At 64.8% G+C, this 49661-nt stretch carries 44 protein-coding genes, 2 tRNA genes and 1 pseudogene; 26 read left to right on the top strand and 21 right to left on the bottom strand.

Annotation, left to right across the window (positions count from 1 at the left end; all coding sequences use genetic code 11):
• The coding region (locus IIB36_15640; GenBank protein ID MCH7533168.1) for a hypothetical protein at positions 1–1441 on the bottom strand (1441 nt) is incomplete at its 3' end.
• A 659-nt stretch (positions 1442–2100) separates the two neighbouring features.
• A complete protein-coding gene (locus IIB36_15635; protein MCH7533167.1) occupies positions 2101–2325 on the bottom strand; it encodes a DUF2061 domain-containing protein in 225 nt (74 codons plus the stop codon).
• 229 nt (positions 2326–2554) lie between these two features.
• Between IIB36_15635 and IIB36_15630 the strand changes: the two genes are divergently transcribed.
• Together IIB36_15630 and IIB36_15625 are read left to right on the top strand one after the other, a co-directional pair.
• Positions 2555–2890, top strand: coding sequence for a heme-binding protein (locus tag IIB36_15630; protein MCH7533166.1), 336 nt, complete (start codon positions 2555–2557; stop codon positions 2888–2890).
• 493 nt (positions 2891–3383) lie between these two features.
• Positions 3384–4370, top strand: a complete 987-nt coding sequence (locus tag IIB36_15625) for a hypothetical protein (GenBank protein ID MCH7533165.1) — start codon at positions 3384–3386, stop codon at positions 4368–4370.
• A 56-nt stretch (positions 4371–4426) separates the two neighbouring features.
• Here IIB36_15625 and IIB36_15620 read toward each other — a convergent pair whose 3' ends face one another.
• Positions 4427–4576, bottom strand: a complete 150-nt coding sequence (locus IIB36_15620) for a hypothetical protein (protein MCH7533164.1) — start codon at positions 4574–4576, stop codon at positions 4427–4429.
• A gap of 250 nt (positions 4577–4826) precedes the next feature.
• Between IIB36_15620 and IIB36_15615 the strand changes: the two are divergent.
• Both IIB36_15615 and IIB36_15610 read left to right on the top strand, forming a co-directional pair.
• Positions 4827–5144: pseudogene (locus IIB36_15615) on the top strand (HEPN domain-containing protein).
• Positions 5128–5451 (top strand): nucleotidyltransferase domain-containing protein, encoded by a 324-nt coding sequence (locus IIB36_15610; GenBank protein MCH7533163.1) that lies wholly within the window; start codon positions 5128–5130, stop codon positions 5449–5451. The pseudogene IIB36_15615 and the gene IIB36_15610 overlap by 17 nt, the downstream one beginning before the upstream one ends.
• 2 nt (positions 5452–5453) lie before the next feature.
• On the opposite strand, the gene IIB36_15605 is transcribed toward IIB36_15610, so the two are convergent.
• The gene (locus IIB36_15605) at positions 5454–5708 is read right to left on the bottom strand and encodes a hypothetical protein (protein ID MCH7533162.1); all 255 of its coding nucleotides are present in this window, start codon (positions 5706–5708) and stop codon (positions 5454–5456) included.
• Positions 5686–6723, bottom strand: coding sequence for a hypothetical protein (locus tag IIB36_15600; protein ID MCH7533161.1), 1038 nt, complete (start codon positions 6721–6723; stop codon positions 5686–5688). Before IIB36_15600 ends, IIB36_15605 begins: the two co-directional genes overlap by 23 nt.
• 197 nt (positions 6724–6920) lie before the next feature.
• Here IIB36_15600 and IIB36_15595 point away from each other — a divergent pair, with 197 nt between their 5' ends.
• The 7 genes from IIB36_15595 (at position 6921) to IIB36_15565 (ending at position 16058) form a co-directional block, all read left to right on the top strand.
• Positions 6921–9440: a zinc-dependent metalloprotease gene (locus IIB36_15595; GenBank protein MCH7533160.1), complete on the top strand. Its 2520-nt coding sequence runs from the start codon at positions 6921–6923 to the stop codon at positions 9438–9440.
• A gap of 12 nt (positions 9441–9452) precedes the next feature.
• Positions 9453–10541 (top strand): dipeptidase, encoded by a 1089-nt coding sequence (locus IIB36_15590; protein ID MCH7533159.1) that lies wholly within the window; start codon positions 9453–9455, stop codon positions 10539–10541.
• Positions 10542–10577: 36 nt separating this feature from the next.
• Positions 10578–11420 carry a DUF1028 domain-containing protein gene (locus tag IIB36_15585; protein MCH7533158.1) on the top strand — a complete coding sequence of 281 codons (843 nt, stop codon included), beginning with the start codon at positions 10578–10580 and terminating at the stop codon, positions 11418–11420.
• A gap of 86 nt (positions 11421–11506) precedes the next feature.
• Positions 11507–12373, top strand: a complete 867-nt coding sequence (locus tag IIB36_15580) for a hypothetical protein (GenBank protein ID MCH7533157.1) — start codon at positions 11507–11509, stop codon at positions 12371–12373.
• Between the two features lie 36 nt (positions 12374–12409).
• Positions 12410–13828, top strand: coding sequence for a cytochrome c (locus IIB36_15575; protein MCH7533156.1), 1419 nt, complete (start codon positions 12410–12412; stop codon positions 13826–13828).
• 26 nt (positions 13829–13854) lie between these two features.
• Positions 13855–14823 carry an MBL fold metallo-hydrolase gene (locus tag IIB36_15570; GenBank protein MCH7533155.1) on the top strand — a complete coding sequence of 323 codons (969 nt, stop codon included), beginning with the start codon at positions 13855–13857 and terminating at the stop codon, positions 14821–14823.
• 2 nt (positions 14824–14825) lie between these two features.
• Complete coding sequence (locus tag IIB36_15565; protein MCH7533154.1) at positions 14826–16058, top strand: aminotransferase class I/II-fold pyridoxal phosphate-dependent enzyme; 1233 nt, start codon at positions 14826–14828, stop codon at positions 16056–16058.
• Between the two features lie 322 nt (positions 16059–16380).
• Here the strand turns inward: IIB36_15565 and IIB36_15560 are convergent, their stop codons facing one another.
• Positions 16381–18669: a tetratricopeptide repeat protein gene (locus IIB36_15560; protein ID MCH7533153.1), complete on the bottom strand. Its 2289-nt coding sequence runs from the start codon at positions 18667–18669 to the stop codon at positions 16381–16383.
• A 521-nt stretch (positions 18670–19190) separates the two neighbouring features.
• Here IIB36_15560 and IIB36_15555 point away from each other — a divergent pair.
• The 3 genes from IIB36_15555 to IIB36_15545 all read left to right on the top strand — a co-directional run bounded on the left by IIB36_15555 (position 19191) and on the right by IIB36_15545 (position 22669).
• On the top strand, positions 19191–19418 hold the full coding sequence (locus IIB36_15555; GenBank protein MCH7533152.1) for a hypothetical protein: 228 nt from the start codon (positions 19191–19193) through the stop codon (positions 19416–19418).
• A gap of 464 nt (positions 19419–19882) precedes the next feature.
• Positions 19883–20833 carry a hypothetical protein gene (locus tag IIB36_15550; GenBank protein ID MCH7533151.1) on the top strand — a complete coding sequence of 317 codons (951 nt, stop codon included), beginning with the start codon at positions 19883–19885 and terminating at the stop codon, positions 20831–20833.
• A gap of 99 nt (positions 20834–20932) precedes the next feature.
• Complete coding sequence (locus IIB36_15545; GenBank protein ID MCH7533150.1) at positions 20933–22669, top strand: tetratricopeptide repeat protein; 1737 nt, start codon at positions 20933–20935, stop codon at positions 22667–22669.
• A gap of 120 nt (positions 22670–22789) precedes the next feature.
• Here IIB36_15545 and IIB36_15540 read toward each other — a convergent pair whose 3' ends face one another.
• From IIB36_15540 to IIB36_15530, 3 genes are all read right to left on the bottom strand, one after another.
• On the bottom strand, positions 22790–23695 hold the full coding sequence (locus IIB36_15540) for a host specificity protein (protein MCH7533149.1): 906 nt from the start codon (positions 23693–23695) through the stop codon (positions 22790–22792).
• On the bottom strand, positions 23683–24279 hold the full coding sequence (locus IIB36_15535; GenBank protein ID MCH7533148.1) for a DinB family protein: 597 nt from the start codon (positions 24277–24279) through the stop codon (positions 23683–23685). The genes IIB36_15540 and IIB36_15535 overlap by 13 nt, the downstream gene beginning before the upstream one ends.
• Before the next feature lie 108 nt (positions 24280–24387).
• The gene (locus IIB36_15530) at positions 24388–25893 is read right to left on the bottom strand and encodes a sulfatase (protein MCH7533147.1); all 1506 of its coding nucleotides are present in this window, start codon (positions 25891–25893) and stop codon (positions 24388–24390) included.
• Positions 25894–26035: 142 nt separating this feature from the next.
• On the opposite strand from IIB36_15530, the gene IIB36_15525 reads away from it, so the two are divergent.
• Positions 26036–27748 (top strand): D-aminoacylase, encoded by a 1713-nt coding sequence (locus IIB36_15525; GenBank protein MCH7533146.1) that lies wholly within the window; start codon positions 26036–26038, stop codon positions 27746–27748.
• Between the two features lie 27 nt (positions 27749–27775).
• Here IIB36_15525 and IIB36_15520 read toward each other — a convergent pair whose 3' ends face one another.
• Complete coding sequence (locus IIB36_15520) at positions 27776–30934, bottom strand: hypothetical protein (protein ID MCH7533145.1); 3159 nt, start codon at positions 30932–30934, stop codon at positions 27776–27778.
• 188 nt (positions 30935–31122) lie between these two features.
• Here IIB36_15520 and IIB36_15515 point away from each other — a divergent pair, with 188 nt between their 5' ends.
• The 4 genes from IIB36_15515 to IIB36_15500 all read left to right on the top strand — a co-directional run bounded on the left by IIB36_15515 (position 31123) and on the right by IIB36_15500 (position 34748).
• Positions 31123–31494 (top strand): hypothetical protein, encoded by a 372-nt coding sequence (locus IIB36_15515; protein ID MCH7533144.1) that lies wholly within the window; start codon positions 31123–31125, stop codon positions 31492–31494.
• A complete protein-coding gene (locus IIB36_15510; GenBank protein ID MCH7533143.1) occupies positions 31491–32093 on the top strand; it encodes a class I SAM-dependent methyltransferase in 603 nt (200 codons plus the stop codon). The genes IIB36_15515 and IIB36_15510 overlap by 4 nt, the downstream gene beginning before the upstream one ends.
• Before the next feature lie 95 nt (positions 32094–32188).
• On the top strand, positions 32189–33379 hold the full coding sequence (locus tag IIB36_15505) for a beta-lactamase family protein (GenBank protein MCH7533142.1): 1191 nt from the start codon (positions 32189–32191) through the stop codon (positions 33377–33379).
• 160 nt (positions 33380–33539) lie between these two features.
• On the top strand, positions 33540–34748 hold the full coding sequence (locus IIB36_15500) for a VCBS repeat-containing protein (GenBank protein MCH7533141.1): 1209 nt from the start codon (positions 33540–33542) through the stop codon (positions 34746–34748).
• Position 34749: 1 nt separating this feature from the next.
• Here IIB36_15500 and IIB36_15495 read toward each other — a convergent pair whose 3' ends face one another.
• The 5 genes from IIB36_15495 to IIB36_15475 are packed head-to-tail and all read right to left on the bottom strand — an operon-like array spanning position 34750 to position 38105.
• On the bottom strand, positions 34750–35754 hold the full coding sequence (locus IIB36_15495) for a VOC family protein (protein MCH7533140.1): 1005 nt from the start codon (positions 35752–35754) through the stop codon (positions 34750–34752).
• 23 nt (positions 35755–35777) lie between these two features.
• Positions 35778–36716 carry a hypothetical protein gene (locus tag IIB36_15490; protein ID MCH7533139.1) on the bottom strand — a complete coding sequence of 313 codons (939 nt, stop codon included), beginning with the start codon at positions 36714–36716 and terminating at the stop codon, positions 35778–35780.
• A gap of 41 nt (positions 36717–36757) precedes the next feature.
• A complete protein-coding gene (locus IIB36_15485; GenBank protein ID MCH7533138.1) occupies positions 36758–37561 on the bottom strand; it encodes a VOC family protein in 804 nt (267 codons plus the stop codon).
• Positions 37562–37617: 56 nt separating this feature from the next.
• Entirely contained in the window at positions 37618–37968 is a 351-nt protein-coding gene (locus IIB36_15480; protein ID MCH7533137.1) for a hypothetical protein, read from the bottom strand.
• On the bottom strand, positions 37965–38105 hold the full coding sequence (locus IIB36_15475) for a hypothetical protein (GenBank protein ID MCH7533136.1): 141 nt from the start codon (positions 38103–38105) through the stop codon (positions 37965–37967). The genes IIB36_15480 and IIB36_15475 overlap by 4 nt, the downstream gene beginning before the upstream one ends.
• 233 nt (positions 38106–38338) lie before the next feature.
• On the opposite strand from IIB36_15475, the gene IIB36_15470 reads away from it, so the two are divergent.
• The 3 genes from IIB36_15470 to IIB36_15460 all read left to right on the top strand — a co-directional run bounded on the left by IIB36_15470 (position 38339) and on the right by IIB36_15460 (position 40134).
• Complete coding sequence (locus tag IIB36_15470) at positions 38339–39349, top strand: isopenicillin N synthase family oxygenase (GenBank protein ID MCH7533135.1); 1011 nt, start codon at positions 38339–38341, stop codon at positions 39347–39349.
• A gap of 192 nt (positions 39350–39541) precedes the next feature.
• The gene (locus IIB36_15465; protein ID MCH7533134.1) at positions 39542–39748 is read left to right on the top strand and encodes an Arc family DNA-binding protein; all 207 of its coding nucleotides are present in this window, start codon (positions 39542–39544) and stop codon (positions 39746–39748) included.
• Positions 39745–40134 carry a type II toxin-antitoxin system VapC family toxin gene (locus IIB36_15460; GenBank protein ID MCH7533133.1) on the top strand — a complete coding sequence of 130 codons (390 nt, stop codon included), beginning with the start codon at positions 39745–39747 and terminating at the stop codon, positions 40132–40134. Before IIB36_15465 ends, IIB36_15460 begins: the two co-directional genes overlap by 4 nt.
• On the opposite strand, the gene IIB36_15455 is transcribed toward IIB36_15460, so the two are convergent.
• The 4 genes from IIB36_15455 to IIB36_15440 form a co-directional block, all read right to left on the bottom strand.
• Positions 40131–41804, bottom strand: a complete 1674-nt coding sequence (locus tag IIB36_15455; GenBank protein MCH7533132.1) for a M20/M25/M40 family metallo-hydrolase — start codon at positions 41802–41804, stop codon at positions 40131–40133. The genes IIB36_15460 and IIB36_15455 overlap by 4 nt on opposite strands.
• A 45-nt stretch (positions 41805–41849) precedes the next feature.
• Positions 41850–42032 (bottom strand): hypothetical protein, encoded by a 183-nt coding sequence (locus IIB36_15450; protein MCH7533131.1) that lies wholly within the window; start codon positions 42030–42032, stop codon positions 41850–41852.
• Positions 42033–42223: 191 nt separating this feature from the next.
• Positions 42224–42583: a type II toxin-antitoxin system RelE/ParE family toxin gene (locus IIB36_15445; GenBank protein ID MCH7533130.1), complete on the bottom strand. Its 360-nt coding sequence runs from the start codon at positions 42581–42583 to the stop codon at positions 42224–42226.
• Entirely contained in the window at positions 42580–42873 is a 294-nt protein-coding gene (locus IIB36_15440; GenBank protein ID MCH7533129.1) for a type II toxin-antitoxin system Phd/YefM family antitoxin, read from the bottom strand. Before IIB36_15440 ends, IIB36_15445 begins: the two co-directional genes overlap by 4 nt.
• Positions 42874–43084: 211 nt before the next feature.
• Here IIB36_15440 and IIB36_15435 point away from each other — a divergent pair, with 211 nt between their 5' ends.
• On the top strand, positions 43085–45127 hold the full coding sequence (locus tag IIB36_15435) for a PQQ-binding-like beta-propeller repeat protein (GenBank protein ID MCH7533128.1): 2043 nt from the start codon (positions 43085–43087) through the stop codon (positions 45125–45127).
• A 51-nt stretch (positions 45128–45178) separates the two neighbouring features.
• Here IIB36_15435 and IIB36_15430 read toward each other — a convergent pair whose 3' ends face one another.
• Positions 45179–45925, bottom strand: coding sequence for a hypothetical protein (locus IIB36_15430; protein ID MCH7533127.1), 747 nt, complete (start codon positions 45923–45925; stop codon positions 45179–45181).
• Between the two features lie 123 nt (positions 45926–46048).
• On the opposite strand from IIB36_15430, the gene IIB36_15425 reads away from it, so the two are divergent.
• A tRNA-Lys gene (locus tag IIB36_15425) sits at positions 46049–46126 on the top strand.
• Between the two features lie 146 nt (positions 46127–46272).
• Positions 46273–46363, top strand: a tRNA-Val gene (locus tag IIB36_15420).
• Between the two features lie 348 nt (positions 46364–46711).
• On the opposite strand, the gene IIB36_15415 is transcribed toward IIB36_15420, so the two are convergent.
• Complete coding sequence (locus tag IIB36_15415; protein ID MCH7533126.1) at positions 46712–48472, bottom strand: VCBS repeat-containing protein; 1761 nt, start codon at positions 48470–48472, stop codon at positions 46712–46714.
• A 1096-nt stretch (positions 48473–49568) separates the two neighbouring features.
• On the opposite strand from IIB36_15415, the gene IIB36_15410 reads away from it, so the two are divergent.
• Positions 49569–49661: DUF21 domain-containing protein (locus IIB36_15410; protein MCH7533125.1), on the top strand; the 93-nt coding region annotated here is incomplete at its 3' end.

Genomic DNA, 49661 nt, shown 5'->3' with positions numbered 1-49661 from the left:
CCGTGAGGGCGGCGGCAATCTCGAAACTCCGCCCCTGCTCCTGGGACACGGTGATCTCGGCGTACACCAGGAACATCTTGCTGGTCTGGGCGATCTTCTTGTGCTCGGCGCGGTTTCGGACCTTCATCGTGAAGGTAAGTTCACGGCCGTCGATGATCAGGTCGCCTAATTCAAACAGGGCACGGCGACTGGGGTCGTACAGCGCGGAAAAGCTTACGAAGTTGTTGGCCGTTTCCAGGAGCCAGCGCTGGTACAGGGTGAGCTTCTCCAAGGCAGTCACTTGCTTCACCTCATCCTTCACAGCCAGGTCCTCCAGCAGGAGCTGGAGTAGTTTTTTCTGAGCTGGCCCCTCCAAGTACTCTTTCAGCGTGGTCTCACTCAGCTCGGCTGCGCCATCCGATGGCTTCTCCGCCTGCCACGCGCCATAGGGCTCGAAGATGGCCTTGACCCGCTGCCAGCCGATCCGCGTGAGAGTTTCGGGGGAGTCCGGCTGGGCACGGGCAAGGACCCGGTCTCGTAATTCGTCCATCTGATCCCGGTAGTACGGATTGACGGGGCCCTCCAGATTCAGCACCCCTTCAACATTCGGCGTTTGCAGTGGCGCTCGCGCGAGCTGTCTCTCCATGGCCTGGGGGTCGGAGCCGTCCAGCTTCTGCAGCTCTTCTTCACTCAAGCAGATCCGTTCGGCGGTGCGAGCATCGAGCTTTACCAGGTCGCACTGCCAGAAGAACTGTTCAATCTTGGCATCGACTTCAGACGTGAGCTTTAGGGCCGCCGCCGTGTCGTCGCCCCACGCCAGAATCCGTGCCGCGCCGTCATCTTCGGCGAGTGCCTTCCAGGCCAAGTACTTCCTCGCACCATCCAGGAATTGGCACAAGTGACCTTCGTTGATGCCGTCTTGGCCGCTCATATCCTTGGTACCGCCCACCCGCTCGAGTACGTCATTCGCCAACTGTGCGGCAGCCGGATCCGAAACGTGTTGGGGGGGGAGCACACCGTCGCCGTTGGGAGGGGTCATCCCGTACGTATTCCGAAAGATGCGCACCTGTTCCAGGCTGATCTCGTCCAGGTTCTCCACCTTCAGCTGTCCCAGGATATGGACCGCGGCTTCCTTGAGATGCCGGCCCTCCTCGTGGCTGGTATCCAGGTCCGCGAGGCGCAGGACGTCTGAAGAAGTCGCCATTCGGTCGCAGTTCGCCATCACACGGAAGATCCAAGTCACTGCCGCCCGTAAATGTTCGGGCCGGATGGTCCCGCTGCCGTCCTGATTCAAGTACTCGAGGAACGCGGGATCGCACTGTAGGCTCTCGATCTGCACGCTGGTAGCCGCCCAGCGAGCTGGATGGAGCTGGTGGATGAAGGCAAGATCTTCCGCGCTCTCGATGCGCAGTTGGTGGATCCTGCCGTATTTTTGGAAGACCATGGACTTCATAACGCGCATTCGCCGCCCGTAATGGTAAGCAGGAGCGCCATCTCCTCGACCGCCCGGATGTCCTGGGCGTGGCGCCGGTCCGAAGATGAGGACCTCCCCCTGGCTGAGCCGGTTCTACCCCCCCCCCGCGTTGCTGGGAAGCTCTTGACTCCACGCAGGTCCGGCCGACCCGGAGTAATGTGAAGGATAGCCTGCCGGCTCCGTGGGCGTCAAAGCTCCAGCGTCGGTGCGGGCTCCTAATTTAGGCTCGTGGCGATGCGAAGCCCCCGACTTGCAGTCAGCACCCGTGCGACCAGGCACACCGTTTCGCACCACGACGATCTTCACGTTCTCGTCTGGGTAGGGCCTAGTCGATCGTCAGCTCGGTCCTGAGATGGATCTGCGTCGCCCGTCAGGCCAGCGCGTAGCCTGCCGCAACCCTTCAGGGCTGTTGAAGTTCGAAATCCCCATATGCGACCTTGGCCGAGTCACCACGCCCTCCGCGACCGGAACACAATGCACACTCTCGGGCACCTAGTCCTAGTCCTAGTTACCGCCCGCTGAGCGTCCCAATCCAGCTTTCCCCACGCAGAACGGGCCGGCCCCATCGTAGGAGGTCGGCCGTTTTCTCGTTTCAGGAGGATGTGGACATGAGCTTCGTGCTCTGGGACCTGCGATGGTTCGATGGGCTAGGCGGCCACGTTCTCGTTCACGCCGAAGTGGGCGAAGCGGTACCAGGCGCGCTCGTGACCATAGTAGAGCACCAGCTTCGCGAAGAACTCGATCACCCCGATCTGAGCGCCGATCGCCCAATCACCGCTGACGAGCCCCGCGATCAACACCGTCGTCGTGGTGGCAAGAACCCGCCAGGTGAAAGCCTTCGCGACATGCCGCCTGCGAGAGATCTTCGTCATTTCACCGGCCCCCTTAGAGTGTGCGTTCTCGTATGATCGAATGTACGGCTGGCGGGACCATCTGCGGCGCCCTCGAGGGGATCGAGAAAGCCTACTTCAACACGTGGAACGGTGGGGACGCCGAGGCACAGGGCCTCCTCCACGGTGGATTACCGCTGTCGCCGTAATCGCCCAGGGCCTATTGTCGCGAAGGTCTCACCGTCGCTGACCGTGTCGGCGACGACGGGCGATGGCCCGGGCGGAGAACATCGCCGTGGCGGATGCAGGTGGGAACATCGTGGCGCACGCTCGAATGGACGGAGCGTGGATCGGGAGCATCGACATCTCCCAGAAGAAAGCTTACACGTCCAGAGCATTCGACATCGCGACGAAGGATCTGGCGGAGCATTCACAGTCCGGCAATCAGTTCTTTGGAATCCACGCTTCCAACAGCGGCAAGGTCATGATTTTTGCTGGTGGCGTTCCGTTGAAGAAGGACGGGCAGGTCGTTGGTGCGGTCGGTGTCAGCGGCGGATCGGGAGAGCAGGACCATGCCGTTGCGGAGGCCGCAGCCACAGCGTTCTAAGCTGGCGGGCGACGCCGACGGGGACCGGACGTGCTGCCACCGGTCGACACGCCGATCCAAGTAGACCGGTCGCCTATCCCGCCCTCGCCTAGCTCAGCTCACGCTCTACGCGGTAGCGGCCCTCTAGAAGGGTGATCGGAAAGGGGGGTGGGCCATGGATAGCGCTCCAACCGCTCTATCGACACGGGGAGCCGCCCAGATGATGGAATGGGACGTTGTCGGCCGTCTGTCTCGCGATGATGCTCGGCGCCCGATTCTATCGAGAGAAGGGGGACTCGACCACTGCATCCACCGAGCATACGGTCTAGGACGATGGGCAGCATTAGCGGGATCGCCTCACCTCGGGCACTACGACGTGACCGCCCTCATATCGGTGAGGGGGGCATGCGCCAGTTCTGTTGCTGGGCGCGCGCTTGGCAGACGGACCCGCCTACCGCGGATGTGCGTTTGGGGCTTGAATGGGAAGAGCCGTCAAACAGGTGGGAGGTAACTGATGAACCGATTACGTCGCTACGGAATGGTCTCGGTCGTCTTGTTCACGTCGCTCTTGGCGTGCCTCGTGCCTGCGGCAGTCGCCCAGGAACGGGGTGTCCCTCAGAGCATCGTCAGGCAGGTCGACCATATCGTTATCCGGTCGGACCCGTTTGGGCCGCTCTACCGGCTGTTCGCCGAGGACTTCCAGCTCCCGGTCGCATCCCCCCCAAATCGATCCGCACGACCCGCGGGATATATCAGCGCGGGAAACGTGTATCTCGAGTTCATTAGCGTGGCTCCGTTGCCGAGCGCATCACCAAGCGACACCCGGGCTGCGTTCATGGGCTTTTCTTTCGAGCCGTTGCCGCTGGAGCAGAGCGTGGCCGAGTTGGATCGCCGCGGGATCACGCACGGCCCGGTCGAACCGTTCAGCCGCGATCCAAAGGATTGGCCGTTTTTTACACTCGTGATGCTGACGGAACTGTCGGAGCGGTGGGATGGCACCGCTCCGGTTTCGATGGCCCCGGCTGAAACCGGGTTCTTTTCACTCCCCCTTCGTGCCAGTGGGCTGGTGATCTACCTCTCCGAGTACCACGACCAGCAGTGGCCAGAAATTTTTGTCCGAGACCTCGCTCCTGCGAATCGGCCGGCGCTGCGCGAACAGCTCCGTGCACGCGAGGGTGGCCCGCTGGGTATTTTGGGAGTCAAGGAGATCACGATCGGCGTGACGGGCTACAGCGGCGCAATCGCTCGTTGGGAGCGGGTACTCCGGCCGGCCCCGTCGCTGGGCGAGGGCGCGTGGGCCGTTGGGGAGGGTCCGGCCATCCGGCTGGTTCCGGCTACTGACGTCGGCATTCTCTCGCTGACCTTTGCGGTCCAATCAATCGCCCGGACACGCGACTTTCTCGCCGGCCGGGATATGCGGGGAGAGTCAAGCGCAGAACGGGTAACAATCTCTCCCTCAACAGTGCAGGGACTGGATTGTCACTTCGTTGAGGCGAGGTAACCTGGAAGCGCGCCTGGTGCCCCGCGACGTGTACTGGGCACGTGAGGTAAGGTCTCCTAAGGCAGCAGCAGCATCGTGATGATCCATGCGGCGAAGAGCGTCAATCCCAAACCGACGACATACTTGAGGAGGATGATATCGCGGACGACTTCGGCTTCGAGCGTGGGGTCGCCGATGTCGGGTATGTCTAGATCAGTGCTGGACACGGGCTTCTCTCCTTTCCTATATCCGGTGTCGCTCTGGAGTGTTTCGATGGCCAATAGTAGATCACAGCCGGACGTTATGGGCAAGCGTGTCGGCGGACTTTCCGCGACCTGACCTCCGTTTCCCTACTCCACTCCGGCCCTCCTCTCACCTCGTCACCCGCCTCGTCCCAACCTGCCATGCCTTCGGCCTCGAAAAGGCGCGGTCGTTGCCTGTACCCGTTGACGGCTCTAGTAGGTCTAGCCTTCGACCATGGCGAACCGACACGCAGATCGGCTGAGGCAGGCTGATGCAGACCTGCGCCACGCTCGCAACTCCGTTGAGGCCGGGGACCAGGAATGGGCATGCTTCGCGGCACAGTGCTCCTAGGCGATCTGGCGGAGCGACTTGAGGTCACTACTGCTCTCGTCGACACCGGCAAGCGGCTGGACAAGCACTACATCCTGACGCGGTATCCGAACAGTTTCGACTCAGGGGCACCCACGGACTACTACTACCGAGGCGGAGGCCGAAGCCGCGATCGCTGACGCTGACCAGATCATGGGGTTCTGCCATGGTGCGCTGGGCTGACGTCGAGGCCGTCTCCACGGCCGTAGAGGCGTGCGCGTTGTCGATTCGTCGCCACCACCCAGACGTGTCCCGTATCCTGTGGTACGGGTCTTGGGTGTCCGGCACCGCCACGCCCTCGAGTGACGTGGATCTATGCGTCGTCGTCCACGCTGACGACCGCAGACCGCGGGACCGCATACCCGACTATCTGCCAGATGACTTCCCCACAGGAATCGATCTCTTTGTGCTCACCGAGGCGGAAATCGACTCGCTGGCGGTTCGCTCGCCCGCTTGGCACAGGGCCATCACCTCCGGGAAAGCTCTCTGAGCTCAGAGCCGCCGAAAGCCTCCGGTCTTCTCCACGACGACGGGGTAGCCACCGACCCGTTTGGGTACGCGACCACCGGCCTTGGAGTCGGAGACGTAGACCTTGAGGCACGGCTTGCCACCGCGCTCGCCGATCGCCGTGCCCGAGATCCCGGGGCGGCCCATGACCTTGCCGTTGAGCTCGCGCTGTGCGGTCTTGATGTCGCCGGCCATCAGACGCTGCCACGCATGGTGATCAATTGCCGTCGATCTTGACACCGAAGCGATCCAGCACGAGATCGATCGGGTTGGCAAGCGTCGCGACGGCCGTCCCCGCGAAGAGCAGGCCGACCGGACGCCGGTCGGCGAGCAAGAACCCGTCGGTCACGATGAGCGACCCCGAGTCTCCACCCGCGCTGAAGCCGTTGCCCGAGATGACGATCTGGTCCTCGAAGCGGGCGGTCCCGGCTGCGTACCCGACGTCGATCGTGGCGTTCAGCCCGGTGATGCGACCCTTCGTGTATCCGGTGGTGCGGCCGTACTTCTGCACCTCCATGCCGATCTTGGGCTCGATGGTCCAGCTCCGCGGGGCGCCGTAGCCGCCCTCGGGCGTCTCGTTCTGGAGATCGTCCGTCGTGGTGAGCGCGATCGCCGCGTCGATCTTGTTCATGCCACAGAGGCGGCCACTGCAGAAGTCGATCGTCTCGTAGTCGTGCAGCGTCCCGATGACGTCGTCGGGATCGCGCCCGCCATCGACCACACCGGGCTGAAGCAGGTTGTCGCCCATGCGCCCGCTGTTGTTGGCCGCGAAGATGTGGTTGTTGCTGAGCGCGAAGATGCGCGAGCCGTCCGTTACGCGGGCGCCGATGGTGCCGGCGGTCACGTTCGGATGCCCGGTGCTGACCCCGATGGGCACAGGACGCGGGAAGTTCTTCTTGGGATCGACCGCCTCGGCATCTGCCGGGATCGGCATGTCCCCGAGCGCCAGGAAGGGTCCGGTGATCTCCGGTACGACTTCAACGCCGACCACGTACTGTGGGAAGGTGGCTGCGGCGATCGAGCTCAGGTACACCTTGAGAACGGCGTGTCCTCGTCCATCCACACCGATCGCGGTCCCGACCACGCCATCTCGCGCAAGCCAGTCATCCGTGACCTGTTCCTGCAGCGCGAGCGCTGCCTCGAAAGAGGCTCCGCTGAACTCGAAGGGATCTTGGGGACCCGCAAAGATCAGCAGATCCGCGCCGAGGGCGAGCAAGAGAGTCGCCCGTGACCGAAGTAGTCGTCGCATCCTCATGTGAGGGTATACGACGAAGTGCCCCCCAAGGGTTCCCCAGAAGGCTGTCACGGCCTCCAGAGAGGCCTGGCTTACTCGGCGATGAGGGTTTCTTTTCCCCTCAGTTCAACCGCAGTGACCTGGCCGAGGAGGCCCGAATGACACGCGTGACACTCCGCCGCTCTGTCGAGCTCGCAGCCGCCATCGCTTTCCTGCTGATGGCCACGACGTTCCCCGCCGCCGCGCAGCGCGGTGGTGACAACGAAGACTCCGGCGACCTGCCGTCTATCGAAGAGAAGACGGCCGACATGGAGAAGCTGGACGGCTTCCTGCCACTCTACTGGGACGCAGATCTCGGACAGCTCTGGATGGAGATCCCCGAGCTCGACCAGGAGATGATCCATTTCGCGGGCTTCGGTGCGGGCCTGGGCTCCAACGACATCGGGCTCGACCGCGGCGCGCTGCGTGGCTCCCGCATCGTCGAGTTCGAGCGCGTGGGGCGGAAGATCATGATGGTTCAGCCGAACTACCGCTTCCGGGCGAATTCGGACAACCCGAGCGAGGTAAAGGCGGTGCGCGACGCCTTCGCGCGCTCGGTGCTCTGGGGTTTCACGGCGGCCGCCGAGACGGACGGTCGCGTGCTCGTGGACATGACGGACTTTCTGATCCGGGATGCGCTCGGAGCCGGGAACAGGATGGGTGGCTATCGGCTCGATAACAGCCGCAGCTCCGTGTACATGGACATGACCGACGTGTTTCCGACCAACACCGAGCTGGAGGTCGAGCTGACGTTCGTGTCGGGTGACGGCGGCGGTGGCGGTCGAGGCGGCGGCGGTCGAGGAGGGCGCGGCGGAGGCGGCTTCGCGGGTGTCGGGTCCGTTGCCTCCACGGGTGAGGCCGCGACGATTCGCATCCATCACTCGTTCTTCGAGCTGCCGGACGACGACTACGAGCCGCGCATGTTCGATCCGCGATCCGGCTACGGCTCGTCGTCGTACCAGGACTACGCCGTCCCGCTCGGCGAGGATATGACACAGCGCTTCATTCGGCGGCATCGACTCGAGAAGGTCGACCCGGACGCCGCTGTGAGCGATCCCGTCGAGCCGATCATCTACTATCTCGATCCCGGCACGCCGGAGCCGGTGCGGTCCGCTCTGCTCGACGGCGCCCGCTGGTGGAACCAGGCGTTCGAGGCTGCCGGCTATCGCGATGCGTTCCAGGTCGTGATCCGCCCGGACAGCATCAGCTCTCTCGATGCTCGCTACAACGTGATCAACTGGGTGCACCGCTCGACGCGTGGCTGGAGCACCGGTGGATCGGTGTCCGACCCACGCACGGGTGAGATCATCAAGGGCGTCGTGACGCTCGGCTCACTACGCGTGCGTCAGGACTACATGATGGCTGAAGGGTTGCTCTCACCGTACGCGACCGGTGACGAGACGCCTCCCGAGCTCGCGGTATGGGCGCTCGCTCGCATTCGCCAACTCGCGGCACACGAAGTCGGCCACACCATCGGCCTCGGCCACAACTACTACAACAGCAGCGCGGGGCGGATCTCGGTCCTCGACTATCCACATCCGCTCGTGACTCTGAACGGTGACGGATCCCTCAACCACTCGGAGGTCTACGACGTCGGCATCGGCGAGTGGGACAAGGTGGCGGTCACGTACGGCTATCAGGACTTCCCCGACGGGACCGATGAGGAAGCCGCGCTCGAGCGCATCCTGCAGGACGCCTGGGACGACGACATCCGCTACATGACGAACCAGGACATCGCGACCACGCCCCAGGCCGATCAGTGGGCGAATGGAACCGATATGGCGAGGGAGCTGAATCGCATGATGGACGTGCGCGCCGCCGCGCTGTCGCGCTTCGGCGAGACCGCGATCAAGAACGGCACTCCGATGGCGAAGGTCGAAGAGGTTCTCGTGCCCCTCTACATGTACCATCGCTACCAGGTCGAGTCGACGGTCACCGCCGTGGGGGGCGTCGGATACTGGTACGCGTCCCGGGGTGACGGCCTCACTCCCCATTGGCGCATTCCAGCCGACGCGCAGAACCGAGCGTTGGACGCCCTCATGCGCACGCTGGCTCCCTCGGAGCTGGTCTTGCCCGAATCGATCCTGGCGCTCATCCCGCCGCGTCCCCCGGGCTTCGGCCGAGGCCGCGAAACGTTCCCCCGCTACACTGGCGGCGCGTTCGATGCGCTCACTCCCGCGGTCGTCGCGGCCAGCACCACGATCAATTCGCTGCTCACGCCCGAGCGAGCGGCCAGGATGGTCGAACAGAACATGTTCGATTCGTCGCTGCCGAGTCTGCACGACGTCCTGGGCCGTCTCATAGACGCGAGCTTCGGCGCATCGGCGAATGGCGCCTACGAGACGGAGGTCAAGCACGCGATCGAGGGCCTGGTGATCGAGCGCGTCAAGTGGCTCGCGGCGAGCGCACCGATGCTGCAGGTGCGCACGGCGTCGACCGCGGTGCTGCAACGGATGCAGACCAACCTGATGGCGATGAACGACTCGCCCCAGGCCGCCACGCTCGCGCTGGACGTGCGGCGGTTCCTGGAGCGCCCGGCCACCCCGGCTGAGACCCAGAGCGCGGTAGACGCGCCTCCAGGCGCACCGATCGGCGACCCGGGGCTGCGGTGGATGACGGGCACGCCCGCCAGGAACTGGCTTAGCTCGATGGAGCCGTGGTGCGCATGGGACAGCCACGACTGGGAGAGCTACCGCTGACGGAGAGAACGCATGCCTGAGAAGACGATTCCGGTCTTCGACGGCCACAGCGACACTCTTACGAAGATTCGTCACGGGGGTCCGGACGCGCAGCGTTCGTTCCTCGAGCGGAGTGAGCTGGGCCACCTGGATCTCCCGCGGGCCCGCGAGGGCGGGCTCGTGGGGGGGTTCTTCGCGATCTTCACGTCCTCCCCAAAGTACGAGCGGGTGGTGGGCGATCTCCTCGGTCCGGACGGAAAAGTCGTGCCCGGCGGTTGGTCCATCCAACTGCCTGCGAAGCTCCAGCGGCGCATCGCGACTTCGTGGACGCTGTCCGTGATGTCCGACCTGTTCCGGCTCGAGGCCGAGTCGGACGGGGAGATCGAGGTCGTGCGCAGCGTGGCCGATCTCCGAAGATGCCTGGCGGAGGGCACGTTCGCCGTGATCCTGCACATCGAGGGCGCCGAGTCGATCGACAGGAATCTGGAGGCGCTCGACGTCTTCTACGAGGCGGGGCTACGCTCGCTGGGCCCGGTGTGGAGCCGGCCGACGATCTTCGGGCACGGGGTCCCGTTCGACTTCCCACGCAGCCCCGATACCGGCCCGGGGCTCACGCCCGCAGGACATCGATTGGTCAAGCGCTGCAACGAGCTCGGAGTCTTGATCGATCTCTCGCATCTCAACGAGAAAGGCTTCTGGGACGTCGCCAGGATCTCGGACGCCCCGCTCGTCGCGACGCACTCCTCGGCGTGGGCACTCTCTCAGACCCCGCGCAACCTCACCGACGAGCAGCTCGACGCCGTCGGCGACAGTGGTGGTGTCGTCGGCATCAACTACGCGGTCGGTTTTCTGCGTGCGGACGGTAACGGGACCGGACAAGTCGTCACTCCTCTCACGGAGATCGTGCGTCACGCCCGCTACGTCGTGGACCGTGTCGGCGTGGACCACGTCGCGCTCGGCTCGGACTTCGACGGCGCGACGATACCGGACGACCTGCGGGACGTGAGCGGCCTGCCACGCCTCATCGAGGCGTTTCGTGACGCAGGCTTCGAGGAGAAGGAAATCGAACAGATCGCGTACAAGAATTGGATACGCGTGCTTGAACAGACCTGGCGGGCCTGAGGAAGGCTCGTCACACAACTCCAAAGGAGTCTAGCCATGTTCTCGGTCCCGCGGCCCATGCGCTGGGCGCTTCTTTCGCTGATCGCTCTCGCGCTCCTGCCCGCTACCGCGTCGGCCACCTGGTCGGTTATCGCGATCGACGCACGCACGGGCCGCATCGTCGTCGCGTCGGCTACGTGTGTGCCTCAGAGCCGCTTCGCGGGCTTCCCCGCCAAGGGCCTGATGGACATCCAGGCGATCGTGGTGCCCGGGATCGGCGTGGCGGCGGCCCAGGCGGGTGTGGACAACACGCGTGAGAACCAGCGGCTCATCTACGCGCAGCTCAAGGCGGGCACGCACCCCGAGCAGATCCTCGAGCTCCTCCAGGCCGATCCCGATATCGAACGCCGCCAATTCGGCATCATCGACCGGCAGGGCCGCTCGGCCGGCTTCTCGGGAAGCGGAAACCGTGCCGCATCGCTTTCGTACCAAGCTCGCGTGCCGGGCACCGACATCTACTACTCGGTGCAGGGCAACATCCTCGCTTCCGACGCGGTGGTCCACGACGCCGCGCGCGCGCTCGAGCAGACCGAGGGCACACTCGCCGACCGTGTGATGGCGGCGATGGAAGCCGCCGACGAGGCCGGCGGCGACGTGCGCTGCACCTGCGAGAGGGAGCCGCTGCCGGACGCGCCCTGCGACAGTAAGAACGCGCACGTAGCCTACATCCTGGCGGCGGATGCGGACGATCCCGAGGGCGAGTCGTTCAACGACGGTGACTACGCCATGTACATCAATGTCACCGACGACGACATCCAGCAGCACGAGAACGCCAATCCGGTCATCACGCTGAGGATGCGCTACGACGCGTGGAAAGCCAGGCAGGAAGGTGGCGAATAGCACGCTCCGGCGGGGTCGAGATCGGTTGCGCAAACCCCGCTCGGGCCTGAGCTTGGCGTAGCAAAAATCGTCCCAAGGGAGAATCGATGCGCAGTCAGCGTTTCTCGGCGATGGGCGCGCTAGCGCTGATCGTCGGTTTGTGGTTGCCGGTTCCGACCGCCGCACAGGGTGTTCCGCTCGGTCTCACGAGTGGCAGCGGCCAAGGCGTGACGCCCGCTTACGAGGGGTGGTACCCCAACCCGGACGGCACCTTCACGATCTCCTTCGGCTACTTCAACCGAAATACCGATCAGGTGCTCGAGATCCCGCTGGGTGAGAACAACTCCATCGAGCCCGCGGAGTTCGACGGCATGCAGCCGACCCGTTTCGAGCCGCGACGCCACTGGGGCGTGTTCGGGATCGTCGTTCCGGCGGACTTCGGACAGCGCGCGACGGTTACGTGGACGATCAAGATGGGCAGCCATGTGTACTCCATCCCCGCCGCGCTGAAGACCGATTGGAAGATCGACGCGCTGGAAGGCGAGGGCGCAAACGGCAACACACCGCCCCGGCTTTCCTTTGTCGAGGGAGGCCCCGAGGGTGCCGCGCCTCTCGGCATCGTGGGTCCCACACTCAGCGGCGCCGTCGGTGAGCCTGTCGAGGTCATCGTGTGGTCGAAGGACGACGCCGTGTCCGGAGCTGGCCTCGCCGCCGCGTTCTCCGGGGGACGCGGGAGGGCCCCGCCACGCGTGACGCTGACGTGGTTCAAGCATCAGGGTCCGGGACAGGTAACGTTCAGCGAAGAGTCAGGGCGCGTGCCGGCCGAGGGCGGTATGATGACCACGACCGCCACGTTCGACACGCCGGGAGAGTACATTCTGAGGGTGCGGGCGAACGATTCGTCTGGAGTCGCCACAGCCGGCCACTCCCAATGTTGCTGGACCAACGGGTACGTGAAGGTCACGGTCCGTTAGCAGTAGACGGTCCGTTAACACTAGAAGGAGCGCGTCATGCGAAGGACGTCGAGTTCGATGTTGTTGAAGGTGGGGGGCACCGGTGTCGTGGCGCTTGCGGTCGCTTTCGCGATCGGGGCCGGAGATATCGCGGCTCAGGAGAGCCTAGAGGACAACGTGACCTACGCACGCGACGTCGCGCCGATCCTGCAGGAGAACTGCCAGGTCTGTCACCAACCGGGCTCGATCGCACCTATTTCGCTGATGACCTACGACGACGCCCGCAGATACGCGCGGCGGATCCGTTCGAAGGTCGCCGAGCGCTCGATGCCTCCCTGGCACATCGACCGTAGCGTCGGCATCCAGGAATTCAAGAACGACCGCGGCCTCAGCGAGGACGAGATCGAGACGATCGTTCAGTGGGTCGACAACGGCACGCCGTTCGGGGACGAAGCCGACATGCCACCGCCGATGGAGTTCCCGGATCCGAACGACTGGCAGTTCGCGCCCGACTTCGGCGAGCCCGACATGGTCTTCGCCTCCGAAGCGTACGATCTCGCGGCCGAGACGCAGGACAAGTGGTACCGGCCCATCACGGAAACCGGAATCACCGAGCCGCGCTGGGTCAAGGCGATCGAGATCCGGCCGGTCGGTCTGGGGAGTCGCAGGATCGTGCACCACGCACTCGCGTTTCTCCTGCAGGATGAGGAGCAGGGCGAGAGGAGCGCCGGAGCCGCGCAGGTGACCGATCGCGGAGCGATGGGTGGCCCTGGCCTCTTCATGGAGTGGGCGGTCGGCAAGCGCGGGGAGATCTTCCCCGAGGGCGCCGGCAAGCTGATGATGCCCGGCGCGAGGATTCTCTGGGAGATACACCTGCACGCCATCGGTGAGAAGGTGGAGGCCGGACAGGTCGAGCTCGGCGTCTGGCTCTACCCCAAGGGCGAGCAGCCCCGGAACCGCACGCGCCTGAACATGTTCGACGCGCGCGGCCGTTCGGATCTCGATATTCCGCCGGGTGAGGTCGCGGTGACGCAGGACTTCCATGTGCTCAAATGGCCCGCTCGCCTCGAGAATTTTCAGCCGCACATGCACATGCGTGGCAAGGCGATGTCGATGGAGGCGATCTATCCCGACGGCCGCAAGGAGATCCTCAGCCAGGTCAACAACTTCCAGTGGAAGTGGCACGTCAACTACATCTACGCGGATCACGCGGCTCCGCTGCTGCCGGCGGGGACGACGCTCGTAATTACCGCTTGGCACGACAACACGGCGGAAAACCCGAATAACCCCGATCACACGCAGTGGGTCGGCTGGGGTGATAGGACGGTGGACGAGATGGCCCACGCGTGGGTCGACGTCACCTACCTGACCCAAGAGGAGTACGAGAGCGAGGTCGCCAAACGAGAGGCGATGAACGCCGACGAAGCGAACAACGACGAGGACGAGAACGGGGCCCCGGCGCCCACGAACCGGTAGGGTTTCGCGCCAGGCTCGTTTCATCCATGGCGAACCACCGTCGTCGGTCTGCGGCACTCGCGTTGATGCTCATCATGGGAGGCTGCTCGGAGCCAGCCCCGCTCGTCCGCACCGCCGACCCGGATGCTCGAGGCTATACGGACGAGGACTTCCCTCGGATCCGAGAGCTCGCTGCCAACGTCTACTCCTACGAGCAGCTCCGGTCGGCTGGGGACGAGCGCTTCACCACCGTGAGCATGTTCGTGGTCACCAGCGAAGGTGTTCTGGTGGCGGACGGTCAGGGGAGTGTCGAAGAGACGCAACGCTTGATCGACCACATCGCCGAAATCACCGACCAGCCGATCACGCATGTCGTGATCTGCTCGGACCACGGCGATCACACCAATGGAAACTCTGCGTTCCCCAGTGACGCGGTCTTCCTTGCCCATCCGACGTCCGCCGCCACACTCGCTTCGAGCGCGAACAACCCGAACCGTCGCGAGGACGCCCCGCCCGTCGTGCTGGCCACGGAAATCGTGCACGATGAGACGACGACCATCACGCTCGGTGACCAGGAGATCGAAATCCTCTTCCTCGGCAGGGCCCACACCGGAGGCGACCTCTCCGTCTATCTGCCCGCCGAGAAGATCCTCTTCATGAGCGAGGCGTATCTGCACCGAGTCTTCCCGGCGATGCGCACGGCGTTCCCGTCGGAATGGGTCGCGATGATCGAGCGTGCACAGGCCATGGATGTCGACTATTACGTGCCGGGGCACGGTTTCGTCGATTCGCCGGACGTGCTCGAAGAGGAGCTCGAGACGTACCGGCAGGCGCTGGTCACAGTCATCGCTGAGGCCACACGACTGCACGCTCAGGGGTTGAGCCTGGAGGATGCTCAGGCAGAAGCGGTTATGGGGGAGATCGAGACGTGGTCGTTGCGCTCGAGTCAAAAGTCCCGAGCGATCCAACAGGTGTATGCGGAGCTGGACGGGGAGCTACCGGGGGGGTCCGAGTGACGGTGTCCATCGCAAGCGCGCTCATTCAGAGCGCACAGAACAGACCCGGCGACGACCCCATCTTCTCGCTCAACGCGGAGGCAGCGAAGCGAAGCGCCGCAGGCGAGTCGATCCTGGATGCCACCCTTGGCGTGCTGATGGACGACGCGTGCAAGCTGGCGGTCATGCCGAGCGTGTCCGAGGCGCTCTTGCGCGTTCCGTTGGAGCGCGCCGCGGGGTACGCCCCGATCGCAGGTTCAGCGCCGTTCCTGGGGGCGACGATCTCGGATCTCTTCGACGATGGCCCCCTCGCCGCCCAGGCCATTTCTGCCGCTACTCCGGGCGGTACGGGCGCGATCCACCACGCGGTCGTCAACTTCCTGGAACCCGGTCAGAGCGCGCTGACGCCCAGCTACTTCTGGGGGCCCTACGGTGTGATCACCACGCACGCGGGGCGAGACGTCGACACCTTCCGCATGTTCGGTGAAGACGGGCGCCTCGATCTCGACGCGCTGGCCATAGGTATCGATCGCCACATCGAACGGCAGGGCCGTGTCCTGCTGTTGCTCAACTTCCCCTGCCACAACCCGACGGGGTACTCGCTGGACGAGTCCGAGTGGGCCGCTGTCGCGGAAGTCGTCCGCTTCGCGGGCGAGCGAGCCCCCGTCGCCACCCTGCTCGACTGCGCGTACCTACGCTTCGCGGATCCTGCGTCGGACCACTGGTTGCACGCCATCGGGACCATGCTGGAGACGAGCACGGTGCTCGTAGCGTGGACCGCGTCCAAAACGTTCGCCCAATACGGCGCGCGAATAGGCGCGCTCATCGCGATGCACCAGGACGCAGCCGAGCGGGAGCGCCTGACGAACGCTCTTTCATACTCGTGTCGCGCAACCTGGTCCAACTGCAACCACCTCGGTCAGCTCGCGGTCACCGACCTACTCACGGACCCGGACCTCAAGGCGCGGGCGGACGCAGAGCGCGATGCGCTGATCGACATGCTCCGCCGCCGCGTTGGCGCTTTCAATGAGGGCGCCCGGGAAGCCGGCCTGAGGGTTCCGCGCTACGAAGGCGGTTTCTTCGTAGCGGTGTTCACGCCCGACGGCGAGAAGACCGCGGAGGCGATGCGAGCCGAGGGAGTCTACGTCGTGCCCATGGAGGGTGCGGTGAGGGTGGCGCTGTGCGCCACGCCGGAGGCGCAGGTTCCCCGGATCGTGGAGGCGCTCCGGATCGGGGTGGACGCGGCAACGGGCTAGCGCCCCGCCACCGCCCGCCCGACCCTGATCGCCTCGTCGGCGCGGGGGCCGTTCATGAGCAGTCCCCGTCCTGTCCCAATATTCGATCGATCGGATCAGGCGGCTTCTCGATAGTAACGGCTGAGGATGTCTCCCAACCGTTCCTGTCGAACGACAGGCCCTAGGGCGGGTTCTGGAACCCCGTCGATCGGCCGATTGCCGGGCTGAGTTTTGAAACAGGACGGACGGAAATAGCCCCTTCGCCGAGCTCACGCTCGATGCGGTAGCTGCTCTCGAGGGCCGCGTCTAGGTGGGTGAGGGGATCGGACATGAATCTGGAGCCCTACCGGCCAGCCCCTCCGCTCAGCCTGGCGATCGCGTCGCGGGCATCCTGGACGATCGGTTGTAGCTCGGGGTCGGCAGTCGCCCAGTGCTCCACAAAGTACGCGTATGCCTCGACCGCCTCAGCCACCCTGTTCTGGGCTTCAAGGACGTGTGCGAGCCTGAGCCGGACCATGGGATAAGCCGCAAACGGCCGTAGGAGGCCGGCCCAGGCGGACGTCCTAAACACCCGCTCGGCATCCGCCCATCGGCCGAGCGCGGTGTAGGCCTCTCCCAGCGCCCACATCGTGCTGCGCGTGTCGCGGCGTCCGGACGTCACCAACTCGACGAGCGCGGGTAGCGCCGAAGCCGGTTCGCCACGTCGCAAAGTCCCGTAAGCCTCGACTACATCGAGCCCCAATCGATCGACGTTGTCCGGCGCGTCGCTCACCTCAGAGGCCTCCGTCAGAAGCTCGATGACCTGTCGGTGGTCTTCCCACCGTCCATCGTCCGCCGCCCACATGCCGGCCATGGCCAGCCGTCTCTGCCCGGCACCCTCGTGAATCTCTGCTGGTCCGAAGTGTTCGAGGAGCAGATCCCGGGGGATGGCGGAGGCAAGTCCCATGACGAAGGCGTCGTGCAGTGAGATGACCTCTCGATCCGTCAAGACGTCATCTAGGTTAGAGAGGCCCTCGCGAACGTGGCCACGCCATTGGAGGTCCGCGTCGAACAGGTCGAGGGTGGGCATCGGGCGATCCCCCAGAACGGCAGCAACCCGCCGGGCTTTCTCATAGTGATGAGGATGGTAGAGGTAGCCCACGATCAAGAGCGCCGCCGTGGCTCCACCGACCTCGGCATCGACTTGGATCCAGGCCGCTTCACGCGCCGTCTCGTCTCCGAACGCGAGATCCAAAGCGAGTTGTGCACCCCGCGGGTCCATGTCGGGCATGGGCGGGCCGGTCACACCTGATGACGCGTCCACAAAGGCGCTCACCAGCTCCGTCGCCAGAGCACTGTCCGCGCGTTCCGTGAATGCGAGTAACACCGCATGCGGATATAGCGCGGCCCGTCCGGGATCGAGCTGGATCGCGGTCAGAAACGGCTCTTCGAGCTCCAGAGCGTTCGCGAGCCCCCCAACGTTGTGTAAGCGCTGCTCGCCCAGCCAGTACCAAGCGGTCGCGTCGTCGGGGTACCTCGCGACGGCTTCCTCGAGCAGTCGAAACCGGTCTCGCAGATCGGGCTCCGTGAGCCCCTGAATCACCAAAGCCTCGCGGTTGGTGAGGCGGCCGATGTTCTCCCGCGCGAGACGCTGATGTCGCAGGACAAGTGGATCTGACATCGTCGCGCCCCAGCCGTGGACTTCCATCAGCCGATAGTGTGCGCGGGCGAAGGTCGGGTCGTGATCGAGCGCGAGGTTGAAGGCGTCTCGCGCGTCTTCCAGACGGTATTCGCGGTAGAGCACCTCGCCCTGCAAGAACGCGCGCAGTGCCTCGGGTGATTCACTCGTGGTGCGCGAGAGGTCGACGGCGGGAATCTGCCCTTCCCCCTGGAGGACCGCACCGAGGATCTCCACTGCCAGGCCATCCGCCAGCGGGAGAAGATCTCCGGGGTTCCCAGAGCGCTCGATCGACCACGCGGCCGCTCCCGGATTTCTGAGATCGTAGATGTCGACGGAGACGCGTACCACACTCCCCAGCACGGTCGTAGTCGGGAGGACGGCGTACGTCGCACCGGTCGCCACGGCGATCTCGAGAGCTGTGGACTCATCGGCCGTACCGCCCTCCGGGACACGCTCGGCCCACCGCGCCCGCACGGTTCGGGGGCTCACGGCCCGCCACCCCGACACGGCGTCCAGACCAGACGAAAGCACGCTCACGATGCCTTCGCCAATGTCTTCGGCACCCGCACCTGCGGCGACACTCGGCAGCACGGCGATGGCCGGCGCGGGCTCGAAGTCCGCGCCGAGTACCGTGGCGGTGCCAGCCCGTGGCCGGTACGCGCGGCCGCCGCTGAACAACGTGAATACACCGCCAAGGCCAGCCAGAAGCGTCGCCAGAATCACCAGCTCGGCCCCGCTAAAGCGCTGTCGTCCCTTCTCGCCGTGGTACCAGGCGAGCACCAGCACCACTGGGATCCCCAGTGCGATCAGAATCGGCAGCATCGCTTGGACGGATTCCAGGAACTGAACCGTTTCCGCGAGCGTGGCGACAACCTCCAACGTTGCCCACGAGCCCGTGAGGTAAACTACGAGCCACTGGACGATCTTCCGCTCGCGGAGGCTGCGGAAGAAACTATGCGGCGAAGGTTCCATGCTTCCTACCTGTCCACCAACATGCTGCAATCCTTCGAGAGCCACGAAAGGACACTAGGCCCCACGTGATACCACGCGTTCGAGGGCTGCGTTCAGTTGGTTCATGGGGTCGGCATGAAACGCAAGATGCGGGAAAGATGTGAGGGGCGCGAGTATCACGACTGATGGTCAAACTGATAGTACGCCCTCACCTTACCTCGTCGGTCCCTGTTGCTCCTGCTGCTCTCACCTGAACCCGAGGGTGCCGTCCCTCCCGCCCCCGTCGGCTCTCACCTGCCCTTGCATGGATAGGCATCATGGGAGGCACGGCGTCCGCTACTGGTTTGGATCAGCAGCAAAGCAGCCCCAAAAGTGAAGAGGCGTTCACCTCGCGCTCGCGGCTCTGCGGGTGAAGGCCGAGAAGAGGATGCTCGCCGAGGCGACGCCATATCGATTCCAGAGCCGCGGCAATTTCTGGTCGTATTGCGGGCTCGCGTGGTGACGCGGACCTCGTCGGACTGGGTGTGGGAAGCGAGCGGGCGGTGAGTGAGGAGACCGGTACAGCAGACGCGGCGCCTGAACCGGAACTTCAACCACACGCTGAAGCGCGTGTTCAAGGGTGCGGCGACCACTACCAGAGCCTGTTGGACGGCGGCACGAAACCGAACCTTGCGAAGCAGACCATCGCGCGACAGATCGGCTCGATCATGCTGGCGCTGTGGCGCAGCGGCGAGACCTACGACCCCAAGAGGCTGGAAGCGACGGACTAGAAAGGGCCGGGATCGGCAAGCGTGGGGTCGAAGGTGGCGCTCAGGTCTGATCGAGGAGTAAGTCACCGTCGAGTAGGCCGTGCGTGCGGAAGTAGCGGAGCACGCGACGTGAGGGTGCGGTGAGGGTGGCGCTGTGCGCCACGCCGGAGGCGCAGGTTCCCCGGATCGTGGAGGCGCTCCGGAAAGGTCGATCCCGGAGTCGAGTAGCAACCGGCGCTGAGACATCGGGGGCGCGCGACGGAACCGGTGAGGAAGGAGTTCTTCGTGCGGGACCTGGGTCCTACGCACGGCAAAGTCCGATCTCGAGGAAGGGGTCGCGAAGCTAGCGAAGCTCCACGCCACCGGAACTGGCGGATGACAGGTGGTGCCATCCCTTCCGCTTTCGTACCGCGGTTGAATTCCTTATCCCTCCTCCCATATCGATTGCCGCCCTGTGGGAATGATCAACACCGGAGGATGCCTGGATGAAGCGAATCGGACTCGCGACCGCCCTGCTCTTATTGGCCGGAGCATGCGCTCCGCGCGACGACAGCCCATCGGAATCTCTCGACCCGGCGGACACCCCGGGTGTCGTCGATGTCATCGCTCGCGGCATGACATTGGTTGCGCCCGACGAGATCCCATCAGGATGGACGACGTTCCGCTTCAGGAACGAAACCCCGATGATCCACTTCGCGGTGGTGGAGCGGCTCCCTGATGGTCAGGGGATCGAGTCGCAGCAGGCAGAGGTCGCCCCGGTGTTCCAGGACGGTTTGGATCTTCTGAGCGCAGGCGAGGTCGACGCTGCGCTCCGGAGATTCGGAGATCTCCCCGCCTGGTTCGGCGAGATCGTCTTCCTGGGTGGCCCCGGACTCACGTCGCCAGGCCGCACCAGCCAGGCCACGGTCTTTCTGGAGCCAGGCACCTACCTGTTGGAGTGCTATGTGAAGACCAACGGCGTCTTCCACAGCTACAACCCTGACCCCTCGATCAACGGTATGGTTCACGAGTTCACGGTCACCGACGAGTCGTCGGAAGCCGTGGAGCCCAGCTCTACCATTCAGATCGAGATCTCCACAGCAGGTGGGATCGAGGTGGAGGGAAAGCTGGTTCCCGGGGAGCATACGGTGGCCGTGCGCTTCGTTGATCAGACCGTCCACGAGAATTTCGTCGAACATGACATCCATCTGGTACGCATCACCGACGACGTGGACATCGCGGAGCTGGAGCGGTGGATGGACTGGAGGCAGCCCATGGGCCTCCAGACCCCCGCTCCCGCCGTGTTCCTGGGCGGCAGCAATGAGATGCCGGCCGGCACCACCGGCTACTTCACCGTGGTGCTCGAGAGTGGCGATTACGCGTGGGTCTCCGAGGTCCCGGGCTCCTCAGATAAGGGCATGTTGAAGCTCTTCAGCATTGGGCCGGAAGACAGCTAAGGGTCTTCCGTGAACTTGGCTAATACGGTCTGGCGCCTGTAACGTCTAGGCTGCAATGAAAAGGTTTGATCGCCCAGCCGCCGAGCGACAAGGATCTGGATGTCATTCTTCGATGAGTTGAAACGCCGAAAGGTGTACCGGGTCCCCGCGCTGTACCTCGTAGTCAGCTGGCTGGTGTTGCAGGTGGCGGACGTGTTCATGGATTTCCTGCCCCTGCCTGAATGGACCGGCAGCCTGATATTCGTCCTGCTGGTGCTGGGCTTTCCGGTCGCCCTGGTGCTGGCCTGGGCCTTCCAATTGACCCCGGAGGGCTTGCGCCGTGAAGACGGGCCAGGGGAAACTGCAACACAGGGTTCACGGTCATACAAGCTCGATGCCCTCATCGCGCTGGCGCTGCTCACCGCCGCAGGCTACGCCCTGTACTCGCGTGACTGGGACGGCGGATCCGGGAGTGCGGGATCGCCGTCCCGGATCGACGCGATCGTGGTGCTGCCTCTGGATGATCTGACCAACGACCCGGCCCAGGCCTATTTCGTGTCCGGCATGCACGAGGCGCTGATCACCGAGCTTTCCAAGGTCGAAGCCCTGAGCGTGATCTCGCGCATCTCGGCCATGGCCTACAAGGATTCCGAGAAATCGCTGCGGCAGATCGCACGTGAACTGGGCGTCGACGCCGTGGTCACGGGCTCCGTGCTGCGTGCCGGCAGTACCGTGCGGGTCACTGCCCAATTGATCGAGGCCGGCACCGACCGCCACCTGTGGGCCGAGAACTACGATCGCGAATTGACCGATATCCTGGCGCTCTACGGCGAGGTGGCGCGGGAGATCGTGGCACAGATCCGGGTCGAGGTGACGCCGGAAGAAGCGTCACGACTCAGCGCGAGCCGGACGGTGAGCCCGGCTGCATATGAACGCTACCTGCAAGGGCGTTACCTGTGTGAAAACTGGAGTCCACAGGAGATGCAACAGGGTATCGACCTGATGCGCGAGGCCTCCCGGCTCGATCCGGCCTATGCCCCGGCTCAAGCGGAGCTAGCGCTGTGCCTCCAGTACAGCGCTTTCTTCAATTACGTCCTGCCACTGGACGTCTACGAGGAATCGAAAGCCGCCGCGCAGAGGGCGGTGGAGCTGGACGAGCAACTGGCCGAGGCGCACGTGGCGATGGCCGGGGTGCTGTATTACCTGGAGTTCGATCGGGCGGCGGCCGAACTGGAGCTACAAAGAGCGCTGGAGCTGAACCCGGGCAGCGTCAAGGCCCTGATTCACAGCTCATGGCTGTTGGGAGAATCGGGGCGCTTCGAGGATGCTCTGCCACCTACTCTCAAGGCCATCGAACTCGACCCGCTCAACACTTCCGCGAACCACGCGCTGGGCCAGATCTACTTGCTGGCGCGGGATTTCGACGCGGCCATCGAAGCCTTCGACAAGGCCCTGGCATTGGACAGGGGTGACCCCGTGCTGGTGGCCTGGCCGGCCTGGGCCTATGTGGAGCAAGGCGAGTTACAGCGTGCCCTGGACCTGAGCCGAACCGCGGTGGAGCTTTCCGGGCGGGCTCCGCTGTATGTCTCGCAACTCGCGTACATCCATGCCCGGATGGGCAGCCTCGATGAGGCCCGTCGCCTACGGGAGGAGCTCCGCCAGAGCGACCTGGCAGCCGCGTCCGACCTCGCTCTGGTTCATATCGGTCTTGGTGAATACGAGGAAGCCATCGACCAATTGGAATTGGCCTTCGAGCAGCGCAACGGTGCGCTGGTCTACATTCATCACGGCGCGCGCTTCGATCCCCTGCGCGATTATCCGCGGTTTCAGCGGTTACTGAACAGGTTCGATCGGTAGCCTCTGTACCCGGCCGTCGGTGCGCGCCCGCGCGACTTCCGGCTAGAACGGCTGGGAGGGATCCTCAGCCATTCCCCGGATCGTGGAGGCGCTCCGGATCGGGGTGGACGCGGCAACGGGCTAGCGCCCCACCGCCGCCCGCCCGACCCTGATCGCCTCGTCGGCCTGGGGTCCGTTCATGAGCAGTCCCAGGAATCCCTCCTCGATCCGGCGTGCTACGTCGTCGCTGTTGGCGGTAATCATGTCCGGCATACCGATCCGTGTCGCGTGCCCGAGCACCTCCAGGTTCCCGGCCTCGGCGGCTTCCCGGTCGCCGTCGAGCGCACGGGTCAGACTGCCGATGCCACAGGCGAGAACGCTGTACCCTGGCGTATCCGCTATCGCCCGAACCTCCGCCAACGCGCCAGGATCTTCGATCATGATCATCGCGATCGTGGTCCCCGTCGGGTTCGTGGGCGACCACACGTCGGCTCCCGCGTCCGTGAAGAAGCTCACCGCGAGCGCCGCTTCTTCGGCACTGCGCACGTGTGGCAATACGACGCCGTCCGCGCCGCGCTCGAGCGCCTCGACGACGCGCGCCCGCGCCGCCTCGGGGCCGTCCGCCGAGATCGGCGGAATGCGCACGAGCAAGGTCTTCCTCTCAGAAGTCCCCTCGTTGCCGAGCCCGCTGGAGATAGCGGATATAGCCTCGGCGTCGTACGACCCCTCGAGGTTCAGGAACAGGTAGTCCAGCAAGTCGTTGCGGCCGAGCTCGGTGCCGCCCTCGGTGGTGTATAGCGCGGGCGGGCGCTCACCGGCCGGCCCACGCTCGCCGCGCGGGCGCTCACTTGGCACGAAGATGCCGAAGGCCGGCTGACCCTCCGCCCAGAGCCGGATCGCGACGGATTGAGCCGCCGAGGTGACCGGCGGCGTTGTGGCAGAAGTACCGTCCGTCGCGGCTTCCGACGACTCTCCGCCGCAAGCGCTCAGTGCGAAGAGCGAGACGAGGGCCAGCGCGTAGCGCCGGCGATCCTCTATCTGGACCACGGCGGCACGACACCGTTCATGCGGGCATACGCGATCGACTGTCCCAAGTGCTCGTTCATGTGCGCGACGAGCTGCAGCATGACCGCCCATTTCTGGACCTGCCGGCCGTACAGCCGGGTGGAAATTGCAAAGTCCGACTCAGACATCGACTCGAGGTTGTCGCGCACGTGGTCCATCGAGGCGCTGAGGACCCCGACGATCCATTCCTTGTCCGCGGCGGACGCCGTCTTCGCCTGGAAGCGCGCGGTCACGTCGTCCTCCCAACGCATGTACGCGTCCTGACCCATCGGCGATTCGATGCCCATGCTCTGCTCCAGGTACATGTAGTTGTAGCGGGCTATGTGCATGTAGACCCTCGCGACGGATGCCACTCCTTCTCCGGGACTCCAGCCGTACTTCTCGGCCGGCATCGCTTCGGCGAGCATGACCGCCTTCCTGGCCGACGCTCCGAACTGCCGTTGGATCTCCGTCTTGAAGCCGTCGGGTGTCGACTGCGCCGCGATCGGCTCCGCCAGGGGCGCAGAAAGCGACGCCGCCATGGCGAGAACGGACAGGACGGTCAGCGGACGGGTCAGGCGGTTCATGGTGGTCTCCGAGTTGGTGAGGCAGTGGAGCGCCAAAGATACACGGCGGACGGGTGCCAGGCTGCTTGCTACTCCTCCCGCAGGCGCCCTCGCAGCGACCCAGACTCGCTAGCGAGCGCCCTCCGCGCCCAACCCCATCGCGCCGAGCACGAGTTGGCCGAGCCGCTCGCGTAGCTCCGCCCTCAGCTCGGCGGAACCCGGATCGTTCACCAGATTCGTCATCTCGTACGGGTCCGCTTCCAGGTCGTACAACTCGTCCAGGCCCGGGTGCTGTACCCAGTGGATGTACTTGTACCGGTCGGTGCGAATCGAGCGGTAGTCCATGTCCATGAGGTGCGGGAACGGATTCTCGTACGTGTAGAACTCGATCAATATCGACTCCCGCCAATTCGAGTCGTCCCCTCGCAGCACCGGAACGAGGGAGCGACCCTGAATGTGGTCCCCGATTTCCGATCCGGCGAACTCGAGAATCGTGGGCGCCAGATCGACGGTGAGCGCGAGCGCGGTGGGACGCGATCCGGCCTCCACGGCTGGCGGATACCGGATGACGAGCGGGTTCCGGATCGATTCCTCGTACGGAAGGCGGCGCTCGCTCGTGAGGCCATGCTCGCCGTAAAAGAAGCCGTTGTCGCTCGTGAAGACGAAGACGGTGTTGTCGAGCTCCCCGCGCTGCTCGAGCGTCTCCAGCAGGCGACCAACGCCATCGTCGACCGCGAGCAGCATCTCCGCACGACGGCGGATCGTACGCTCGGCGGTCTTGGGCGCCTCGACCTCCCCGTAAATCGCTGTGACGTCCCCGGTCGCTCGATACGCCAGCGCGCGCTGGATGGCGGGCTTGTCGTCGAGGTCCGCCAGCGTCTCCACCCCGTTCGGCCGCCTGGGAAAGACTTCGTCGGAGTACTCGCCGACATGACGCGGAGCCGGGATGTATCCGCGTGAACCCCCGGTCGATCCGTCATCGAACTGGGTCACGTCGGGATGCACCGCCTTATGAGCAATGTACACCAGGAATGGCCCGTCACGGTCGCGTTCGATGAAGTCGATCGCGCGTTCGGTCAACAGGTCGGTCGTGTATCCCTCCACCTCGTGCAGTCGACCATCCTCGAAGAACTCGGGGTTCTCGGAGCGCCCCTGACCCGGCAGACCAACCCAGTAGTCGAAGCCCGGTCGCGGCGTCGGGTCGTTGCCCATGTGCCACTTGCCGAGGAAGGCGGTGTCGTAGCCGTCCGCTTGCAGCGCCCGAGGGAAGGTCTTCAAGCGATGGCTGACCCGGTTCCTGGCCACGTTGTCGATGATGCCGTGCTGGGACGGGTACTGGCCCGTCAGCAGGCTGGCTCGGTTCGGCGAACAGAGCGGCACCGCGTGGAAGGAGTTCTCGAACATGGCACCTTCGGCCACGAGCCGGTCGATATTCGGCGTCTGCAGGTAGGGGTGCCCCGCGGCGCCGAACTCGTCCCAGCGCAGGTCGTCGACGACGATCACGACGACGTTGGGTCGAGGTCCGTCCAGAGGCGGAAGGTCGGCGGACGCACGCGAGTCTTCAGTCGGCTCCACCTGGCACGCGAGCGCCAGCAGGAGCACCGGGATCAAGGAAGTACGGCCTTTACGTATCATGCGAGGCAACCTACGGCCTCTCTGGCCATCTCGCCCGCGGCATCGCTACCGCCCTATGTTGCCCCGGCCGACCGACCACTGAGTCGACGTCGGCGGAGAACCGTCGAAATACGAAGCGAGGGAGACCCGCATGATCAGACGGATGCTGTCCATCGCCACGGTGCTCGCAGCCACCGCGGCGTGCACCGACGCTGCCACCTACGATCTCCTCATCAGCGGGGGAACCATCTACGACGGCTCCGGTGCGGCATCGTTCATAGGGGACGTGGCGATCGACGGAGACCGCATCGTGGCGGTCGGAGACCTCGCCGGCGCGACCGCTGAGAGGGTGGTCGACGCGTCCGGTTTGGCGGTCTCGCCGGGCTTCGTGAACATGCTCTCTTGGGCTACCGAGTCCCTCATCGTCGATGGTCGTTCGCAGGGCGACCTCCGCCAGGGTGTCACCCTCGAAGTGTTCGGTGAGGGCAACTCCATGGGGCCGATGAACGACGCCATGAAAGAAGAGTGGCTGGAGAGGTTCGTGGACTTCGTCGGCTCCGAGCAGCGCGCGGCCGAGCTGCTCGGGGGCGCGGTCGAGGTGCCGTGGACGACGCTGGGTGAGTACCTCGAGTTCCTGGAGACCAAGGGAATCTCGACCAACGTCGCTTCGTTCCTCGGCGCGACCACCGCGCGCATCCACGAGCTGGGCTACGCGGACCGACCTCCGAATGAGGAAGAGCTCGAACGCATGCGGCAGCTCGTACATGCGGCCATGCGCGAGGGCGCCATGGGCATCGGCTCCTCGCTCATCTATGCGCCGGCGTTCTACGCCAATACGGACGAGCTCGTCGCGATCTCCTCCGTCGCCGCCGAGTACGGTGGCATGTACATCTCCCACATGCGCAGCGAGGGCAACCGGCTGCTCGAGGCCGTCGAGGAATTGATCGGCATCTCACGCGAAGCAGGGCTGCCGGCAGAGATCTACCACCTGAAGGCAGCCGGCGAGCGGAACTGGGGTAAGCTCGACCAGGTCATCGAGATGGTCGAGTCAGCGCGCGCCGAGGGCCTGCGCATCACGGCCGACATGTACAACTACACCGCAGGATCGACCGGACTCGATGCGGCGATGCCCCCGTGGGTACAGGAGGGCGGATACGACGCGTGGGCTGAGCGCCTTCGCGACCCTGGCGTCCGAGCCCGCGTCGCGGCCGAGATGGTCGCGCAGCAGGACGATTGGGAGAACCTCATGCAGGGCGCCACTCCCGAAGGCACGCTGCTCGTCGGGTTCCGGAATCCAGGCCTGCGCAACTACACCGGCCGCACGCTGGGGGAGGTGGCGGCGGAACGGGGCACATCAGCCCAAGAGACCGCGATGGACCTCGTGGTCGAGGACGGGAGCCGCGTCCAGGTCGTGTACTTCCTGATGTCCGAGGACAACGTGAAGCGGCAGATCGCTCTGCCGTGGGTTTCCTTCGATTCCGACGCGGGTTCGATGGCGCCCGAGCCTCCCTTCACCGACGTGAGCACGCACCCCAGAGCCTACGGAAACTTCGCGCGGCTGCTCGGAAAATACGTGCGCGAAGAAGGCGTCATCCCGCTGGAAGAAGCGATCCGTAAGCTCACGTCGCTTCCGACCACGAACCTGGGCATCGCGGATCGGGGCCTGCTCGCCGAGGGCTACTACGCGGACGTCGTTGTCTTCGACCCCGCCACCATCATCGACCACGCGACGTTCGAGGACCCGCACCAGTACTCGACCGGCGTCGTGCATGTGTTCGTGAACGGCGGGCAGGTACTGCGTGACGGTGAGCATACCGAGGCGACCCCGGGCCGGGTGGTCCGGGGTCCGGGGTGGACGGGAGGTGGCCGGCAGTAGGCAGACAGCCGAGTGGTCGGCTGTCCGCTAGCTGATGACGCGCCGCCAGTTGGTGAGGATTTTCGGAGCGTCCTCGAGCAGCTCGTTGAGGTCCGCGATCACGCCGTTGACGATCACGCTCAGCTCCTCCGCCCTCCGAGCTGCCGCCACCTCGACCTCGGTCAGCACCTCCATCTGCCCCACGGTCGGGCGAGCCTGCGGGCCCTGGATGCTGCCGGAAATCCTCCGCAACTGCTCGATCAGGCGCGGCCAGTCGCGGTAGTTCATCGACCCCACCGGCCGACGTACCTCGGCCTCGAGTCCCGTCAGCGCTCCCTGCGCCTGTCCTGCCGTCTCACGGATCTGCGCTTCGTTCGACAGGTCCTTCCCGTCGATCGACTCGAGAAGCCCGCCGATCTGGCCGTTGAGGTCCACCATCGTACCGACCATCTGGTTGAGCTGAGTCTCCAGATCACGGACCCTCATGGCTGCGGTGAAGCGCTCGGTGTACACGGCTTGAGAAGCCGCGACGTTCGGATCGCCTCGCAGCACGAAGTCCTTCGAGAGCTCACGTCCGCCGACCTCGATCGTGGCGGTGTAAGCACCGGGAACCGCGGGAGGTCCCCCGCCACCACCGAAGAAGCCGCCGCCACGGCCGCCGCCGCCCTGCTGTCCGGGAATCGGCTCGGCGCCGGTCCACGAGAGATTCCACACGGCCCGGTTGATGCCTGCCCGCGCCTCTCGATGGGGGACCTCCTGCACGAGTTGGCCGCTCGGGTCCGTGATGCGCACGGTCACACCGGCTCGGGGGAGGGACGCCGCCACGTCGTCCGACAAGTAGAAGTGGATCCACGCGCCCGGCTGGGGATTGTCACCCGTGAACAAGCTCTGTCCGAGGCTGCTTCCCCTGCCCCACGTTTCCCACTCTGTGGCGTTGCGGATATCGAACATGTGTGCGTCGCTCCGGAGCGCTTCGGCCATCTCGACCATCGGCTGAATGTCGTCCAGAATCCACGCGCCCCGACCGTGCGTGCCAACGACCAGGTCGTTGTACTGGCGCTGGATCTTGATCCCCCGCACCGACACGCGCGGCATGTTTCCGCGGATGTCGACCCAGTGCTCACCGCGGTCCCATGAACCGTAGAGACCGCGGTCCATGCCCACGAAGAGCAGGTTGGGGTTCGACGGGTGCTGACGAACGACCTTCACGTAGTCGTCCTGGGGCAGCCCCGCGGAGAGATCACGCCAACTCCGACCATAGTCGGTGGTCTCGTAGAGGTGCGGCGTGAAATCGTCGAGCCTGTGGTTGTCCACCGCCATGAACGCGGTGCCCGCCTCCGTGGGGGAGGCCTCGATGTTGCCGATCCAGGTCTCGGCCGGCAGTCCAGGCACGCGGTCTCGAACGTTGGTCCACGAGGCACCGTTGTCCCGTGTGATCTGGACGTTGCCGTCGTCGGTCCCCACCCAGATCACACCCGCCTCCACTTCGGACTCGGCGATGGTCAGGATCGTGGTGTGGAATTCGGCCGCGGTGTTGTCGTTGTAGATCTCACCGCCCGAGTCGAGCTGCTTCTCGGGATCGTCGGTGGTGAGGTCGGGGCTGATGATGTCCCAGCTGTGCCCGTAGTCCCGGCTTCTGAAGAGTACGTTGCCACCCCAGTACACTGTTCCGGGGTCGTGGGGGGAGATGTGAATCGGCGCGTCCCAGTTGAACCGGTACCGCGCCTGGAACATGCCCTGGCCCTGTGAGCCGATCATGAGCGGGAACGGCTCGATGGACCGGATCTGGCCCGAGTCCGTGTCGGTGATGCGGAAGTAGCCGCCCTGCGCGTTGGAGTACACCAGATTCGGCCGCCCGGGAACCGGGACCGTATGGAAGCCGTCGCCACCGCTCACCGTGTACCACGCGCCCGGCACGATGCCCGCGTTCTCGTTCATCTGCGACGGCCCACACCAGTTGCCGTTGTCCTGCAGTCCGCCGCACACGTAGTAGGGGTCTCGGTCGTCGACGGCCACGTGATAGAACTGCGCCAGGCTGACATTGCGAAAGATGTGGAAGTTCGCCCCGCCGTCGTTCGACACCTGCATTCCGCCGTCGCTGCCGGACAGAATGTGCTCGCCGTCCTCCGGATCGATCCAGAAGGACTGGTGATCGCCGTGCACACCCTGGGCGATACGCCGGAAGGTGCGCCCGCCGTCGACGGACTTCGCCATGCCCCCGGAGAGCGTGAACAGCGTGTTGTGATCACTCGGGTCGACGAACACGTCGGAGTAATAGAACGGGCGGAAGTTGATCGTGTTCTTGTCGTCGTTGATCATCGTCCACGTCTCGCCGTAGTCCTCCGATCGGAAGAGCGATCCCGCCGTCGGGTACTCGGTGATGAGATAGACGATGTTCGGCCGGGACTGTGCGACGCTGATCCCGATTCGAGCCATGGGCTCGTCCGGCGTGGTGGTCACCTTGCGCCACGTGTCCCCCGCGTCGCGCGACACGTACAGAGCCGTCTCCTTGCCTCCGTCGTCGAAGCGCCACGGGCGACGCCGGAACGTCCACATACCGGCGTACACATTGCGCGGATTCGACAGGTCGATGTCCATGTCCGAGCAGCCCGTGTCTTCGTCGACGAAGAGCACGTGGGTCCAGTTCTGGCCGCCGTCGGTGGTCTTGAAGACACCTCGTTGGGCATTGGGACCCCATTGGTGCCCCATCGCGCACACGAGCGCGACGTCCGGGTCCCTCGGGTCGACGACGATCCTCTTGATGCGCTCCGTGTCCTCGAGCCCGAGATGCGACCAGTTGGCGCCGCCGTCGGTCGAGCGCCACACGCCGAGCCCGTACGACACCGAGTTCCGCGGATCCCCTTCTCCAGAGCCGAGCCAGACGACGTTGCGGTCGGAGGGCGCGAGCGCGAGCGCGCCGACGGAGTACGCTTCTTCGTCCTGCCACTGCCCCTCGAACGTGACGCCACCGTTGCTGGTCTTCCAAACGCCACCGTCGGCGCCGCCGACCCAAAAGGTCCTGGGATCGCCGGGAACGCCGAGAATGGCCGAAACGCGACCTCCCATGTTCACCGGTCCGATATGGCGCCACTCCAGGTCGCCCAGGGCACCCGCAATGGCGTCCGGGCTCTGGGCCGTGGTGCGCGCGGCGACGGCCACCGTGGACAGGGCGCTCACCAAGAGCAACAAGCTCCGCGACGACTTCATATGAGACTCCTCCGCTGATCGCTGGGGAGGCAGTTCAGCAATTCAATGGGTAGGTCGACTAATACTCCGAACCTTCTCCCGTATCCGCCAGCGGGAGGCAGCGGCAGAACGAGTAGATTGACTCATTCCGCGACCCACTCCGACAGGCACACCCAAGCCCCGCCTTCAGGCTCCTACCGGATCCGCTGATGAAAGCCGAGCCCGTCGCCATTCGAGCCTTCGACTACTCTGCCGCCGTATCCTTCGGCGCCGTCGCCGCCCTGGCATCCTCCTTCCTCGTTCCCGATCTCCTTCCCACGCCCTTCGCGTTGCTCGCGGGCATGGTCATAGGCATGGCGTCCGCGTTCCCCCTGCTCGGCCTGTTCTCATGGCTGCTCGGCGGATTCGAGATCTTGATGATGTCGATGCAGATCGGCATGCTCGCGGGAATGCTCGGCGTCATGACCGATTCTCAAGGGCCGGCTCGGGTAGCGCTGGTGGGCGCGCTGACGGGGCTGGCAGTCCAGCTCCTCCTGCACGTGGCCGACGGCGCTCTGCATGGCGAGGTGAGCTGCGAATGAACGACCGCGCGATCGCCAAGTGGAACAAGGCAGCGAAGTTCCTCGACGCCGGCCTGCGCGGAGAGGAAGCGCGCTACGGCCGGTTCAAGCGGGATCTGTTCGGCAAGGCCAAGGGAAAGACACTTCTGGTGGCCGCGGGGACTGGCGTCGACTTCAAGTACTTCCCTGCCGACATCGAGCTGACCGCCATCGACTTCTCTCCGAGCATGCTCGAGGTGGCGGAGAACAAGGTGGGTGAGTGTCCGGCTCCAGTGACGCTGACAGAGGCGGACGTCACGCATCTCGACGACCCCGACGCTCACTTCGACACCGTCGTCACCTCGTGCACCTTCTGCTCCGTCCCGGACCCGGTCAAAGGACTTCGGGAGCTCCGCCGCGTTCTCAAGGACGACGGCGCGCTCCTGATGTTCGAGCACGTGCGCCCCTCCAACTTCTACCTGGGCTTCGTGACGGATCTGATGAACCCGGTCGCCAGGATGATGGGACCGAACATCAACCGCCGAACCGCCGACAACCTCCGCACGGCGGGATTCCGGCTCACCCGCGAGTTCAACGTCTACCTCGACATGGTGAAGCTCTTCGAGGCGTGCAAGGCGTAGCTCCTCCATGGGGTCCCCCTCTCGGTGGTGCTCCCCGACGCCCGGTCCTACTCTCAACGGGCCCCAAGGTATCGTTTCGCGGAGCACGGGAGGATATGGACAGTGAGGCGATCAAGATGAAGGAGCGTGGGAGCCGAATCGCGGAGCGCCGTCGGTGGCTGCTCGGACTGCTGCTGGTCTCGGCGCTGGTCGGGACACCGGTCGCTGCCCAGAACGCTGCGTGGGATCGCGAGATCGCAGACTTCGCCGAGCAGCTCTCGGTGCAGGTGTCCGAGGACGACGTGGGCGGTATCGCCGCCGGCATCGTGGTCGACGGTGACCTGGTGTGGGCCCGGGGCTTCGGCTGGGCCGATCGTGACGGACGCGTTCCGATGTCTCCCTCCGCGGTATCGCGTACCGGCTCGATCTCGAAGTCCGTGACCGCGGTGCTGATGATGCGCCTCGTGGACCAGGGGGTCATCGCACTCGACGAGCCCGTCGAGCGGTACCTGCCGGAGTTCGCGCGCGTGAGCGACAAGCGGCCCGGGGCGGAGACTGTGACGTTCCGGCACCTCGCGAGCCATACGGCCGGCCTGATTCGCGAACCGACCAACGTGGCCGAGATGGTCCGGGGCCGGCTCGAGTTGTGGGAAGAGCGCATCGTCGAGTCGCTCGAAAACACCGCGTACGATTCCATTCCGGGCGCGCGCTATCAGTATTCCAACATCGGCTTCGGTGCGCTCGGGCTCGCGCTCTCCAGGGCGGCCGGGAAACCGTTCATGGACATGGTCCAGTCGGAGGTTTTCGATCCGCTCGGCATGACGGGCTCATCGTTCGTCGTCGTGGGAGGCGAATTGGAACCGCGGCTCGCTACCGGCTATGTGAATCGACGAGACGGATCCATCGACGCCGAGCAGCCGGCCCGGGAGCACGAAGGCCGAGGCTATAAGGTCCCCAACGGGGGGGTGTACTCGACGGTGGCCGATCTCGGGCGCCTGCTCGGCGCGATCGCAGGCGTGCCGGGGCTGCGCATTCTCTCCGAAGCGAGCCGCCTGGAGATGATCTCGGTCCAGACGCCCGAGGACCCGAGCCGCGGGTACGGCCTTGGCTTCTCCGTCAGGGCCGATGGGGACGGCAACAAGATCGTCAGCCACGGCGGCTCGGTCGCCGGGTACACCGCGCACATGGCGGTCGACCCGGACGCGCGCATCGGCGTGGTACTGCTGCGCAACTATCAGGGTGGCGCGACGAATCTGGGGAGAGCCGCGCAGGGCCTCGTGGGGCGATTGGCCGCGCTGACGCGATAAGCGGGACGGCGCAGCGGCCGAGCGGACTCAAGATGCCCAGGAATCCGTGCAGATGAGGTCTTCGCAGAGCACGCCCCTTGCCCACGCCGCGCGAGACACTTCTGATGTGAGGGAGCCAGTCGGTGGATACGACGGCGCAAGCCCACGGAGGTGCCCTCCCATGCTTCTGAAGAGCCTTACTCTCATGACAGCCGCGGCCCTGGCCATCGGCGTGCCCGCCGTATCAGCACAGTCACCCTCCACCGCCCCGGTTCGATTCCGGGCGCATGATATCGCCGAGATCCGGGGCGGCTACGCCGTCGCGGTGGCCGACTTCAACAACGACGGTCGGCTCGACGTGATGGCCAACTCGTTGGGCGTGCCCGAAGTCGCGTGGCTCGAGAATCCCACCTGGGAGCGTCATGTGATCGTTGCCGACACGCGCTCCATCGTGAACCTGGCGATCGCCGACATCGACGGCGACGGCATCCCCGAAGTGGCGTTCCAGAGCTCGTTCGCCATGGTGCCAGCGAACAGCGAGGGAATCAACTGGATCGCGAGAAGCCAGGGCGATCCGGGGATGGCATGGAAGGCTGAGCCGATCGACCGGTGGGCCACCTCACACCACGTGACGTGGGCCGACCTCGACGGCGATGGTAAGCTGGAGCTAGTCAATGCCGCGCTCCTCGGGCACGGCAGCCTCGCGCCCACCTATGACCAGGACCAGGCATCGGTCTTCTGGTACGGGCAGGACGGTTGGCATCGCGGCACTATCGCCACCGACATTCCCGGGATCATCCACCGCGTGCGCACCGTCCGGTGGGATGCGGGAAGCCGCGACCAAATCCTCGTCGCGAGCTTCGAGGGCATCACGCTCTATCGCGCCTCCGGTATGGGCGCCGCGATGACGTTCGAGAAGGAGGTCATCTCGAACGGCCACGTCGACGCGGCCCCCAGACTCGGCGCGAGTGACGTCGGCGTTGGCATGAGCAACGGTAGGCGTATCGTGGCCTCCGTGGAGCCTTGGCACGGGAACGAAGTGGTCGTCTATACCGAGTCCGGTGGCGCGTGGCAGCGCCGCGTCATCTTCGACAAGGTCACCAGCGGACACGAGATCGCCGTGCTCGACCTCAATGGCGACGGCCGGGCGGACATCGTGGCCAACGACAACAGTCGCGTGACTGAGAACAACCCCAATGCCACGCCGGGCGTGCACGTGTTCTTCTCGCCGGAAGATCCCGCGACGGGTGAATGGACCTACGTGCGCATCGAGAGCGAGTTCGCCATGAACGGCTGCGTGGGCGGGGACATGAATCAGGACGGTCGGCCCGACATCATCTGCACCGGCAGGGGCGGCATGATCAGGTGGTATGAGAACCTAGGCATGTAGGCTAGCACACGTCGCCCAGGTACCCGCCGCCACCGCAGTACGTCGGGTCCTGCAGCTGGATAGATAGGCCGTCGGGGTCGCTGAAGTAGAGCTCCGGCGTGCCTTCCGGCGCGCCACCGCGATTTGGCATGCGCAGGGATATCCAGTGCCGCAGTGGTCCGGGTCCGCCGTCTCTCGGAGTGACGCCGTGCTCCTCCAGCACGCTCTGAACGCGCTCCACGTCGAAGTCCTCCACCGTGAGGCAGACATGGTTGATGCGGGCAGCGCCACCGCCACCGCCGACCCCAATGAACATCAGGAAGTGCTCGCCTGGCCCTACGCCGAGCGCAGGCGTGGCGGCCTGCATGGTCTGGGTGTCCAGGCCGAACGTCTGCTGATAAAACGCGTTCGTGCGACGTGGATCGGTAACGTTGATCGTGAAGTGGCTCAGTCCGACGGGCGTGAGCGATCCCCGCCCCGGCGCGGGCCCCGGCGCGGGCTCAGCGTCCATGCACACATCGCCGAGCGGACCGCCACCGGCGCAATACCTCGGATCCTGCAGCTGAATGACGAGACCGTCGGGATCGCCCAGGTGGACTTCGCGCGTGTTTCCTCTCGAGGTGACGCGCACGCTCATCGCGCCCCCGCTCAGGCCACTTCTCAGCCCTTGGCCTCCACTCGCCGCGGTGACCCCGTGGCCGCCCAGGATACGCACGACGCGATCGACGTCGAAGTCCTCGACCGCCATGCCGAAGTGATCGATGCGCGGCGGACTGTCGCCCGCGTCGGTGAGCGCGAGGAAGCGCGGTCCGTCGCCGATGCGGAGGACGATCGTGCCCGCCCGACGCGCTTGGACTGGCATGCCGAAGAGCCCCTGGTAGAACTCCAACGAGCGCTCCAGATCCGATACGGCGAGCGTCACCTGGTGCAGCCCTCGGACGCGGAGCGGAGCGGCCTGTTCCAGCGCGAGCAAGCGGCGGGAAAGGGCAAACGCCGGCAGCGAAAGCAACAGCGCTCTGCGCGTCATGACACCGTCTCGGCTGGCGGCGCTCACCGCCCGTTTCGGACGAACTTCTTCAGATTGCGGGACGAGACTTCTCCGGCATACACGTTGCCCGCAGCGTCCACGGTCACGCCTTCGGCCAGCGCTTCAGAAATGAAACCGATCTCCGAGAAGTCGGTGGCGTTCGCGATCACGATGCCCTCTCTCAGCTGGTAGTCGGCCACATAGATGACGTCGTCCGCGGTAATGTGAATTCCGCTCGCCATGATGTCCGGCCACTCATCCAGGAAGTTTCCCTGCTGGTCGAAGACCTGAATCCGCTGATTCACGCGGTCGCCGACGAACAGCCTCCCTCTGGAGTCGAAGGCGAGGGTGTGTGGCTCGTCGAACTCGCCCGGGCCGGTGCCTTCCGAGCCCCAGGCCATGAGGAATTCCCCATCGCTCGAAAACTTCACGACCCGGTTGTTGCCGTGGCCGTCGGCCACGAAAATGTCGCCGTTCGGCGCGATCGCGACGTCAGCCGGACCGTTGAACGTGCTCGGCCCGTCGCCGGCCACACCCGCGGTGCCGAGCGTCATCAGTACCGTGCCGTCCGGACTGAACTTGAAGACCTGGTGGCCCATGCCATCCCGTCCCTGCGCGTCGGTCGTCCAGAGATTCCCGTCCGCGTCGAGGGTAGAACCGTGCGGCCACACGAACATGCCCGCACCCCAGCTGTCCACGAGCCTGCCCGATGGCTCGTACCTGAGCATGGGCGTGACGTCTTCGCGGCCGTCCACGCAGTTGTTCGCGAAACATCGTTGGAAGACCCACAGATTCCCGTCGGCGCCGATCTCGACCCCGATGGTCTGTCCCCACGCTTCCACGCCGTCCGGTAACTGCGCCCAGCCGTCGACGAGGCGGTAGGACACCTCTTGGGCGTCTGCGCTCGCCGCCCCAAGCGCGACCGCTGCGACACAAATCAGAACTCGGCTCGCGTGCGACATCACTGCTCCTCCTATACCGCAAGTGGGAAGCCAATGTCGGCTCATCTCATGTCGGGTGCCCGGTCGACGAGCTCGACCCTCGCGCCGTGTGGCCCGGCGACGTAGAAGAACTCGATCATCCCGCTCGGGAGCGTCATCTCTCGCGGGGCTGACGTGATCTCGATGCCTCTGGCTGTCAGATCGGCGAGCGTGGGGGCCGCGTCGGGTGCACGCCAACCGATGTGGTCGATCGTGCCTTCACTGCTCGGGAAGGTCTCTCCTTGCTGGACGAGTATCCAGACGTTGCCCGGGTACAGGATGCCGTCCAGACGTCCCCTCAGGTTCATGCGCACTCCGCCGAAGGTGTCCTCGTACCACTGGAGTGTCTCCTTCGGGTCTGGCGCCCGTAGATGGATGTGATGGAACCCGAGGTGTTGCGCGTCCTCGATGAACTCGAGTCGAGTGCCCCACGGATCGACGATGAAAGCCAGCTTGAAGAGATTGGGCACGTCACGAACGGGCGTCGTGACGGTCGCGCCCGCGGCCTCCGCCTCGTCGACCTTGGCGGCCAGATCCGGGAACGAGAACCCGAGGTGGTCGATCGCCCCGCCGGCGCTCGGCTTTCTGGGATCGCCTCGGTTCGGGAGGAACATGATCCGGGTCGTGCCGAACAGCAGCCGATCGGTCCTTCCGTCGACCCACTCGCCGCCGATGTGGTCATGGTACCATTGGGCCGCAACCTGCGGGTCCGGGACCGACATGTGGACGTGGTCGTAGAGGCGAGTCGTGACCTGTGCGCTCGCAGCCCCGGCGAGGAACGCGGTGGCGGCAAGTGCTAGGATCACTCTGGCGGCGGAGGGTCGCATGTCGATCTCCCTGTTGATTCGGTGGCTCGTGTGGGTAACGCCTAATGCGGGGCGCGTCAGTGCGCAAACGCGTCGGCGAATTCCACTCGCCCACCGCGCGCCCGGAAGGACGTCAGAAGAGCCTCGAACTCGAGGCTGAACTCCTCGTTGGACAGCCACTCGCGGTCCAGGACGCGCAGGACATCCACGTCCCGGAGGACCCGGTCAAGATTGTGGAACAGTTGCCGCGTCGTGCGCTCATCGAGCGCTGCCGGCGGCTCGCCATCGGCCACGGGGTCGAAGCGCTCGTCTTGCTCAGCGCCGGTCAACCCGGTGTTGAGGCAGCACATGTAGAGCCGCTCGCAGGAGAGGTGGAGGATCTCCTTTCCGCGATCGGTCTTGAGCGATAAAAAGTCGCGTCGGTTCATGAACGATACACGCTGCGTATATGTGCCTCGAAGCTGGCGACATCTTCGATCCCCATCCGGCGCGTGAACATCGAGCCCTCGTCGCCGTTCATGCCGACGACGAGCGGCATGTCGTGCTGGCGGCCCGACTCGTACACGGCGACCGGGTCGTCGGGGATCGTCCAGCCAAGCTCAGTGCCACGACCAGCGACGTTATCATCGCCAGCGTCAGCTTCCTCTTCTTCATGTCGGCCCTGTTGGTTTCAAACCGATGTTTTCACACCGAAGCCAACATCCGATGCGCGGGCCGGGCAGACAAGGAAGCGGGCGCCGGTGGACCGTCAGTCGCGAGCGCCTTGCTCTCGCCCCCAAGCCCGCTCTACCGTGCAGGATGAAGTACCGTAGCTCGTTCCAGGTCCCCATCATCGACGTCGCGCCACTGGTCACCGGCGTGGGCGACGAGGGAGCCGTGAGCTCCGCCATGGGCGAGGCGTGCCGGCTCGAGGGCTTCTTCTACGTCGTGGGGCACGGTGTGAGCGAGGACCTTCAGCGCCGGCTGGACGAGCTCGCCCACAGCTTTTTCGCGCAAGATCCCGAGACGAAGCTCGAAATCCGGATGGAGCTCGCGGGCAATGCATGGCGCGGATACTTCCCCGTGGGCGGCGAGCTCACGTCGGGCAGGCCGGACCTCAAGGAGGGGCTCTACTTCGGCGCCGAGCTCGGTGACGACGATCGGCGAGTGCGGGCCGGCGTTCCGCTCCACGGAGCGAATCTGTTCCCGTCGGGACTCCCCGGCTTCAGGGACACGATCCTGGAGTACATGGCGGCGCTGACCGACCTGGGTCATGCACTCATGCGGGGCATCGCCATGAGCCTCGCTCTGGAGCCCGACTACTTCCGCGCCGGGTACATGGCTGATCCGCTCACGCTGTTCCGGATCTTCCACTACCCCCCCGCCCCACCCGTACCGGCTCGCGAGCAGCAGTGGGGCGTGGGCGAGCACACCGACTACGGCGTGCTCACGATCCTCAGGCAAGACGACGTGGGCGGTCTCCAGGTAAGAACCGAGTCCCGTTGGATCGACGCACGACCCGTAGCGAACTCCTTCGTATGCAACATCGGGGACATGCTCGACCGCCTGACCCGCGGGCTCTATCGCTCCACGCCTCACCGCGTGCTGAACGTCTCCGGGCGAGGGCGCCTGTCGTTTCCGTTCTTCTTCGACCCTGGATTCGATGCGCACGTGAGACCGATCGACTTGAGCGGCGTAACGCTTCCGGCAAACGACGCGGACAAACGCTGGGACCACGCAAGCGTGCACGATTTCGAGGGCACGTACGGGGACTACGTGCTGGGGAAGGTCTCGAAGGTGTTTCCGGCGTTGCGGCATTCAGTCGAGTAGGCAGGCCGACGGCGGGCGAGCCGAAAGAAAGGGTTGGCCCTATACGAGCATGTAGGAGCCCCATATCTCGGAGATCTTTCATCCCGGAGATCTTCATCTGGACGGCCTTCATGTGTATCATATTACTATCATAACGATAGCATATTGAGGTCGAGAATGGCGAACCTGGCGCTGCGAGGAGTCCCCGAAGGTATGTATCAGACGCTGAAAGAGGCCGCGAAGCGTAACCATCGCAGTCTCAACGGTGAGATTCTTACTCGTCTCGAAGCCTCCCTTCGCTCTTCCGCCACCGACGCAGAAGTGATTTTGGCCCGAGTCGCGGCACGCACCGCTCGACTTCGCATGCCGCGTTTCGACGACCGGCTACTCAGCGATCTGAAGGACACGGGTCGCGCGTGATCGTCGTAGACACCAACGTGATGGTGTACGTCGTCACGGGCTCTGAGGACCACGGTGATCGGGCCGCCGCGCTACTCCGAACCGAGTCGGACTGGGCCGCTCCATCGATCTTGCTCAGTGAATTGCGGAACGTTCTGACGGGATTCGTCCGGCGCGAATGGGTGGAACTCTCAGATGCGAAGGCCATGCACGATGACGCCCTGGCGATCCTCGCTGACCGGATCGGAGCAGTGGACGGCTCCGAAGTCCTGGCTGTCGCGGCATCCCTCGGTCTCAGCGCCTACGACGCCGAGTTCGTGGTATTGGCTCGGGAGCTGGAGTGCGAGCTCGTTTCGGCGGATCAGCGGATCCTGGCAGCCGCTTCAGACGTGGCCCGGCCGCTCTAGCGGTTCCCCGCACGCGGCATCACGTGCTCCGCGATCGCGGCGTGGTAGACGAACACCGCCATGATCACAGCGTTCTTCTTCAGGTCGTCGAGCGGAATCGTGTCGAAGAAATCGAGGTTCGTGTGACCACCGGTCCCGCCGACGCGCGCCTGGAGGAACTGAAACGCGGGCAGTCCGACATCGTCGAAGGGCACGTGATCCGTACTCCCCACGCCCTGAGGGGAGATCGTCGTCATCCCCATGTCACGCAGCGGCTCCATCCACGCTGTAAACGGGGCGCGCACATGCTCGTTGCCCTGCAGCCAGATTCCACGGTACTGACCCGGTCCATAGTCCTGGTTGAAGTACACGGAGAACTTGTCGTACGCGTCCTTCTTCCCGACGGCCGGATCGCTCGGATCGCCGAAGTGGTCGCGGACGTAGGCGCGCGATCCCCAGAGGCCCTGCTCCTCTCCGGACCAGAGCGCGATCCGGATGGTGCGTCGCGGCTCGGCGCCGATCGCGGTCAGAATCCGCATCGCTTCGAGCATCACGGCAACGCCGGACGTGTTGTCGGAAGCGTTGGGACTGGCGTGCCAGGTATCGAAGTGCGCGCCGAGCATGACGACCTCGTCGGCCCGATCGCTCCCTGGGATCTCCCCGATGACGTTGTTCGCCTGGCTCACGTCGGCGCCGTGGCGATTCCGGACCTCGACTTCGATCTCGACCGGGATGTCGCGGGCCAGCACTCGGTACATGCGGTTGTAGTGCTCGGGCGTGATGGCGATGATCGGCACCGAGGCCAGCGTCTCATCGCGCGCCCAGCGATCGATCTTGGCGCCCGGGCGTGCGAAGCCGCGGACGGCACCGGGCCAGCCGCTATTCGATTCGAGGACGACGGCCGCCCCCTCGGATACGTAGAACTCCAACCTCTCCGCGGCGGTCAGAATCTCCGGGTTGACCGGCGTGGGCGGATACAGGCGAGAGAAATACGGGTCGGGTCCTGAAGGCGGCACGATGACGTCCTCTGCGAGGGCACGCATCTCCTCGTCGGTCCGCCGGGGCGTGCCCGTGGCGAAGCGCGTCAGGTCGATCGTCGGTGGGGGCGACGACATGACGGCCATGCCCCGCAGCCGACCGCGATACCGCTCCAAGTCATGACGCGTGCGCACGTTCCCTATGACCACGCTCAAGCGCTGCTTGCCGTCGGTGCCGGGGGTGTGAGCGATCGGGTACGCGACGAGCGGGGAGTAGTCGGGTGCCAGCATGTGCAGCGAGACGTACTCGTTGTCCCAACTCACCCCGTAGTCCATGAAGGGCTCGCGAGCGATGTTGGTGAGGCCGATGCGCCTCATCTCCTCGATGACCCAGCGCTGAGCCCGATCCATGTCGTCGGAGTTGGTGAGGCGCGCCCCGAGCACGTCCGTCATGTAGGAGAGCGTATTCGGAAGTTGCGAGCGCTGCAGGCCCTCCTCGCGGATCTTGGCGACCACGTCGATGTCCACGGGCCAGCGCGGGGCGTCCTGCGCGACGAGCGACGAGTCGTGCACGGGCGGGCTCATCGCGAGTCCCGCGGTCGCGAGCAGCGTCGCAGTGGCGATGGCGAACGGCACGCGCCGGACACGGTGGGCCTGGGTGGTGCGGGGGCGGGAGTGATGCATCGGTAACTCGCTCGCGTCTGAGGCGTTCACGTAGTGGCCTCCGGCCAAGTTCCGCCAGCCACCCCGCAGGAGCAACTACACCCTGAAGCCGAGCGCCGCCGCGACCTCCCCCTGTCGGCGGTCGAGCGTCAGAAACGTGAGGTCGCCGGGCTCGGAGGTGACGTAGATCGCGGCTGGCAGGTGCCAGAGATCGGAGCCCCGCATGCACGCCGTCTGGAGTACGCGGGTGATCTCGTCCGAGAGCAGTCGCGAGACCATCTCATCCCGCTCCGGTTCGTCGAACGCGATCGCGACCAGGCAAGACGTATCGACGGGGCGGCCTTCAATCGTCCCGCCCTTCGAGGAAGCGTTGGAGGGCCCCTGGCTTCGGGGCCACAGGACGAAGCTCGCCCCGCGGCTCGTCACCGCCGACGAGAATGCCGTATTCGACCCCTGGTCACCCCTCCCTTTCAGATCTCGGGGTCGCCGTCTTCGCGTAATGCTTGGCCCCGCGGCACGTCGCCTGGACGTGGAAGTCGGTGAGCGTGCCGGAGCCCGATGATCCACACCTTTGAGCGACGGTCATCGACCGTGAAAAGGAGAAGATGGCTATCGATGGCGAGCTGGCGAACCTCGTACCCGACGTAGGCGTTTTCTTCGGCCTTCGCGGCTCGCCTGGGCGACTGAGCGAGGGAGTCCACGGCATCCCAGATGCGCTCGAGCCAACGCTGAGCGTTCACGGGCGCCTGGCCCTCGACGGCGATGTACCTGGCGTTGGCGGTGATCGCGGCCAGAGCTGCTTCAGTGAGCTCGACCGCGTATCTGGTCACCGGTCCAGTTTCAACCCAAGCTCATCCGCTACCCGCTTGAGCGCAGTCTTTGCCGGCTGCGAGCGACCCTCGCGGATGTCCTCCATGCCGCGATCGATCATGGCCAGGCTCTCCGCGAGCTCAGCCTTATCGGCGAGCGCGTCGTATGCTTCCGGGCTCAGGACAACCGCATCGGTCTTGCCGTTCCGGGTCACATAGAGGGGTCGGCCGGTCTCTCGGACCTGGCGAAAGTGTTCTCTGAGGTGCCGGCGGTGCTCCGTGAAGCTGGTGATGTCGGTGCTGCGTGCCATTGGTCCCTCCACTGCATAACTGTACCTAATCATGTACATCCTGGCGCAGAGCATCCTGAGAGTCAAGAACGCACCATCAACGCTGCTCCGCTCGCCACGAAGTCCGTATCCCGCACTCCTCGACCCTCGCGCCTAGCTGACTCCCCGCCCGCGCAGTACCATGCTCAGTGCCAAAAAGGCCGACCCGTCGTACTCGTCGAGGAGGAACACCATGCCTTCGTCGTCCCGTAGACCCTCCTGCCTCCCGCAGAGCCTCACCCTCGCACTGGCCGTCTTGTTGACCGTGCCTGTGCTGGGACTCGCGCAGGATCGCGGCAACCCGTACGGGGAGTGGCGCTACCAGAGCGCCGACTCGTGGGGTACGCGCTATTCGCCCGTGGATCAGATCAACGCCGACAACTTCGGTGACCTCGAGGTGGCGTGGGTCTGGCAGGCCAACAACTATGGCCCCACGGTAGACTATCAGTTCAAGTCGACCCCGACGTACATCGACGGGATCCTCTACACGGTAGCCGGCCAACGCCGCACCGTAGCGGCGATCGACCCCGCGACGGGTGAGACGCTGTGGACGTACCGCGAGCCGAACACGACTCGTTGGGAGCGCTCCATGCGGCAGAACTACGGCAAGGGCGTCGCCTACGGAGAGATCGATGGCAGGGGCGTGATCTTCTACACCTCCCCGGCCTTCTTCCTGCATGCGCTGGACGCCAAGACGGGCCGGCACATCGAGGGCTTCGGTGCCCCGGTGCCCATCGAGGGCTTCCCCCAGACCGGTGTCGTCGACCTGCTCGTCGACCTCCTGGACGACTGGGGTCCCTGGGAAGCGTGGGATGAGCCGTACGATCCGGACTTCGGGATCCCGCGCGAGCTGGGTTTCATCACGACGTCATCGCCCCCGATCGTGGTGAACGGAACGGTGGTCGTCGGGAACTCCGCCGAACAGGGCTACAACCAGACGCGGATCGAGAACGTGCCGGGTGACATCCTCGGGTACGACGCCGCGACCGGCGACTTCAAGTGGAAGTTCCACGTCATTCCGCGCCCGGGCGAGGTCGGGCACGAGACGTGGTTGAACGACGCATGGGAGACCACGGGAGACGTTTCTTCGTGGGCACCCATGTCTGCCGACCTGGAGCGGGGGATCGTGTACATCCCGACGAACCCGCCCACGATCGACTACTTCGGGGGCTTCCGGCCGGGCAACAACCTGTTCGGGACCACCGTGATCGCGCTCAATGCCGAGACCGGCGAGCGAGTGTGGCACTTCCAGACGGTCCACAACGACCAGTGGAACTACGACATCCCGAACGTGCCGATCATCGTCGATCTCGAAGTGGACGGGAGGCCGGTTTCCGCGGTGATCCAGACATCCAAGACGGGGATGATCTACGCGTTCGACCGCGAGTCCGGAGAGCCGATCTGGCCGATCGAGGAGGAGCCGGTCGTACAGACCGTCGTGCCCGGGAACTGGACCGCGGCAACCCAGCCCATCCCCACGCGCCCTGAGCCTGCGGAGCCATTTGGGCTCCCAGAGGAAGACGTCATCGACTTCACCCCCGAGATGCGTGCGGAGGCGCTCGAGATCCTCAGCAGGTATCAGGTGGGCGGTCCGTTCATGCCGCGGCTCTACGACGATCACAGCACGGGCTTCGAGGACAACATCCGCTGCTACGGCGGCTTGAACATCACGAACCCCGCGACACTCGACCCGTCGACCGGCATCCTCTACATGGCTTCGGCGCGTCGGTGTAGCGGTGGCAGCGTTGCGCTCGGCATCGAGGCGGACGATCCGGCGAACCCCCGAACGACGGGCACGACGATCTCTCAATGGGTCGCGGGCCCTGGGGGCGGGATGGGTACGGTGCAGGGGCTGCCGATCCACAAGCCGCCGTACAGCCGCCTGTCCGCGTTCGACATGAACACGGGCGAGCGCATCTGGTGGATCCCGATCGGGGACGCGCCCGAAGCGGTTCGGGATCACCCCGCGCTGCAGGGTGTGGACCTTTCGCGCATGGGCAGCGGTGCCAGCTCGATTCAGATGGTCGCGGGTGACCTGCTGTACGCGACCGAAGGCTCGAGCGGACCGGCGGTTCTCAACGCCTTCGACAAGCGGACGGGCATGCAAGTCGGCGAGGTGGAGCTTCCTTCGCCAGGGCAGTACGGCATGATGACGTACATGCACGAGGGTCAGCAGCATGTCGTCGTACAGGTCGGACGGCCAGGTCGGCTAGTGGCGTTGCGCCTACCGAACTAAAGCTGTGGAGGGGCGGTGGAGGGGGAGCCCGGCGTCTCCGAGTCGGGCTCCTCAGTTCACCGCCAACGCGCCGGCAAACCCTTCGGAGTCGAGCTGTAGCGCCCCTCGCTCGCGAAACCGCTCCAGAGACGCGGGGTCACGGCCGAACATGCGCGATTCCTGCCAACCCTCGTAACTGCGGTACCACGCGATGCGGAGCATCTGAGCCTGTCCATCGCGATCGGGCGTCTCACGAAACAGTCCTACGACCTCGGCTCCAAAGGTCGGCTCGAACGTCTGCCACGCCTCGACGCTGAGTCGGATGACCGTGTTGATGTCGTCCGCGGCGAACTTGTTGAGGCGGTGCACGTAAAAGCCGGGCCGGGTGAGCTCGCGCACGTGCTCGGGGCGCACCGTGGACCGGAACACGCGAGTTCGCGACTGGATCACTTCGTCCAGCGCGTTCAGCGCTCGATCCGTCCGGTCGCTCGGACTCTCGGCGGCGCCATCCGGCCACGCGATCATCACGAGCAGCTCGTTCGGCCCGAGTCGCTCGAACGGCGCATCGTCCGCGAGCGGAACCGCGCGCCACACGCCGATGAGCTGACCACCCTGCTCGGCGATTCCCGGAAGCGCCTGGTCGCGCAACTCCTCGAGCGCCGGAGCCCAGTCGTTTCGCGTGCGGACTTCGGTGTACGTGAAGACGTACGCGGCCGCCGAGGGGGCGTCGTCGTCGGGCGAGCCACCGCTTGCGATATCAGCTTCGGGGGCTCCGCGTCCGCAAGCGGCAACGCCGAGCACAACGAGCAGGCACAGCACGGTAGCGGGCCAGCGGACACGGTGTGTGGGTCGTTTGCACACGGTGGGGAAGTGGAATCGGTTCCTAGAGCGTCTGGGCGCGGCTGACCGACGCAATCTGGCAACCATCGGGGAAGCGCGCGAGCCAGCTCGGGTGTCGGCGGCACCAAAGCCTGCTGACTCTTAATCAGTAGGTTCGGGGTTCGAGTCCCTGGCGGGGCACTCGTTACAGGACAACGACTTACGGGAGCGGCCTCCTACTATGTGGGTGGCCGTTTTCGCGTTATAGGGTCCGTATAGGGTCCGGTGGGACGCGGTTCGCCAGTTCCAGCGGGGCCGGGGCCACGGCGAGGGGGTAGCTCCGAAACGGGTTGGCAGCCAGCTAGGAGGGGGAGGCTTGGGCGCGCCCCCCTCTGCCTTACAAGCAGGGGGTCACTGGTTCGAGTCCAGTAGTGCCCATTGGGTAAAGCGAAGCCCTATAGGGCTTTACCGCCTCGTATGGCTTCGCTTGTCGGAAGGTGGATTGTGTGCGTACACACTGCGTGCACTTCACGAAAAGGGGAACGGGGCGGGCTCCCGCCTTCTCTCGGGACTTCCCGGTGTCGGGGATAGGTGGTGGCAATTTTGCCACACCCTCCCGAACCGTTGGTAGTGTCCTAATTGAATCTTAGTCGCCCGTGCCACGCTCACGTTGAGTGAGCCACCTCCAAGTGATGATCCTCGCCGACCGATTCCACGAAGACGCGAAGCCAGGGGGAGCAGCCCCGACGAATCGACCCCGATCAGTGACCAAAGGCGCCACTATTGTTAGCGGTTGAGCCACAAGGCGATCGTACCACCACCCCCCCCGAGGACAACGATCACGACATCCAGCTTGCCATCACCGTTGGCATCGATGAGTTCGGCGCTAGGCCCTGGAGCATCAATTTGAAGAAAGGCGGCCCCGCCGTTGTTGATGTAGAAGATAGGGGGGCTCCCCGAGTTTGGATGAATGTCGGGCCATCCGTCCCCGTTCAGATCCGCCACCTGCAAGCTCAAACCACTTCCCGGATTCCCGCCGAAAACCTCAGTGGTTACGTCCTCAAAGACCAGGTCTCCGCGATTGTACCACAGAAGGAATAGCGGAGGTCTAAAAAGGACCAGGTCAGGTAGCCCATCCAGGTTCATGTCACGGCAGACTACACGTTCGGGTAGGAGACCTTGGTCTGATGGCAACACCGCAGGCGCCTTACGAAAGTGGCCGAACCCGTCGTTAACCATGATGAAGTCTCGTGGAACCGCCCCCGACCCAATTTGCCCGCCAAGATACAGGTCGTTGTCTCCGTCTCGGTCCAGGTCACAGAAATCGCCGACCAGCCAGTTGTAGTTCCCCATCGAGCCATCCTCCAGCAGACTACTCTCGTTGAAAAGTCTTGGGAAACGCAGAGGCTCGGCAACGAAGTGCCCGAAGCCGTCGTTGACGTAAATGTTGCTGTAGTTGGGGGGTAACGACCCTGACTCTCCAGTCCATAGGTCCACATCGCCATCGCAATCCACGTCCCCACTCGCGCCTCCATGCGTGAACTGGTCGGGCCGGTTGGGTACGAGATTCGTTGAGGAGGCATCGAGAAAGGCGCCTCCATCCTGGGACAACAGCAGGACGTTCGGGGCTCCCGGGAACGGTGGGGCATCCTTTCCCCCCTGGACCAAGACCAAGTCCGCGATTCCGTCGCCGTTTAGATCCGAAGTGAGGACTTGGTTCGTGTGATCTGCTCGAATCGAATCCTGAATCCCCGCCTCCGTGGCATCCTCAAACGTACCGCCGACGTTTCGCCAAAACAGCAGCCGTCCCGGGCTATCCGACGCAAAGTCGAAGTTGGGGAACATGATGTCTTGGTCTCCATCGCCGTCAAAGTCTGCCACGCCAGCGTATGGTGCACGAGCCGAGTAGCGAGTCTCGATGCTGCCGAAAGCTCCCGGCACCTCGTCGAAGGTCGGCGGACCTGCCACAGGCCCTCGTGTGGGAAAAGTCGTTGGGACGACGCACAGCACGTTGCGTTGCAAAGCTACCCGCACAGGGATCGTCGCCTCAGCGATCAACTCCGTTTGAGCGGTGCTCGACTGCGACGAAGGGGCGGCATTTGCTCCAGCAACCGTGACCTCAGCAGTGATAACGGCTTCTCCAGCCACGCCTGTCGTGATCAGCCCGGAGGCGTCAACGGAAGCCACCTCGGCATCGGAGGACGACCAGGTCGTAGACGCTCCTGCAACGGGTGCGCCTGCTGCATCGACCGCCTGAGCGGTCACGCGAGCCGTGTCGGCCCACCGATCCAGCACGAGCGAGTCAGGGGAGAACACCACATCGACAGCTTCCTGCTGGACCGTGATCGAGCCTGTGCCGGACACCGCGCCGATAGTGGCCGTGATCGTTGAGGTGCCGTTCCCCACGGATGTGGCGAGGCCGGTCGAAGCGTGCACGGTCGCGACACCGACGTTCGATGACGACCAGGCAAAGGACTGACCTGATATCGTGGTCCCTGAAGCGTCTCTCGCCACCGCGCTGAACTGTTGATCAACGGTGACAGACACAAGGGTTTGCGCAGACGGTGACACTTCGATACTCGCAACTACCGGCGCTGTTGGGCCGGATGGCCCCGCCGGTTCTACCGCATCACTCCCACACCCCGCGAATGAAAGCAGAAGGCTGCACGCGAGTAGCCAACGAGCTACGGTGCCCTCAGAATAGATCAGGCAGTCGAGTGACGGTCGCAAAGTAGTGGCCAATCTAGGGCTCCGTTCAGGCGGGTGATGGGATCAGTCATGCGCAGAAGATGCGGCGTGGGTCGGTGGAGCGCGAGTGGCCCCCGCTACAGCGGCACCAACGGCACCGTGATCACCGCCCCAGCAGCATCCACGGGTCTGCTCCTTTTTCGTTGGCTTGGTGGGACTCGAAGCGCCTATTTGGAAAAAAGATTTTGGGTCAAAATCGTATGAGGGGGAGATGGGACCCGTTTTACGTGCTCACATACCGGGATCCGTGCAGAGGTCCCCCCCACCTTTGGCCCTGCAGATTGCTGAGTTCGAGGCTGTAGTTTCAGGTTGATTCTTGTCTTCCTGGTGACAGTCAGCCCCGCTAATCTGTACCCTGTTCGTCCACCACAGCAGTGCTGCTCGACACGACTTCAGCTTCAGCAGCAATGGGGACGACCTCGGTGACCCTCGACACGGGCGTCAGGCGTCGTCGGATCAGCTAACGTGCCCACCCGCCCCTGCCCATGGAGCAGGCGGTCGATACCTCGTTCATCCTTTAGCTAGGCCAATCCGTCGCCGTGTTGTGCACGTTGCTGTGCACGTTTACGCTGAAACGGCCATAGAATCGAGACATTTCAAACGCCCCCGAATGCGAACACAGGCGCGCACAGGGGCTTTCAGTTTACAGGCGGTCCCGGCGTGCGGTTGACCTGAGAAGGGGCAGTGCGCGGGGGCAGTGATCGGAGGGTGTCGCTCCGCGCGTGAGGCCCGGCGCGCGTCCCATAGACATGACCGCCTGGAGTGCTTGGTAGCCCCCCACTGTGCTAGGTGGGGCTCTAGTGGTCCAAGCCCTTCTGTCGGAATCGGTTAGGGTCGCTGAACGGGAACGGGTTTGACAGGGCGTTTCGCCGCCTCTGTCGTCGGCGTCACGCTAATGCTGCTACTATTCGGAGAAATTTTGCCCAAAACGATAGCGGCTAAAAACGCTGAAAACGTTGCGATGGTATTGGTCCGCCCCCTCCAAATC

The sequence above is a fragment of the Gemmatimonadota bacterium genome, from assembly GCA_022560615.1.
Classification (GTDB): Bacteria; Gemmatimonadota; Gemmatimonadetes; order Longimicrobiales; family Gaopeijiaceae; genus UBA1138.
The sequence above is the reverse complement of the archived record's forward strand: the minus strand, read 5'-3'. Positions and strand labels throughout refer to the sequence as shown.

Coding starts and splice junctions, on each gene's coding strand:
- IIB36_15635 (MCH7533167.1), bottom strand. CDS start 2,325: ATGACGAAGATCTCTCGCAGGCGGCATGTCGCGAAGGCTTTCACCTGG.
- IIB36_15630 (MCH7533166.1), top strand. CDS start 2,555: ATGGCCCGGGCGGAGAACATCGCCGTGGCGGATGCAGGTGGGAACATC.
- IIB36_15625 (MCH7533165.1), top strand. CDS start 3,384: ATGAACCGATTACGTCGCTACGGAATGGTCTCGGTCGTCTTGTTCACG.
- IIB36_15610 (MCH7533163.1), top strand. CDS start 5,128: ATGGTGCGCTGGGCTGACGTCGAGGCCGTCTCCACGGCCGTAGAGGCG.
- IIB36_15600 (MCH7533161.1), bottom strand. CDS start 6,723: ATGAGGATGCGACGACTACTTCGGTCACGGGCGACTCTCTTGCTCGCC.
- IIB36_15595 (MCH7533160.1), top strand. CDS start 6,921: ATGGCCACGACGTTCCCCGCCGCCGCGCAGCGCGGTGGTGACAACGAA.
- IIB36_15590 (MCH7533159.1), top strand. CDS start 9,453: ATGCCTGAGAAGACGATTCCGGTCTTCGACGGCCACAGCGACACTCTT.
- IIB36_15585 (MCH7533158.1), top strand. CDS start 10,578: ATGTTCTCGGTCCCGCGGCCCATGCGCTGGGCGCTTCTTTCGCTGATC.
- IIB36_15580 (MCH7533157.1), top strand. CDS start 11,507: ATGCGCAGTCAGCGTTTCTCGGCGATGGGCGCGCTAGCGCTGATCGTC.
- IIB36_15575 (MCH7533156.1), top strand. CDS start 12,410: ATGCGAAGGACGTCGAGTTCGATGTTGTTGAAGGTGGGGGGCACCGGT.
- IIB36_15570 (MCH7533155.1), top strand. CDS start 13,855: ATGGCGAACCACCGTCGTCGGTCTGCGGCACTCGCGTTGATGCTCATC.
- IIB36_15560 (MCH7533153.1), bottom strand. CDS start 18,669: ATGGAACCTTCGCCGCATAGTTTCTTCCGCAGCCTCCGCGAGCGGAAG.
- IIB36_15550 (MCH7533151.1), top strand. CDS start 19,883: ATGAAGCGAATCGGACTCGCGACCGCCCTGCTCTTATTGGCCGGAGCA.
- IIB36_15545 (MCH7533150.1), top strand. CDS start 20,933: ATGTCATTCTTCGATGAGTTGAAACGCCGAAAGGTGTACCGGGTCCCC.
- IIB36_15535 (MCH7533148.1), bottom strand. CDS start 24,279: ATGAACCGCCTGACCCGTCCGCTGACCGTCCTGTCCGTTCTCGCCATG.
- IIB36_15530 (MCH7533147.1), bottom strand. CDS start 25,893: ATGATACGTAAAGGCCGTACTTCCTTGATCCCGGTGCTCCTGCTGGCG.
- IIB36_15525 (MCH7533146.1), top strand. CDS start 26,036: ATGCTGTCCATCGCCACGGTGCTCGCAGCCACCGCGGCGTGCACCGAC.
- IIB36_15520 (MCH7533145.1), bottom strand. CDS start 30,934: ATGAAGTCGTCGCGGAGCTTGTTGCTCTTGGTGAGCGCCCTGTCCACG.
- IIB36_15515 (MCH7533144.1), top strand. CDS start 31,123: ATGAAAGCCGAGCCCGTCGCCATTCGAGCCTTCGACTACTCTGCCGCC.
- IIB36_15510 (MCH7533143.1), top strand. CDS start 31,491: ATGAACGACCGCGCGATCGCCAAGTGGAACAAGGCAGCGAAGTTCCTC.
- IIB36_15505 (MCH7533142.1), top strand. CDS start 32,189: ATGGACAGTGAGGCGATCAAGATGAAGGAGCGTGGGAGCCGAATCGCG.
- IIB36_15500 (MCH7533141.1), top strand. CDS start 33,540: ATGCTTCTGAAGAGCCTTACTCTCATGACAGCCGCGGCCCTGGCCATC.
- IIB36_15495 (MCH7533140.1), bottom strand. CDS start 35,754: ATGACGCGCAGAGCGCTGTTGCTTTCGCTGCCGGCGTTTGCCCTTTCC.
- IIB36_15490 (MCH7533139.1), bottom strand. CDS start 36,716: ATGTCGCACGCGAGCCGAGTTCTGATTTGTGTCGCAGCGGTCGCGCTT.
- IIB36_15485 (MCH7533138.1), bottom strand. CDS start 37,561: ATGCGACCCTCCGCCGCCAGAGTGATCCTAGCACTTGCCGCCACCGCG.
- IIB36_15480 (MCH7533137.1), bottom strand. CDS start 37,968: ATGAACCGACGCGACTTTTTATCGCTCAAGACCGATCGCGGAAAGGAG.
- IIB36_15470 (MCH7533135.1), top strand. CDS start 38,339: ATGAAGTACCGTAGCTCGTTCCAGGTCCCCATCATCGACGTCGCGCCA.
- IIB36_15465 (MCH7533134.1), top strand. CDS start 39,542: ATGTATCAGACGCTGAAAGAGGCCGCGAAGCGTAACCATCGCAGTCTC.
- IIB36_15450 (MCH7533131.1), bottom strand. CDS start 42,032: ATGGTCTCGCGACTGCTCTCGGACGAGATCACCCGCGTACTCCAGACG.
- IIB36_15440 (MCH7533129.1), bottom strand. CDS start 42,873: ATGGCACGCAGCACCGACATCACCAGCTTCACGGAGCACCGCCGGCAC.
- IIB36_15435 (MCH7533128.1), top strand. CDS start 43,085: ATGCCTTCGTCGTCCCGTAGACCCTCCTGCCTCCCGCAGAGCCTCACC.